Annotated in this window: 50 protein-coding genes (1 of these 50 running past the window's edge); 26 read left to right on the top strand and 24 right to left on the bottom strand. The window is 74.0% G+C overall.

Translation table 11 applies throughout. The annotated features are described in order from the left end of the window. Together ACFQ8C_RS10715 and ACFQ8C_RS10710 are read left to right on the top strand one after the other, a co-directional pair. Positions 1–294, top strand: the end of a protein-coding gene (locus ACFQ8C_RS10715; protein WP_383454579.1) for a TetR/AcrR family transcriptional regulator. The gene continues 330 nt to the left of window position 1, outside the view; the window shows 294 of its 624 coding nt (coding positions 331–624); its start codon lies beyond the left edge, outside the window; the stop codon is at positions 292–294. A 112-nt stretch (positions 295–406) separates the two neighbouring features. Beyond that, positions 407–1,183, top strand: a complete 777-nt coding sequence (locus ACFQ8C_RS10710; protein ID WP_383454577.1) for a bifunctional DNA primase/polymerase — start codon at positions 407–409, stop codon at positions 1,181–1,183. Between the two features lie 34 nt (positions 1,184–1,217). Here ACFQ8C_RS10710 and ACFQ8C_RS10705 read toward each other — a convergent pair whose 3' ends face one another. From ACFQ8C_RS10705 to ACFQ8C_RS10675, 7 genes are all read right to left on the bottom strand, one after another. Then, positions 1,218–2,240 (bottom strand): hypothetical protein, encoded by a 1,023-nt coding sequence (locus ACFQ8C_RS10705; RefSeq protein ID WP_383454574.1) that lies wholly within the window; start codon positions 2,238–2,240, stop codon positions 1,218–1,220. Continuing rightward, complete coding sequence (gene efeU, locus ACFQ8C_RS10700; RefSeq protein WP_383454572.1) at positions 2,206–3,078, bottom strand: iron uptake transporter permease EfeU; 873 nt, start codon at positions 3,076–3,078, stop codon at positions 2,206–2,208. The genes ACFQ8C_RS10705 and efeU overlap by 35 nt, the downstream gene beginning before the upstream one ends. Positions 3,079–3,103: 25 nt before the next feature. Then, positions 3,104–4,339: an iron uptake transporter deferrochelatase/peroxidase subunit gene (gene efeB / locus ACFQ8C_RS10695; RefSeq protein WP_383454571.1), complete on the bottom strand. Its 1,236-nt coding sequence runs from the start codon at positions 4,337–4,339 to the stop codon at positions 3,104–3,106. After that, positions 4,336–5,496, bottom strand: coding sequence for an iron uptake system protein EfeO (gene efeO, locus ACFQ8C_RS10690; RefSeq protein ID WP_383454569.1), 1,161 nt, complete (start codon positions 5,494–5,496; stop codon positions 4,336–4,338). Before efeO ends, efeB begins: the two co-directional genes overlap by 4 nt. 200 nt (positions 5,497–5,696) lie before the next feature. After that, positions 5,697–6,536, bottom strand: a complete 840-nt coding sequence (locus tag ACFQ8C_RS10685) for a heme ABC transporter ATP-binding protein (RefSeq protein ID WP_383454631.1) — start codon at positions 6,534–6,536, stop codon at positions 5,697–5,699. A 5-nt stretch (positions 6,537–6,541) separates the two neighbouring features. Further along, complete coding sequence (locus ACFQ8C_RS10680; RefSeq protein WP_383454567.1) at positions 6,542–7,636, bottom strand: FecCD family ABC transporter permease; 1,095 nt, start codon at positions 7,634–7,636, stop codon at positions 6,542–6,544. Next, positions 7,633–8,634, bottom strand: a complete 1,002-nt coding sequence (locus ACFQ8C_RS10675) for a hemin ABC transporter substrate-binding protein (RefSeq protein ID WP_383454564.1) — start codon at positions 8,632–8,634, stop codon at positions 7,633–7,635. Before ACFQ8C_RS10675 ends, ACFQ8C_RS10680 begins: the two co-directional genes overlap by 4 nt. Before the next feature lie 128 nt (positions 8,635–8,762). Here ACFQ8C_RS10675 and ACFQ8C_RS10670 point away from each other — a divergent pair, with 128 nt between their 5' ends. The 3 genes from ACFQ8C_RS10670 (at position 8,763) to ACFQ8C_RS10660 (ending at position 12,804) form a co-directional block, all read left to right on the top strand. Then, positions 8,763–10,262: an HtaA domain-containing protein gene (locus tag ACFQ8C_RS10670; RefSeq protein ID WP_383454561.1), complete on the top strand. Its 1,500-nt coding sequence runs from the start codon at positions 8,763–8,765 to the stop codon at positions 10,260–10,262. A 121-nt stretch (positions 10,263–10,383) separates the two neighbouring features. Further along, the gene (locus tag ACFQ8C_RS10665; RefSeq protein WP_383454558.1) at positions 10,384–12,033 is read left to right on the top strand and encodes an HtaA domain-containing protein; all 1,650 of its coding nucleotides are present in this window, start codon (positions 10,384–10,386) and stop codon (positions 12,031–12,033) included. Positions 12,034–12,126: 93 nt separating this feature from the next. After that, on the top strand, positions 12,127–12,804 hold the full coding sequence (locus tag ACFQ8C_RS10660; protein WP_383454557.1) for a PhzF family phenazine biosynthesis protein: 678 nt from the start codon (positions 12,127–12,129) through the stop codon (positions 12,802–12,804). A gap of 9 nt (positions 12,805–12,813) precedes the next feature. On the opposite strand, the gene ACFQ8C_RS10655 is transcribed toward ACFQ8C_RS10660, so the two are convergent. Both ACFQ8C_RS10655 and map read right to left on the bottom strand, forming a co-directional pair. Further along, positions 12,814–13,464 (bottom strand): heme oxygenase (biliverdin-producing), encoded by a 651-nt coding sequence (locus ACFQ8C_RS10655; protein ID WP_383454555.1) that lies wholly within the window; start codon positions 13,462–13,464, stop codon positions 12,814–12,816. A gap of 119 nt (positions 13,465–13,583) precedes the next feature. Beyond that, positions 13,584–14,441 carry a type I methionyl aminopeptidase gene (gene map, locus ACFQ8C_RS10650; RefSeq protein ID WP_383454553.1) on the bottom strand — a complete coding sequence of 286 codons (858 nt, stop codon included), beginning with the start codon at positions 14,439–14,441 and terminating at the stop codon, positions 13,584–13,586. 61 nt (positions 14,442–14,502) lie between these two features. On the opposite strand from map, the gene ACFQ8C_RS10645 reads away from it, so the two are divergent. After that, complete coding sequence (locus ACFQ8C_RS10645; protein ID WP_383454550.1) at positions 14,503–14,733, top strand: hypothetical protein; 231 nt, start codon at positions 14,503–14,505, stop codon at positions 14,731–14,733. Between the two features lie 25 nt (positions 14,734–14,758). On the opposite strand, the gene ACFQ8C_RS10640 is transcribed toward ACFQ8C_RS10645, so the two are convergent. After that, positions 14,759–16,072: an MFS transporter gene (locus ACFQ8C_RS10640; protein WP_383454547.1), complete on the bottom strand. Its 1,314-nt coding sequence runs from the start codon at positions 16,070–16,072 to the stop codon at positions 14,759–14,761. A gap of 48 nt (positions 16,073–16,120) precedes the next feature. Then, the gene (locus ACFQ8C_RS10635; protein ID WP_383454544.1) at positions 16,121–16,720 is read right to left on the bottom strand and encodes a hypothetical protein; all 600 of its coding nucleotides are present in this window, start codon (positions 16,718–16,720) and stop codon (positions 16,121–16,123) included. Positions 16,721–16,813: 93 nt separating this feature from the next. On the opposite strand from ACFQ8C_RS10635, the gene npdG reads away from it, so the two are divergent. Then, positions 16,814–17,512, top strand: a complete 699-nt coding sequence (gene npdG / locus ACFQ8C_RS10630) for an NADPH-dependent F420 reductase (RefSeq protein ID WP_383454541.1) — start codon at positions 16,814–16,816, stop codon at positions 17,510–17,512. 116 nt (positions 17,513–17,628) lie between these two features. Further along, the gene (locus ACFQ8C_RS10625) at positions 17,629–17,823 is read left to right on the top strand and encodes a hypothetical protein (protein WP_383454540.1); all 195 of its coding nucleotides are present in this window, start codon (positions 17,629–17,631) and stop codon (positions 17,821–17,823) included. A 15-nt stretch (positions 17,824–17,838) separates the two neighbouring features. On the opposite strand, the gene ACFQ8C_RS10620 is transcribed toward ACFQ8C_RS10625, so the two are convergent. Then, positions 17,839–18,633 (bottom strand): site-2 protease family protein, encoded by a 795-nt coding sequence (locus ACFQ8C_RS10620; RefSeq protein ID WP_383454538.1) that lies wholly within the window; start codon positions 18,631–18,633, stop codon positions 17,839–17,841. A gap of 137 nt (positions 18,634–18,770) precedes the next feature. On the opposite strand from ACFQ8C_RS10620, the gene ACFQ8C_RS10615 reads away from it, so the two are divergent. Beyond that, positions 18,771–22,124, top strand: coding sequence for a BTAD domain-containing putative transcriptional regulator (locus ACFQ8C_RS10615; protein ID WP_383454536.1), 3,354 nt, complete (start codon positions 18,771–18,773; stop codon positions 22,122–22,124). A gap of 23 nt (positions 22,125–22,147) precedes the next feature. On the opposite strand, the gene ACFQ8C_RS10610 is transcribed toward ACFQ8C_RS10615, so the two are convergent. From ACFQ8C_RS10610 to panB, 3 genes are all read right to left on the bottom strand, one after another. After that, entirely contained in the window at positions 22,148–23,008 is an 861-nt protein-coding gene (locus tag ACFQ8C_RS10610) for an ABC transporter permease (protein WP_383454534.1), read from the bottom strand. After that, a complete protein-coding gene (locus ACFQ8C_RS10605) occupies positions 23,005–24,015 on the bottom strand; it encodes an ATP-binding cassette domain-containing protein (RefSeq protein WP_383454532.1) in 1,011 nt (336 codons plus the stop codon). The genes ACFQ8C_RS10610 and ACFQ8C_RS10605 overlap by 4 nt, the downstream gene beginning before the upstream one ends. Positions 24,016–24,116: 101 nt before the next feature. Next, on the bottom strand, positions 24,117–24,980 hold the full coding sequence (gene panB / locus ACFQ8C_RS10600; protein WP_383454531.1) for a 3-methyl-2-oxobutanoate hydroxymethyltransferase: 864 nt from the start codon (positions 24,978–24,980) through the stop codon (positions 24,117–24,119). 171 nt (positions 24,981–25,151) lie between these two features. Here panB and ACFQ8C_RS10595 point away from each other — a divergent pair, with 171 nt between their 5' ends. From ACFQ8C_RS10595 to ACFQ8C_RS10580, 4 genes are all read left to right on the top strand, one after another. After that, the gene (locus ACFQ8C_RS10595; protein WP_383454529.1) at positions 25,152–26,753 is read left to right on the top strand and encodes an MFS transporter; all 1,602 of its coding nucleotides are present in this window, start codon (positions 25,152–25,154) and stop codon (positions 26,751–26,753) included. 254 nt (positions 26,754–27,007) lie between these two features. Then, the gene (locus ACFQ8C_RS10590) at positions 27,008–27,820 is read left to right on the top strand and encodes a TetR/AcrR family transcriptional regulator C-terminal ligand-binding domain-containing protein (RefSeq protein WP_383454526.1); all 813 of its coding nucleotides are present in this window, start codon (positions 27,008–27,010) and stop codon (positions 27,818–27,820) included. 195 nt (positions 27,821–28,015) lie between these two features. After that, entirely contained in the window at positions 28,016–29,044 is a 1,029-nt protein-coding gene (locus tag ACFQ8C_RS10585) for an endonuclease/exonuclease/phosphatase family protein (protein ID WP_383454523.1), read from the top strand. 168 nt (positions 29,045–29,212) lie between these two features. Continuing rightward, the gene (locus ACFQ8C_RS10580; protein WP_383454520.1) at positions 29,213–30,457 is read left to right on the top strand and encodes an MFS transporter; all 1,245 of its coding nucleotides are present in this window, start codon (positions 29,213–29,215) and stop codon (positions 30,455–30,457) included. Here ACFQ8C_RS10580 and ACFQ8C_RS10575 read toward each other — a convergent pair. Then, positions 30,423–32,207 (bottom strand): NAD+ synthase, encoded by a 1,785-nt coding sequence (locus tag ACFQ8C_RS10575; protein WP_383454628.1) that lies wholly within the window; start codon positions 32,205–32,207, stop codon positions 30,423–30,425. The genes ACFQ8C_RS10580 and ACFQ8C_RS10575 overlap by 35 nt on opposite strands. 109 nt (positions 32,208–32,316) lie before the next feature. On the opposite strand from ACFQ8C_RS10575, the gene ACFQ8C_RS10570 reads away from it, so the two are divergent. Genes ACFQ8C_RS10570 through ACFQ8C_RS10560 form a run of 3 tightly spaced genes read left to right on the top strand, consistent with a single transcriptional unit; the run spans position 32,317 to position 35,373 of the window. Next, positions 32,317–33,798, top strand: coding sequence for an APC family permease (locus tag ACFQ8C_RS10570; protein ID WP_383454517.1), 1,482 nt, complete (start codon positions 32,317–32,319; stop codon positions 33,796–33,798). Between the two features lie 13 nt (positions 33,799–33,811). Next, the gene (locus ACFQ8C_RS10565) at positions 33,812–34,549 is read left to right on the top strand and encodes a DUF998 domain-containing protein (protein ID WP_383454514.1); all 738 of its coding nucleotides are present in this window, start codon (positions 33,812–33,814) and stop codon (positions 34,547–34,549) included. Continuing rightward, positions 34,546–35,373, top strand: coding sequence for an alpha/beta fold hydrolase (locus tag ACFQ8C_RS10560; RefSeq protein WP_383454511.1), 828 nt, complete (start codon positions 34,546–34,548; stop codon positions 35,371–35,373). The genes ACFQ8C_RS10565 and ACFQ8C_RS10560 overlap by 4 nt, the downstream gene beginning before the upstream one ends. Here ACFQ8C_RS10560 and ACFQ8C_RS10555 read toward each other — a convergent pair. The 4 genes from ACFQ8C_RS10555 to ACFQ8C_RS10540 all read right to left on the bottom strand — a co-directional run bounded on the left by ACFQ8C_RS10555 (position 35,358) and on the right by ACFQ8C_RS10540 (position 37,709). After that, complete coding sequence (locus tag ACFQ8C_RS10555; RefSeq protein ID WP_383454509.1) at positions 35,358–35,777, bottom strand: CBS domain-containing protein; 420 nt, start codon at positions 35,775–35,777, stop codon at positions 35,358–35,360. The genes ACFQ8C_RS10560 and ACFQ8C_RS10555 overlap by 16 nt on opposite strands. 129 nt (positions 35,778–35,906) lie before the next feature. After that, a complete protein-coding gene (locus tag ACFQ8C_RS10550; protein WP_383454507.1) occupies positions 35,907–36,542 on the bottom strand; it encodes a DUF305 domain-containing protein in 636 nt (211 codons plus the stop codon). Then, a complete protein-coding gene (locus ACFQ8C_RS10545) occupies positions 36,539–37,216 on the bottom strand; it encodes a DUF3105 domain-containing protein (protein ID WP_383454505.1) in 678 nt (225 codons plus the stop codon). The genes ACFQ8C_RS10550 and ACFQ8C_RS10545 overlap by 4 nt, the downstream gene beginning before the upstream one ends. 70 nt (positions 37,217–37,286) lie before the next feature. Next, positions 37,287–37,709: a hypothetical protein gene (locus ACFQ8C_RS10540; RefSeq protein ID WP_383454504.1), complete on the bottom strand. Its 423-nt coding sequence runs from the start codon at positions 37,707–37,709 to the stop codon at positions 37,287–37,289. 203 nt (positions 37,710–37,912) lie between these two features. Between ACFQ8C_RS10540 and ACFQ8C_RS10535 the strand changes: the two genes are divergently transcribed. From ACFQ8C_RS10535 to ACFQ8C_RS10525, 3 genes are read left to right on the top strand one after another with little or no spacing between them, the layout of a single operon-like run. Further along, complete coding sequence (locus ACFQ8C_RS10535; RefSeq protein ID WP_030755173.1) at positions 37,913–39,274, top strand: glutamine synthetase family protein; 1,362 nt, start codon at positions 37,913–37,915, stop codon at positions 39,272–39,274. Positions 39,275–39,277: 3 nt separating this feature from the next. Next, a complete protein-coding gene (locus ACFQ8C_RS10530) occupies positions 39,278–39,589 on the top strand; it encodes a hypothetical protein (RefSeq protein ID WP_383454501.1) in 312 nt (103 codons plus the stop codon). Next, on the top strand, positions 39,586–40,095 hold the full coding sequence (locus ACFQ8C_RS10525) for a GNAT family N-acetyltransferase (protein WP_383454499.1): 510 nt from the start codon (positions 39,586–39,588) through the stop codon (positions 40,093–40,095). The genes ACFQ8C_RS10530 and ACFQ8C_RS10525 overlap by 4 nt, the downstream gene beginning before the upstream one ends. A 154-nt stretch (positions 40,096–40,249) precedes the next feature. Here ACFQ8C_RS10525 and ACFQ8C_RS10520 read toward each other — a convergent pair whose 3' ends face one another. Next, on the bottom strand, positions 40,250–40,681 hold the full coding sequence (locus ACFQ8C_RS10520; RefSeq protein WP_383454496.1) for a VOC family protein: 432 nt from the start codon (positions 40,679–40,681) through the stop codon (positions 40,250–40,252). A 196-nt stretch (positions 40,682–40,877) separates the two neighbouring features. Between ACFQ8C_RS10520 and ACFQ8C_RS10515 the strand changes: the two genes are divergently transcribed. Both ACFQ8C_RS10515 and ACFQ8C_RS10510 read left to right on the top strand, forming a co-directional pair. Continuing rightward, positions 40,878–42,164, top strand: coding sequence for a cytochrome P450 (locus ACFQ8C_RS10515; protein ID WP_383454494.1), 1,287 nt, complete (start codon positions 40,878–40,880; stop codon positions 42,162–42,164). Further along, complete coding sequence (locus ACFQ8C_RS10510) at positions 42,161–43,408, top strand: cytochrome P450 (protein ID WP_383454491.1); 1,248 nt, start codon at positions 42,161–42,163, stop codon at positions 43,406–43,408. The genes ACFQ8C_RS10515 and ACFQ8C_RS10510 overlap by 4 nt, the downstream gene beginning before the upstream one ends. A gap of 197 nt (positions 43,409–43,605) precedes the next feature. Here ACFQ8C_RS10510 and ACFQ8C_RS10505 read toward each other — a convergent pair whose 3' ends face one another. Next, complete coding sequence (locus ACFQ8C_RS10505; RefSeq protein WP_383454489.1) at positions 43,606–45,597, bottom strand: PIG-L family deacetylase; 1,992 nt, start codon at positions 45,595–45,597, stop codon at positions 43,606–43,608. A gap of 409 nt (positions 45,598–46,006) precedes the next feature. Between ACFQ8C_RS10505 and ACFQ8C_RS10500 the strand changes: the two genes are divergently transcribed. The 4 genes from ACFQ8C_RS10500 (at position 46,007) to ACFQ8C_RS10485 (ending at position 52,054) form a co-directional block, all read left to right on the top strand. Then, positions 46,007–48,994 (top strand): bifunctional [glutamine synthetase] adenylyltransferase/[glutamine synthetase]-adenylyl-L-tyrosine phosphorylase, encoded by a 2,988-nt coding sequence (locus ACFQ8C_RS10500; protein ID WP_383454487.1) that lies wholly within the window; start codon positions 46,007–46,009, stop codon positions 48,992–48,994. A 49-nt stretch (positions 48,995–49,043) separates the two neighbouring features. Then, positions 49,044–49,985, top strand: coding sequence for an RNA polymerase sigma factor SigJ (gene sigJ, locus ACFQ8C_RS10495; protein ID WP_383454484.1), 942 nt, complete (start codon positions 49,044–49,046; stop codon positions 49,983–49,985). A gap of 126 nt (positions 49,986–50,111) precedes the next feature. Further along, complete coding sequence (locus ACFQ8C_RS10490) at positions 50,112–51,308, top strand: NAD(P)/FAD-dependent oxidoreductase (RefSeq protein WP_383454483.1); 1,197 nt, start codon at positions 50,112–50,114, stop codon at positions 51,306–51,308. A 92-nt stretch (positions 51,309–51,400) separates the two neighbouring features. Further along, positions 51,401–52,054 (top strand): NADPH-dependent F420 reductase, encoded by a 654-nt coding sequence (locus tag ACFQ8C_RS10485; RefSeq protein ID WP_383454480.1) that lies wholly within the window; start codon positions 51,401–51,403, stop codon positions 52,052–52,054. An 82-nt stretch (positions 52,055–52,136) separates the two neighbouring features. Here the strand turns inward: ACFQ8C_RS10485 and ACFQ8C_RS10480 are convergent, their stop codons facing one another. Then, on the bottom strand, positions 52,137–53,057 hold the full coding sequence (locus ACFQ8C_RS10480) for a phosphatase PAP2 family protein (RefSeq protein ID WP_383454477.1): 921 nt from the start codon (positions 53,055–53,057) through the stop codon (positions 52,137–52,139). A 103-nt stretch (positions 53,058–53,160) separates the two neighbouring features. After that, positions 53,161–54,186 carry a LacI family DNA-binding transcriptional regulator gene (locus tag ACFQ8C_RS10475; RefSeq protein ID WP_383454474.1) on the bottom strand — a complete coding sequence of 342 codons (1,026 nt, stop codon included), beginning with the start codon at positions 54,184–54,186 and terminating at the stop codon, positions 53,161–53,163. Positions 54,187–54,600: 414 nt separating this feature from the next. Here ACFQ8C_RS10475 and ACFQ8C_RS10470 point away from each other — a divergent pair, with 414 nt between their 5' ends. Further along, a complete protein-coding gene (locus ACFQ8C_RS10470) occupies positions 54,601–55,878 on the top strand; it encodes an extracellular solute-binding protein (RefSeq protein WP_383454471.1) in 1,278 nt (425 codons plus the stop codon). Positions 55,879–55,955: the final 77 nt, after the last annotated feature.

Below are 55,955 nucleotides of genomic sequence, written 5' to 3'. Positions count from 1 at the left end.
CCCCGCTACGACGCCCCCACCCGGGCCCTCGCCGCCGAGGGCTCCACCGACCCCGAGCTCGGGGCCCGCCTCACCGCCGCCCTCCTCGAACCCCAGCTCCTGGTCTTCGCCCGGCGCATCGAGGCCGCCCAGGCCGCCGGCCAGGCCGACCCGGCCGTCGACCCCCGGCTCGCCACCGAACTCCTCGTCGGCCCGCTCCACCACCGCTGGCTGCACCGCACCGGGCCCCTCACCCACGCCTACGCCGACGCCCTCGTCGACCACGCCCTGCGCGGCCTCACGCCCCGGCCGTGACGAGCGTGAGCGTCGTCACCGGCCCCGGGTTCCCCACTCCGGTCACCCGGGGAGCAGGATGGTGGGACCATGGGCAGAGCCGAACGGGCGAGCATGAGGTGTGAGGGGATAGATGGGCGACGGCATCGGCCGCTACCGCGGCACGGAGAGCAGACTCGCACAGTGGCTGCGCAGGCGCCCGAAACGCACCGCGGCCGACGACGCGGACGACCGCGAGACGCTGCTCCTGGCCATCGCCGCCGCAGGCCTGCCCCTGGCCCCCGCCGCGTACCCCGTCGGCTACAGCTGTTCCTGTGAGCGGATCGGCTGTCCGACCCCCGCCCGCCACCCGGTCTCCTTCGCCTGGCAGACCCAGTCGACCACCGACCGCGCGCAGATCGAGCGCTGGGTACGGAACGAGCCCGCGGCGAACTTCGTCACCGCCACCGGCATGGTCCACGACGTCCTCGACGTGCCGCTGTCCGCGGGCCGAGCCGCCCTCGACCGGCTCCTCGCCCAGGGCGTCGAGGTCGGACCGGTCGCCGAGTCCCCCGACAGCACCGGCGACGGCGGCCGGATGCTCTTCTTCACCGCCACCCGGGGCACCCCCGAGGACGAGGACGAGTGGTGGCCCTGTGAGCTCGACTGCCACCCCGAGACCATGGACGAGCACCCGGGCCTGCGCTGGCACTGCCGCGGCAGCTACGTCCTCGTCCCGCCCGCCCGGCTCCCCGGCGACGAGAGCGACCACCCGGTCGTCGGCTGGGTCCGCGGCCCCGAGCACGCGCTGCCCGACCCGCTGAACCTCCTGGAGACCCTCACCGACGCCTGCGCCCGGCACGCCGCCGAGCGCGCGGCCGACGGCGAGGAGCCCCACGCCCACGGCGTCGCCTGGCCCCTCACCCGCTGACCTCCGGCGGACCCCGCGCCCGCGGGGCGCGGGGTCACGAGCCCTCGACCGAGACCACGCCCTGGAGGCGGCCCGCGAAGGTCACCGCGTCCTTCTCCGCGCCCGCGGGCTTCACCAGGACGACCTGGCTCGACACCCACTCCTTGGTCACCGTGTTCACGACCTCGCCCTTCATCAGGGCCTTCAGCTCCGGACCCACCTTCGGGCGGTAGCCCTTCGCGGTGGTCTGCCGCTCGAAGTGGCGGCTGGCGAAGAAGACCAGCGCCCCGCCGTCCTTCGTCGCCAGCGCCAGCGGGGCGAAGTCGCCCGAGTCGGCGGCGTGGTCGATCCACTGGGTCGCCAGGCCCGGCCGCCGGGCCGTGCGGGCCCGCCGCTCACGCCACTCGCTGGTGTGGGTGCCGGCCGCGAAGGGACTCGTACCGCCGTCCTTGAGGTAGGCGGCGTACCGCTCGCTCAGCACGCCGGGGGCGACCGCCGGGGCGTCCGAGGTGGCGGCGACCGCCACCTCGTCGCCCTGCTCCTCGGCGAACGCGGGCACCTCGTCCCGGCCCAGGATCACCAGATGGGCGGCCTTCCACGACTGCTCGGGGCCGTTCTTGACGAAGGCCACCAGCCAGCGGTTGTCCGCCTGCGCCGTGCCGTCGTCGCGGTTGGCGTCGGTGTCCGCGACGAACCAGCGCGGCCAGCCCGCCTTCCTGGGGACCAGGAAGCGGGCGTCGCGCAGCTCCAGCGGCTTGTGTCCCGGATTGCCCCCCGGGTGGGTCACCGACTTCGACTTCAGGCCGGCCTGGTTGATCGCGCCCAGCGGGCCGGTCACCCGGCCCGCGTCGAGCGCCGGGTCGTTGGCCTTGTCGGCCCGGTTGAACGCCGTGACGAAACCGGCCAGCGCCGCCGAGGTCTCCTCGGGCGTCGCCCCCGGCACGACCGCGGTCTCGCCGTGGACGGTCACACAGCCGCTCGCCGTCAGCGCCACGACGGTCGCCGAGGCGACGGCCGCCAGGGTCCCGCCGTACCGCCGTCCCTCAGACCGCCGGGTCTGCCGCTCCAGCCTTCTCATCGGTCGCCTTCTGCTTCTCCACGCGCACGGACGGACCCGACCCTATCGGGGCGAGGAAGAGCGCGAGCGTCGGGATCAGATACAGCGCCCACACCGTGACCTGAAGGACCGTCGGGTCGGGCTGGAAGTTGAGGACGCCCTTGAGGAGCGTGCCGTACCAGCTGTCCGGCGGGATCGTCGCCGAGATGTCGAAGGCCTTGTCGGCGAGGCCGCCGAGGAAGCGGGCCTCCTGGAGGTCGTGGACCCCGTACGCGAGGACGCCCGCCGCCACCACGACCAGCATGCCGCCGGTCCAGGTGAAGAACTTCGCCAGATCGATCCGGATCGCGCCCCGGTAGAAGAGCCAGCCGAGCAGCACCGCCGTCAGCAGTCCCAGCACCACGCCCGCCAGCGGCGCGTGGCTGCCGTCGGAGGAGGCGCGGACCGACGCCCACACGAACAGCGCCGTCTCCAGGCCCTCCCGGCCCACGGCCAGGAAGGCGGTGGCGACGAGTGCCCCGGTGCCCATCGCCAGGGCCGCGTCCAGCTTGCCGTGCAGCTCCGCCCTGAGGTGCCGGGCGGTCTTCTTCATCCAGAAGACCATCCACGTCACCAGGACCACGGCGAGGATCGACAGCGAGCCGCCGAGCAGCTCCTGCGCCTCGAAGGTCAGCTCCTGGGAGCCGAACTCCAGGCCGGCGCCGAAGGCGAGCGCGATGGCCACCGCCACGCCGATGCCGGTCCAGATCGGCTTCAGGGCGTCCCTGCGGCCGGTCTTGACCAGGTAGGCGATGAGGATGCAGACGACGAGGCTGGCCTCCAGGCCCTCGCGGAGGCCGATCAGGTAGTTGCCGAACACGGCGGACTCCTTCGAAGAATGACGGCTAGGAGAAGAGGCCGCGGCCCCACCAGTCGTCCGCGTCGCGGACGCCCGGCGGGACGGCGAAGACCGCCGAACCGACGTGCTGGATGTACTCGTTGAGGGCGTCCGCCTTGGCGAGCGCGGTCTGCACCGGGACGAAGCCGGACCGCACGTCCCGCTGGTACGCGAGGAAGAACAGGCCCGCGTCCAGCCGGCCGAGGCCGTCCGTGCCGTCGGTGAAGGAGTAGCCGCGGCGCAGCAGCATCGCCCCGCCGTTGGCGTCCGGGTGGGCGAGCCGGACGTGGGAGTCCGGCTTCATCGCCTTCAGGAAGGGCGCGTCGTGCTCCTTCGTCCTGCCGACCGGAGCGCCCTCCTTCTTGTCGCGGCCGAAGATGTCCTCCTGCTCGGCGAGCGGGGTGCGGTCCCAGGTCTCGACGTTCATCCGGATCCGGCGCGCGACCAGGTAGGAGCCGCCGGCCATCCAGGCGCCGCCGCCGGTGGCGTCCTTCGGCCCGACCCACACGTGCCGGTCGAGGGCGGCGGTGTCGGTGCCGGCGACGTTGCGGGTGCCGTCCTTGAAGCCGAAGAGGTTCCGCGGGGTCTGCGCGTCCGGGGTGGTCGAGGAGGTCTTGCCGAAGCCCAGCTGGGACCAGCGGACCGCGACCGTGCCGAAGCCGATCCGGGCGAGGTCGCGGATGGCGTGCACCGCGACCTGCGGGTCGTCGGCGCAGGCCTGCACGCACAGGTCGCCGCCGCTGCGCGCCGGATCGAGGTTGTCGCCCGGGAACCTGGGCAGCTCCACCAGGGCCCCGGGCCGTCTGTCCTTCAGCCCGAACCGCCCGTCGAAGAGCGAGGGGCCGAAGCCGATGGTGAGGGTGAGGCGGGACGGCTTGAGCCCGAGCGCCTCACCGGTGTCGTCCGGCGGCGCCTCCGGGAGCCCGCCGTAGGCGCCCTCGCCGACCTCGCGGCCGGCGGTCATCCGCTCGGCGGCCCGGGTCCACTCCTTCAGGAGCTTCACCAGCTTCTCGCGGTCGTCGGTGGTGACGTCGAAGGCGGCGAAGTGCAGCCGGTCCTGGACGGCGGTCGCGATGCCGGCCTGGTGCGTGCCGTGGAAGGGGACGGCGGCACCGCTGTCGGCTACGGGCGTGGTGGCGTCCCCGTCGCGGGTGATCGCGACGGCGCCGCCGGCCACGGCGGCGCCGAGGGCGAGGCCCCCGCCGGCGGCGAGGACGGTGCGGCGGGCCGGGGCGGGAGTCACTTGACGACCGCCGCGGCGAGCTTGGAGAGCGGCTCGGCCAGCGCGTTGACGCCGTCCGACAGCTCCTTGCGCTCGGCCTTGCCGACCTTGTCGTAGGAGGTGAAGTCGTACGAGGTCGTGTCGGCGCGGTACTTGTCGAGCAGCGTGTCCAGCGCGCCGAACTGCTGGTCGAGTTCGGCGACGAGCGCGGCGTCGTTCTTGGCGGCGACCGGCTTCAGCAGGTCGAAGGACTTCCGCGCGCCCTCGACGTTGGCCTTGAAGTCGACCAGGTCGGTGTGGGAGTAGCGCTCCTCCTCGCCGGTGACCTTGCCGGTCGCGACCTCGTCGAGGAGCTCCTTGGCGCCGTTGGCCATGGAGGTGGGGGTGATCTCGGCGGTGCCGACCCGCTTCACCCAGTCCGCGAGGTCCTTGTCGAGCTGGTCGGCGAGCTGCTTCTCGCGGGCGGTGATCTTCTTGTCCTGCCAGAGCGCCTTCTCCAGGCGGTGCCAGCCGGTCCAGTCCTTCGCCGGGTCCTGGCCCTCCTCCAGGCCGTCCTCGCGGACGTCGACCTTCGGGTCGATGTCGCCGAAGGACTCGGCGACCGGCTCGGTGCGCTCCCAGCCGATGCGGGAGGGGGCATACGCCTTCTTCGCGGCCTCCAGGTCGCCGGCGCGGACGGCGTCGGTGAAGACCTTCACCCTGGGCAGCGTCTCCTCGGCCTGGGCCTGGACGTACTGGCGGTACGCGGCGACGGCGGCGTCCATCTCGGGCGAGCGCTTCGGGGCGGTCGCGTCGCCGCCGCCGGTGAGGGTGACGGCCTGGCGGATGCCGGCGCCGGTCATGCCGGGCTTGCAGACGATGGCGTACGAGCCGGCCTTGATCTCGGCGGTGAGCGTCGCCTTGGTGCCGGGGCCGATGTTCTCGCGCTCGGTGACGATCCGGTCGTCCGGGTAGAGGACGTAGACCTCGGTGACCTTGGAGCCGCGGTTCTCCACGTTCAGGGTGACGTGGCCGGCCGGGAGCTCCTTCTTCGACACCTCGCAGGAGTCGTCCTTGGCGGTGACGGTGATCCCGTCGCCGTCGGTCTTGGCGTCGCTCTTCGCGGTGCATCCGGTGACGGCGGCCAGGACGGCGGCGCCCGCCAGGGCGGTGACGGCGGTGGTGCGGACGGCTCGCATGACGGCTCCAGGACGGGGCGACGGGACGGGAATTGCCACTGAGGCGGACCTAACTTAACCGAGGCTTACCTCAGTCAAACCCGCCCGTCCAGTGATGTGACTCTCACGTCCGGCGCATCGGACACAGCGCGGTCACAGGTGCGCCACGGCCGCCCCATCCCGGGGTCAAGTGCCGGTCAAGCAGGGCGTTTCGCCCCGATTTAGCCGCTCGCCGCGTCCCGGCGGGGGACGACCTGCGGGACGCCCGTCCGCGGATGCGGGAAGACCTCCACCGGCTGCCGGTAGACCCGGCTCAGCAGCTCCTCGCCGAACACCTCGGCGGGCGGCCCGTCGGCGGCCACCCCGCCCCCGTGCACGACCCCCACCCGGTCCGCGTGGGCCGCCGCCAGCCCCAGGTCGTGCAGGACGACCACCACCGCGTCCCCGGCCGCCGCCCGCTCCCGGCAGACCCGCAGCACCAGTTCCTGGTGGCGCAGGTCGAGCGCGGCCGTCGGCTCGTCGAGCAGCAGCAGTCCGGCCCGCTGGGCCAGCACCCGGGCCAGCGCCACCCGGGCCCGCTCCCCGCCGGACAGCGCGGAGAAGGGACGCGCGGCGAACTCCGTCACCTCGGTCGCGGCCATCGCCTCCGCCACCGCCGCCTCGTCGTCCGCCTCCCGCTCCGTGCCCGCCCACGGGGCCCGGCCCATCCGGACCACCTCCGCGACCGGGAAGGGGAAGGACAGCTCGGCGGTCTGCGGCAGCACCGCCCGCCGCAGCGCCAGTTCGGGCGCGCTCCAGTCACCGGCGGCCCGGCCCCCGATCCGTACCGCCCCCGCCTCGGGCGCGAGGTCCCCGGCGAGCACGGACAGCAGCGTCGACTTCCCGGCGCCGTTCGGCCCCACCAGGGCCAGCACCTCCCCGGCGCGCACCCCGATCCCGGCCCCGTCGAGGACGGCCCGCCGCCCCCGCACCACCCGCACCCCGACCGCCTCGGCGGCGAGGCCGCCCGGCTCCACGGGGGCCGGCAGCTCCCTCGTACGCCTCCGGAACACGCTCTTCACGCCGCTCACGCCCAACCACCCTGCTTCCGACGGGTCCTGCGGAGCAGCCAGAAGAAGAACGGGCTGCCGATGAGGGCGGTGAGGACGCCCAGGGGGAGTTCGGCGGGGGCCGCGAGGGTGCGGGCCGCCAGGTCGCCGGCGGTGAGCGCGACCGCCCCGCCGAGCGCGCTGCCGGGGACCAGGAAGCGGTGCCCGGGGCCGTTCGCCATCCGCAGCACGTGCGGGACGACCAGGCCGACGAAGGTGACGATGCCGGAGACCGCGACCGCCGCCGCGGTGAGCAGCGCCACCACCAGGATCAGCGCGATCCGCAGCCGTTCCACCTCCACGCCCAGGTGCCGGGCGGGCCGCTCGCCGAGCGCCAGCAGGTCGAGCCGGCGGGCGTACAGCGGGGCGACGGCCAGACCCAGCAGCGCGCACGGCAGCACCGCGAGCACCTTCGGCCAGGTGGCCTGCGCCAGCGAACCCAGCTGCCAGAAGGTGATCTGGCTGATCTGCGCGTTGTCCGCGAAGAAGATGAAGAGCCCGATGAGCGCGCCCGCGAAGGCGGTCACGGCGATGCCGGTGAGGATCAGCGTGACGACCTCCGTCCGGCCGCCCGAGCGGGACATCGCGTACACCGCCACCACCGTGACCAGCCCGCCCGCGAAGGCGAAGACGGTCACCGTCCAGGTGCCGAGGAAGCCCGCGCCGAGCACGATCGCGCCGACCGCGCCGACGGCGGCGCCGGAGGAGACGCCGATGACGCCGGGCTCGGCGAGCGGGTTGCCGAAGACGCCCTGCATCAGCGCGCCGGCGCAGCCGAGGGAGGCGCCGACGAGGAGGGCGAGGACCACCCGAGGCAGCCGGATGTTCCACAGCACGCTCTCGGCGGTCCGGTCGAGCGCGTGCCCGCCGAGCCCGGTCCGGTGCAGGACCGAGGCGAGCACGTCGCCGAGCGGGATGTCGTACGCGCCGATGCCCGCGGACGCCAGGGCGAGCAGCAGCAGTGCGGCGAGCAGCCCACTGGTGAGCAGCGCGGTCCTGCCCCGCCGCCGGGGCGGCGCGGGCGCGGACTCCCCCGTCGCCGGGAGGGCGGCCCTCTCCTGGAGCGCGGTCACCGGGTCCCCCCGTACAGCTGGTCCACGAGGGAGGCGAGCACGCGGTCGGTGCGCGGCCCGTAGTTGAGGAGCACGCCGTCGTCGACGGAGACGACCCGGCGGTCGGCGCCGGCCGGGGTCTCGGCGACGCCGGGGATCCGCACCAGTCCGTCGACCCCGCCGACGGACTGGAGCCCCTTGGTCATGACGAGGATGGCGTCCGGCGCGGCCTTGGCGAGGGCCTCGCTGGTGAGGGGGGTGAAGTCCTTCGTCAGTCCGGACTCCTTGCCCGCGTCGACCGCGCCGGCCGCCTCCAGGAGGGAGCTCGCGCCGGATCCTGCGCCGCCGAGGAGGTAGACGGCGGCCGAGCCGCGCACGTAGAGGAAGGCCACGCGGGGCTTCTCGGCGTGGGCGGGGATCTTCTCCCGTACGGCGGCGAGCCGTTCGGCGGTCCGCTCGCGCAGCTCCTCGCCGGAGGCGGGGACGCCGAGCGCGGCGGCCACGTCGTCGATGCGGCTGCCGACGTCGTCGAGCTCCTTGGCGGCGGGGACGACGACGAGCGGGACGCCCGCGTCGCGGATCTGGGCGATCGCCTCGGCCGGCCCGGTGGTGGACTCGGCGAGGACGAGGGTCGGCCGCAGGGAGAGGACGCTCTCGGCGGAGACGTCGTGGGCCCGGGTCACCACCGGGAGTTCCGCGGCCTGTTCGAAGGTGGCGGTGACGTCCCGGGCCACGACCCGGTCGCCGAGGCCGAGGGTGAAGACGATCTCGCTGAGCGAGCCGCTGAGCGGCACGATCCGCTCGGCGGAGCCGACGGTCACCCGCCGGCCGTCGGCGGAGCCGACGGTGACGGGGAGTCGGGGGGAGGCGGGGGAGGCGAGCGGTTCGACCCGGTCCGCGGCGGCCGCCGCCTCGGCCGGGGAGGGGGCGGCCGGGGTGTTCCCGCCGCCGCATCCGGTCGCCGTGAGGGCGAGGGCGATTACTGCTGTCAGCGCTCCCGCGAGGCGAGTTCTGCGCACCGGACACCGTCCTGTCGTTCCGCTGGGGGAGGTTCGTCGCCCGGCTCTCGGGGGGAAGGGTTCCGGCCGGGACGGGATGTAGCTTAGGTTAGCCTTACCTCACCTGCTAGCCCCCGGAGGGGTGCTCCATGCTGCTGTCCAGACCCTGCCGCGCACTCGCCGTGACCCTGTTCGCGGCCCTGCTCGCCGCCCTCGTCCCGGCCGCCGGCGCCCACGCGGAGAGCCGGCCGGTGCAGGGCGGCCGACTGGACTGGGGCATCAAGTCCTCCTTCCAGAGCTACGTCACCGGGCCCATCGCGCAAGGGAACTGGAGCCTCACCGGCGGCGTCGCCACGGTCGGCACGCAGTACCGCTTCCACTCCGCGCGGGGCTCGTACGACCCCGCCACCGGCGTCTTCGAGGCCGCCTTCTCCGGCGGCGTCCACTTCACCGGACACCGCAAGGCCGACGGCACGAACGAACTCGACCTCACCCTCGGCAGGCCCCGGATCCGGATCCAGGGGGGCACCGGTACCCTCTACGCCGACATGGCGAGCAAGGCCAAGGGCAGCGGCCGGCAGACCGTCGCCTCGCAGATCCCGCTGGCCACCCTGGACCTCGGCGGCGTCGACATGCGCGGCGCCACCGGCCCCGTCTCCCTCGCGAACGTCCCCGCCACCCTCACCGCCCAGGGCGCCACGGCCTTCGCCGGCTACTACCCGGCGGGCACGGCCCTCGACCCGGTGAGCCTCACGGTCGACGTGCGGACGGCGACGCCTTCCGCCCCCGCCGAGTCGCCCGCGAAGTCGCCCTCCACGACGCCCTCGGCCGCCCCGGACCCGAAGACGACGGCCGGCGCCCCGCTCCGCGCCGCCGCCGTCGACTGGGGCGTCCGCCGCACCTTCCGCGAGTACGTCACCGGCGCCATCGCGCAGGGCCGGTGGACGCTCGCCGGCGGGGCCCAGGACGGCGGAGCCCTCTTCCGCTTCCCCTCCGGCACCGGCGCCTACGACCCCGCCGCCGGCACCCTCGACGCCGCCTTCGCCGGCAGCGTCCGCTTCACCGGCTCCCACCTCGACCTCACCCTCGGCGAGGTCACGGTCGAGGTGGCCGGCGGCAAGGGCACCCTCGCCGCCGACGTCACCCGGGACGGGAGGACGGAGAAGGCCGTCCCCCTCGTCACCTTCGCCGCCGGCGGACTCGCCCCGGAGAACGGCCTCGCCGTCGTCACCGAGGCGCCCGCCACCCTCACCGAGGGCGGCGCCCGGGCCTTCGGCGGGATGTACAAGGCGGGCACCGCGATGGACCCGGTCTCCCTCGCCGTCTCCGTCGACCCGGCCGCCGAGCTCCCGCCCCTGCCCGACCTCGGCAGCGAGCCCACGTCCTCGCCCTCCGCCGCGCCCGCGGCCCCGGCCACCGCGAGCCCCCCGGCCCCCGCCGCGCCCGCGAACGCCGCCGCCTCCGCGGACTCCGGCACCCCGGCCGGCGTCCTGGCCGGGATCGGCGCGGGCGTCCTGGCCGTCGCCGTCGCCGCGTACGCCCTCCTCCGCCGGCGCCGCGCCGGGGCACCGGAGGCGGCCGACGCGGCGCGGACGGCGGGTCCCGGCGCTCCCGCCGATCCGACCGGGGCCGCCGGGCCCACCGACTGACCCTCCCGCTCCGACACCCCGCACGGGCCGACGCGTCACGCCCGTGCGGCGGCACCCCACACCCTCGTACGCCCCCACCCCCCCCGCCCCACCCCCCGTTCCCGCCTAGGAGACCCCCGACATGGCCACCCGTATGCGCCGCCCCGTCACCCTCGCCGCCGCCGTCGCCACGGCCGCCGCCCTGGGCGCCGGCGCCCTGACCCTCGCGCTCCCCGCGTCCGCCGCGGACGGCGCCGCCCCGCCGATGTCCCTCGTGGACGGCACCCTGGACTGGGGCATCAAGCAGTCCTTCCGCAGCTACCTCGCCCAGCCCTTCGCCAAGGGGAGGACGACGGTGGAGGGCGGCGCGACCCAGGCCGCCGGAAACGGCGTCTTCACCTTCGTCGACGGCGCCGGCACCTACGACACGACCGGCCACGCCACCGCCACCGCCTTCAAGGGCGGTGTCCACTTCGAGGCCCACGAGGGCGTCCTCGACATCCGGGTCTCGGACGTCAGGCTCAGGACCGCGGGCTCGGCCGCGCCCACCGGCGAGATCACCGCGGACGTCGTCACCAAGGAGAAGGACGGCTCCTTCACCACCCGCGACGACGTCTCCTTCGCCGCTCTCGACATGAGCGGCGTCCGGCCCGGTCAGGGCGCCGGCGGCGCGATGGTCTTCAAGGACATCCCCGCCACGCTCACCAAGGACGGCGCCGCCGCCTTCGCCGGCTTCTACAAGGAGGGCGATCCCCTCGACGCCGCCACCCTCACCGTGAAGGCCGGCGCCCGTCCGACCACTCCTCCCACCACCCCGCCGCCCACCCCCACGCCCTCGACGACCCCGCCGACCACGCCCCCGACGACGCCCCCGACCACCCCGCCGACGACCGCCCCGACCACCCCGGTCCCGACCACCTCGGCCCCCACTCCCACCACCACGGCCCCGTCCCCGACCGGGACCGCGAGCCCGACCGCGACCACCCCCGCCAAGGACCCGGCCGCGGTCGTCGCCGGGCGGCTGACCTGGGGCGTCCTGGAGCGCTGGCGGGTGTACGTCGACGAGCGCTGCGGCGGCACCGTCACACCGGCCGCCGGTGCGACCGGGTCCGGCTCCGCGTACGCCTTCCGGGTCGACGAGGCCGAGCTCGACGCGGCCGCCCGCACCCTCACCGCCTCCTTCACCGGCCGCCTCGACTTCGTCTGCGCCGCGCACGGCATCGACTGGCGGATCGGCGGCCTGAAGCTCACCGCGAGCGGCACCACGGGCACCCTCACCGCCGACGTCACCACGGCCTCCGGCACCAGGAAGGGCGTGCGCTTCGCCGACCTCGACCTGACGAAGGCCGACTGGACGCCGAAGGACGAGGTCGTCACCCTCGCCGCCCTGCCCGCGAAGCTGACCGCCGACGGCGCCGCCCTGTTCGCCGCCCCCGGCGGCGCGTCCTTCTACGACGCGGGCCTCGCCCTCGACCCGGTGACCGTCTCCCTCGCCCTCGACGAGGACGCCACCCTCCCGTCCGCCACCACCGGTCCGACCGGCTCCACCGCCACCACCGGTACGGGGACGACCGGTTCGGGCACCACCGGCGCGGGCACCGCCGGTGGCGCGGGCACGGTCGGCGGTGCCGGGACGGTCGGCGGCGCGGGCACGGCCGGCGGCTCCGGGGCCCTCGCCGCCACCGGCTCCTCCGTCCCCACCGGCTTCCTGGCCGGCGCCGCCGCGCTGGTCGTCGCCGCGGGCGGCGCCGTCGTCGTCGCGGCCCGCCGCCGCACCGGCGCCGAGGGCTGACCGGACCGCCACCCCCCACCGGACAGGGCCGCGCCCCGGGGACGAACCCGAGTCGCGGCCCTGTCGCCTGCCCCTGGATGGTTCAATTCCGCCATGAACACGACTGGCGAGACCGGCACCGAGATCGACGTCCTGCGGGTCTTCTGCGCGGGCGACGGCCGCCACGGCAACGCCCTCGGAGTCGTACGCGACGGGCGCACCCACCCCGACGAGGCGTCCCGGCAGGCGCTCGCCAAGGAGCTCGGCTTCAGCGAGACCGTGTTCGTCGACGACCCCGAGCGCGGTGTCGTCGACATCTACACCCCCGGCCTGCGGCTCCCCTTCGCCGGGCACCCCCTCGTCGGCGCCGCCTGGCTGCTCGACCTGGAGGTGATCTGCCCGCCCGCCGGAGAGGTGTGGGTGCGCGGCGACGGCGAGTTCACCTGGATCGAGGCACGCGCCGCATGGGCGCCGCCGCGCACGCTGCGGCAGTACGCCTCCGCCGCCGAGGTGGACGCCCTCGACGTGCCGCCGCCGGGCGAGTGGATCTACGCCTGGGCGTGGGAGGAGGAGGCCGCCGGGCGGATCCGGGCCCGGGCCTTCCCCGGCCGCGGCGACGGCATCGACGAGGACGAGGCGACCGGCGCGGCGGCCCTGCTGCTCACCGAACGGCTCGGCCGGGCCCTGAACATCACGCAGGGCCGGGGGTCGCAGCTGCTGACCGCCCCCGGCCCTGACGGCATCGTGGAGTTGGGCGGACGGGTCCGCCTGGAGGGCACCCTCACCCGGTGAGGGCCCCCGTCACGCGCTGAGCGGGAACTCGCCGCCCAGCTCGCGGAAGACCGCGGTGTTGAAGGCGAAGGCCCGCCTGCACTCGTCGACGATCCGCTGCCTCTCCAGGTCGTCCGCGTTCACCCCGTCGAGGAGTTCGCGGTAGGACCGCTTGAACGCGGCCGGGTTGTCGATCGTGTCGAAGACGTAGAACCGCACGCCGTCGCCCTTGCGGGCGAAGCCCCAGGTCCGCTCGGCCTTGTCGCGGATGATCTGACCGCCCGACAGGTCGCCCAGGTAGCGGGTGTAGTGGTGGGCGACGTAGCCGGCGGGCCACGCCCGGGCGCACTCGGCGACCCGCGCCGCGTACGCCTCGGTGGCCGGCAGCGCGGAGAGCCCGGCGCGCCACTCCGGGCCGCGCAGATGGGCGAGGTCCGCCTCCAGGGCGGCCGTGCGGAAGAGCTCGGGCTGTATGAACGGCCCGGCGACCGGGTCCTCGCGCAGCGCCTCCGCGCCGTCCTCCAGGGCCCGGTACACGAACCAGAGCTGCTCCGTGTAGCGGGCGTAGGCGTCCACGCCCAGCCGTCCGCCCAGGAGGTCGCCCATGAAGGACGAGGTCTCCGCCTCCGTGTGCTGCTCGTGCGAGGCCGTGCGGATGAGGGTGGAGAAGGGCGTGTCCAAGGCGTGCCTCCGGGACCGATGGGGCGGGAACCAGTCGACTCGATTTTGCAAGGTTAGGCTTACCTAAGTCAACTGGTTTCCCGACGACCTGTCGGTAAAGGGTGTACCCCCGGGGGCGGTCAGGGCAACGTCAGGATGTCCGTCCCCGTCTCGGTCACCACGAGGGTGTGCTCGAACTGCGCGGTCCGCTTGCGGTCCTTCGTCACCACGGTCCAGCCGTCGTCCCACAGGTCGTACTCGTGGGTGCCGAGGGTCAGCATCGGCTCGATCGTGAAGGTCATGCCGGGCTGGATGACGGTGGTGTGGTGGGGCGAGTCGTAGTGCGGCACGATCAGGCCGGAGTGGAACGACGTGTTGATGCCGTGCCCGGTGAAGTCCCGGACCACGCCGTAGCCGAAGCGCTTGGCGTACGACTCGATGACCCGGCCGATGATGTTGATCTGCCGGCCCGGCTTCACCGCCTTGATCGCGCGGTTCAGCGCCTCCCGGGTGCGCTCGACGAGCAGCCGCGACTCCTCGTCGACGTCACCGCACAGGTAGGTGGCGTTGTTGTCGCCGTGGACGCCGCCGATGTACGCCGTCACGTCCAGGTTCACGATGTCTCCGTCGCGCAGCACCGTGGAGTCCGGGATGCCGTGGCAGATGACCTCGTTGACCGAGGAGCAGAGCGACTTGGGGAAGCCCCGGTAGCCGAGGGTCGACGGATAGGCGCCGTGGTCGCACATGTACTCGTGCGCGACCCGGTCGAGTTCGTCCGTGGTCACGCCCGGGGCGATGTGCTTGGCGGCCTCCTCCATCGCCCGCGCGGCGATGCGGCCGGCGATCCGCATCCGTTCGACGGTGTCGGGATCCTGCACCTCGGGCCCCGTGTACGGGGTGGGTGCGGACTTCCCGACGTACTCGGGGCGGCGGATCGAGCCGGGGACGGAGCGGGCGGGGGAGAGCTCCCCCGGTACGAGAAGCGACTGGCCAGACATGCCAGCGAGTCTAACGACCGCGTCTGGGGCAGCATGGTCCCGAAGGAAGGAGCCGACGACCATGGCCCTGTTCAAGAAGCGCACGGCCGGAAAGCCGGGCGAGTGGTACTACTGCCTGGAGCACAAGAAGGTCGAGGAAGGGCCCGAATGCCCGGCGAAGAACCGGTTCGGCCCCTACGCCACCCGTGAGGAGGCCTCCCACGCCCTGGAGACCGCCCGCGAGCGGAACCTGGAGTGGGAGACCGACCCGCGCTGGCACGACGCGCCCGGCCCGGAAGAGAGCCGGGACTGACGGCGGCGGGCGGCCGGGGCCCGGGTCACGCGGTCCCGGCCGGCGCCGTCGCCTCCTGCCGGGCCTTGCGGAGCAGCGCGTCCTCGTCCGTCGCGGAGTCGTAGCGGAGCAGCTTCGGCAGCGCCAGGCAGAGCAGGCCCACGGAGGCCACGCAGGCGACGCCGCCCGCCCACACGGCGGTACGGGTGCCGGTCCAGCCCGCCATCACGCCCGCCCGCACCTGGCCGAGCTGCGGGCCCACGCTGTACGAGAGCACCTCGATGCCCGCGAGCCGGCCGCGCAGCTCCTCCGGGATCGTCTGGTTCCAGATCGTCGACCGCCCGAGCCCGCTCAGCATGTCGCCGGCGCCCGCGAACGCCAGACAGAGCAGCACCGCCCACACGTTCCCGAACCACCCCGCGCCCGCGATCGCGAGGCCCCAGCCGGCGGCGCCGCCGGCCACGAGCAGCCCGTGCCGCCGCACCCGGGAGGTCCAGCCGCTGGTCAGCCCCAGCACCAGGGAGCCGACGGAACCGGCCGCGTACATGAGCCCCAGCGACCAGGGGGCGTCCAGCTCGTCCGCGAGGAACGGGAAGACGGCGTTCGGGAAGGCGAAGACCATGGCGGCCAGGTCGATCGCGTACGTCCCCAGCAGCACCGGCCGCGACCAGGCGTACCGGGCGCCCTGCGCGATCGACCGCAGCGACGGCTTCTCCGCGTCGTGCGCGGGCGGCGCGGGCGAGAGCCGGCGGCACATCAGCACCGACGCGGCGAACCCGGCCAGCGTCACCGCGTACGCCGGCGCGTGCCCCGCGTAGGCCACCACCACGCCCGCGACGGACGGCCCGGCGATCGCCCCCAGCTGCCACCGCAGCGAGTTCAGCGCGGCCGCCGCGGTCTGCTGCTCGTGCGGCACGATCCGCGCGAGCAGCGAGTCCAGCGCGGGCCGCTGGAGCCCCGCCAGCGCGGACACCCCCGCCGCGACCACGTACAGCGGCCACAGCAGCGGCTCGCCGAGCAGCGAGTTCAGCAGCAACAGCAGCGCGAGCAGTCCGAGCCCCGCCTCCGTCGCGACGATCACCCGCCGCCGGTCCACCGCGTCCGCCAGCGCCCCGCCGTACAGCCCGAACACCACCAGCGGGACCAGCTCCACGGCCCCCATCGCCCCCACGGCGAGCGGCGAGTCCGTCAGCTCCTTGATCTGCAGCGGCAGCGCCACCATCGCCATGGCGGAGGCGAAGTACGTGACGAGCCCCTGCCCCCACAGCAACCGGAAGTCACGGGAGGACCGCCAGGGCGAGGTGTCGGGAAGCACGGCGGCGAGCCGGGCGCGGAGCGTGGAGGGAGCGGGGGAGGACACGAAGAGCCATGCTGCGGCCGACGATCGCCCCGGGCAACCGAATTCCGCTCACCAGCGGGCGGGGGGCGGGGAGGTCAGGTGGTCGGCGAGGAGGGAGAGACGGGCGCGGAGACCGCGCGGCCGGGGGGCCGGGAGGCTGTTCTCGCCGGCCGCCGCGCCCACCAGGTGCTGGACCGTGTCCAGGTCCACCTCCGCCCCCTCCGCGACCGACAGCGCCTCGTGCGCGAGGCCCCGCACCTCCGCGTCCCCGCCGTCCAGGGACAGGACCGTCGCCCCGGCCCGCCGCGCGTCGTGCACCCGCTGCAGCAGGCCCTCCCCGGGACGCGACGGCGCCACGACGAGGAGGGTCGCGCCCCGGCCCGCCGCTTCGAGACGCCCCAGGCCGACCGCCAGGTGCGGAGGGTCGCCGGGCCGCGCCCGGTGGCGCACCAGGGTCGGGGCCAGCTCCGGGAGGCCCGACCAGGCCGCCTCGTCCACCAGGTGCGCCGCCAGGTGCCACGGCTCGTACGCCTCCGTGCCCACCAGCAGCAGCCCGCCCCGCTGCGGCACCACCGACGCCCGCAGCGTCCCGGCGAAGCGGCGGGCCGCCGCCGGCCACTCCGTCCCGGCGAGCACTTCCCGCAGCAACGCGACCCGTACGGCATCCATGGCGCCGCATCCTGCCCCAGCGGACCCGCCGCCCGCCCCCCGTATCCGCCGATCCACCCGAACGGGTCCCGAACCGGTCGGTAGGGTCGGCCCATGACTTCCTCGACTACTCCCCGCCCCGCGAAGGACCCCTGGGACCTGCCCGACGTCTCCGGACTCGTCGTCGGCGTCCTCGGCGGCACCGGCGACCAGGGCCGCGGCCTTGCCTACCGCCTCGCCGCCGCCGGCCAGCAGGTGATCATCGGTTCCCGCGCCGCCGACCGCGCCGAGGCCGTCGCCGCGGAGATCGGCCACGGCGTCGAGGGCGCCGACAACGCCGAGTGCGCCCGCCGCAGCGACATCGTCATCGTCGCCGTGCCCTGGGACGGCCACGCCAAGACCCTGGAGTCGCTGCGCGGGGAACTCGCCGGCAAGCTCGTCGTGGACTGCGTCAACCCGCTCGGCTTCGACAAGAAGGGCGCCTACGCCCTCAAGCCCGAGGAGGGCTCCGCCGCCGAGCAGGCCGCCGCGCTGCTCCCGGACTCCCGGGTCGCCGCCGCCTTCCACCACCTCTCCGCCGTCCTCCTCAAGGACACCTCGATCGCCGAGATCGACACCGACGTGATGGTCCTCGGCGAGGAGCGCGCCGACGTGGAGATCGTCCAGGCGCTGGCCGGCCGCATCCCCGGCATGCGCGGCGTCTTCGCCGGCCGGCTGCGCAACGCCCACCAGGTCGAGTCGCTGGTCGCCAACCTGATCTCGGTGAACCGCCGCTACAAGGCCCACGCGGGCCTGCGCGTCACCGACGTCTGAGCCGCCCCCTCCAGGGCACCCGCCGGGCCGGAGGGCGGAGCCGGAGAACGGACGCTTCGGGGCATGGGGGACACTGGTCGGGCACCGTCAGCCGTACCCGACAGGAGCCGACCCCCATGCCCCGTCTCGCCCTCTACGCCCTCGTGGTCTGCGCCCTGGCCGTCGCCGCGGCCGTGATCTCCTTCGTCAACGGCAGCTTCGTCGGCGTCGTCTGGGTCCTCCTCGCCGGCCTCTCCTCCAACATGGCCTGGTACTACGTCCGCCGCGCGAAGGCGGAGAAGGCCGCGGAGGCCGAGGCCGCGCTCGGCTAGGCCCTTCCCACCGGATCAGGCCGGGCAGTACTCCGGGGCGGTCTCCCAGAAGCGGAACAGCTCCGAGCCGCAGGAGCGGTCCACGTCGCCGACGCCCAGGGACCGCATCAGGGCGTCGACCGCGTCGAAGAAGGCGCCGTTGACGGCCGGCACGAAGAGCAGCGCGATCACGACGAAGAAGCCGTACGGCGCGTACGGCTCGATCTGCCGCTTCACCCGGTACGAGAGCCACGGCTCCAGGATCCCGTAGCCGTCGAGCCCCGGCACCGGCAGCAGGTTCAGGAGCGCGGCCGTCACCTGGAGGAACGCCAGGAACGCCAGCGCGTACCGGAAGGCCGCGGGCACCCCGTCGAGCGCGCCCAGCCAGAACGGCGCGGTGCACACCACCGCGAACAGCACGTTCGCCAGCGGGCCCGCCGCCGAGACCAGGCTGTGCTTCCAGCGGCCCTTGATCCGGCCCTGCTCGATGAAGACGGCGCCGCCCGGCAGACCGATCCCGCCCATGATCACGAAGAGCACCGGCAGCACCACGCTGAGGACGGCGTGGGTGTACGCGAACGGGTTCAGGGTCAGATAGCCCTTGGCGCCCACCGTGATGTCCCCGCCGTGCAGGGCCGTGCGGGCGTGCGCGTACTCGTGCAGACAGAGCGAGACGATCCACGCCGAGGTCACGAAGAGGAAGATCGCCACCCCGGGCAGGGCGGCGAAGTCCGTCCACACCGCCCATCCGGTGACCGCCATGACGGCGAGCACCGCCAGGAAGACGGGACTGATCCGGCGCTCCTGGCGGCGGACGGCGGCCGAACTCATCACGGACTCCCCGGAGACGGAACTGGACGCGGTGCGGGCTGGACGCGGCGCGGGCTGTCTGCGGGAGAACGTACCGCCCGGGCGGCCGGTTCCCCCCGCCGCCCGGCCCACCGGGGGCGCTCACGGAGAATGGGGGAGTGCGTTACTGCCTCCTGGGACCGACCCGTGTGCTGAGCGCCGACGGCAGCGAGCTGCCCGTCGGCGGTCCCCGCGTCCGCGCCCTGCTCACCGCCCTCGCCCTCCGGCCCGGCCGCGCGCTGCCGGTGGCCGCGCTCGTCGACGAGGTCTGGCACGGCGACGAGCCGCCGGCCGACGCCGTCGCCGCGCTCCAGGCGCTGGTCGGGCGGCTCAGGAAGGCGCTCGGGAAGGACCGGGTGCACTCCGCGGAGGGCGGCGGCTACCGCCTCGGCGCGGCCCGCGAGGACGTCGACCTCTACCGCTTCGAACGGCTCACCGCCGACGGCTCCGCGGCCCTCGCCGCCGGGGACCCCGGTCGGGCCGCCGCCCTCCTCGACGAGGCCCTGGGCCTCTGGGCCGGGCCCGCCCTCGCCGACCTGCCCGACCGGCACGCCGAGGCCGCCCGCTGGGAGGCCCGCCGCCTGGACGCCCGCCGCGGCCGGCTCGACGCCGCGCTCGCCCTCGGCCGGGCCGCCGACGTCCTGCCCGAGCTCACCGCCCTCTGCGCCGACCGGCCGCTCGACGAGCCCCTCCAGGCCCTGCGGATCCGCGCCCTGCGCGACACGGGCCGCGCCGCCGAGGCCCTCGCCGCGTACGAGGAGGTCCGCCGGACGCTCGCCGACCGGCTCGGCGCCGACCCGGGCCCCGGGCTGCGCGCCCTCCACGAACGGCTGCTCACGGCCGACGCCCCCGCGCCCGGCCCCGTTTCCGCCCCCGCCCCCGTGCCCACGTCCGCGTCCGCGTCCGCTCCCGCGCCGGTCCGTGCGGCGCCCGCGCCCGCCCCCGGGAACCTGCGGGCCCGGCTCACCTCCTTCGTCGGGCGCGACGACGAGATCGCCGCCCTCCGCCAGGACCTGGGCGCGGCCCGGCTGGTGACCCTGCTCGGGCCCGGCGGCGCCGGCAAGACCCGGCTCTCCCAGGAGGCGGCCGAACGGGCCGCCGACGCCTGGCCCGACGGCGTCTGGGTCGCCGAACTCGCCCCGGTCCGCGACCCGGAGGCCGTGCCCGAGGCCGTCCTCGCCGCCCTCGGCGGCCGCGAGACCGTGCTGCGTGGCGCCGGCGCCGAGGAACTCCGCGGCGGCGGCGACCCCGTGCACCGCCTGGTGGAGCACTGCGCGGGGCGGCGGATGCTGCTGCTCCTGGACAACTGCGAGCACCTGGTGGACGCGGCGGCGCGGCTCGCGGAGACGGTCCTCGCCCGCTGTCCCGGCGTACGGGTGCTGGCGACGAGCCGGGAGCCGCTGGGCGTGCCGGGGGAGCGGCTGCGGCCGCTGGGTCCGCTGCCGGAGGCGACGGCGCTGCGCCTGCTGGGGGAGCGGGGCGCGGCGGCGCGGCCGGGTTTCGACGTGTCCGCGGACCCGGAGGCTGCCGGGGAGATCGTGCGGCGTCTCGACGGGCTGCCGCTGGCGATCGAGCTGGCGGCGGCGCGGCTGCGGATGCTGTCCCCGCGGCAGATCGCGGACCGGCTCGACGACCGGTTCCGGCTGCTGACCTCGGGCTCGCGGACGGTGCTGCCGCGCCAGCAGACCCTGCGGGCGGTGGTGGACTGGTCGTGGGAGCTCCTGGAGGAGCCGGAGCGGGCGGTGCTGCGGCGGCTCGCCGTCTTCACCGGCGGCTGCGACCTGGAGGCGGCGGAGGCGGTCTGCGCCGGACCGGAGGGCGCGGACGTGCTGACCGTGCTGGGCGCCCTGGTCGACAAGTCGCTCGTGGTGTCGGCGCCGGGGGAACGGGGGATGCGGTTCCGGCTCCTGGAGACGGTCGCCGAGTACGCCGGCGAGCGGCTCGACGAGGCCGGGGAGCGCGCCGGGGCGGAGCGGGACCACCTCACGTACTACCGCGAGCTGGCCCGCACCCGGGACCCGGCGCTGCGCGGCGCCGGGCAGCTCGCCGCCATGGCCTGCTTCGACGCCGAGTACGGAAACCTCCGCACCGCGCTCGCCCGGGCCGTCGCCGCCCGCGACGAGGACGAGGCGCTCGTCCTCGTCCACTGCCTGCTCTGGTACTGGCAGCTGCGGGACCTGCGCGCCGACGCCCTCCAGGGCGCCCGGGCCGCCGCGGGGCTCGGCCCCGACCCGTTCGCCTCGGCCGCGCCGCCCGTCGTCCCGCTCCACGAGCCGTGCACGGCCGTGCCGCCGCCGCTCTCCGAGGAGCAGCGCTGGGAGGCCCGGCGGGGCGTCCGGCTCGTCGAACTCCTCAACATGGACCACGAGACGGCCCGCTGGACCACCCCCGAGGGCGCCGCCAGGCTCCGCGAGATCACCGCCGTCTACCGGCCCGGACTCCCGCAGACCTGTCGGCTGCCCGGCTCCTTCGCCGTCTTCGCGGTCGTCATCCTCGGCGAGCCCGGCAAGCTCCACGAGCTCCTCGACACCACCGTCGAGACGTGCCGCCGGCACGGCTACGACTGGGAGCTCGCCAGCGTCCTGCACCTGCGCGCCAACATGCTGGCCAACCGGGGCGACTGGGCCGACCAGGCCATCGCGGACGCCGACGAGAGCCTGGCGATCTTCGAGCGGTTCGGGGACGCCTGGGGCATGGCGGAGGCGCTGTCCTCCCGCGCCGAGGCCCATGAGCGGAAGCTCGAATTCGACGAGGCCGCCGCCGACTTCGCGGCCGCCATCGGCTACGCGGAGAAGATCGACGCCCCGTCGCAGCAGGCCCTGCTCCGCGCCCGCTACGCCGACATCCTCGTCGAGACCGGCCGGTTCGAGGAGGGCGAGGCGATCCTCCGGGAGATCCTGGACGGCCGCCACGGCACGGGCCACGAATCGCAGCTCGGCGCCCGGCTCTTCCTCGCCCACGCCCTCGGCCGCACCGGCCGCACCGTGGAGGCGCGGCAGCACCTCACCGTCCTCCTCAAGGAGTTCGGCAGCGAGACCCTCTCCCTCTTCGAGGGCTTCACCCTGGCCGGTCTGGCCTGGATCGACGTCCTGGAGGGGGACTACGCCTCGGGGCTGCGGAACGCGGTCGAGGGGTACGCGCGCTCCCTGAGCCCGCTGTCGATGATGGTCGCCCCGCAGATGCCGGCCGGTCACCTCGCCGTCGCGGCCTGGGCGCTCGCCGGGCTCGGCGGGTCCGGGGCGCGGACGGCGGCCGTGCTCCTGGGCGCGCGGGAGGGCCTGGTGCCGTCGGGGCACCGGCGGCCGGCGCTGGAGCGGGAGAACCAGGAGCGGGCGGCGGAGCTGGCCCGGTCGGTCCTGGGGGAGGCGGAGTACGCCGCCGCGTACGCCGAGGGCGACGGCCTCTCCCTGGAAGAGGCCGCCGCCCTGCTCGGCAGCGCCGCCGACGCGATCAGTGAGCGCGCCGAGTCCTGAGCCCCCGTCACGGGGGCGCCGTCTCAGGTCTTCTTGCGGAACTTGGAGACCGCGAGCGGCGCCGTGACGACGGTGATGGCCAGCGCCCAGCCCAGCGTCATCCACACGGAGTGGGCGACCGGGCCGCCGTTGATCAGGTTCCGGGCGGCGTCCGCGAGGTTGGACAGCGGGTTGTAGTCCGTGAAGGTCTCCAGCCAGCCGGGCATCGTCGTCGTCGGGGCGAAGATCGAGGAGCCGAACTGGAGGGGCATCAGGACCAGCATCGCCATGCCCTGGACCGCCTGCGCGGACTTCAGGCTCAGGCCGAGCAGGATGAAGATCCACATCAGGGAGGCGCCGAAGACCGCCGACAGGCCGATGGCGGCGAGCAGGTGGAGCACCGAGGTGTGGATGCTCAGACCGAGCAGGAAGCCCATGCCGAGGAGGATCGCGGTGGCGATCATCATCCGGCCGAGCTCGACGACGATCTTGGCGATGAGGACCGAGGAGCGGGCGATCGGCATCGTCCGGAACCGGTCCATCACCCCCTTCTTGAAGTCGTCGTTGATGCCCACGCCGACGCCCATGGCGATGTTCATGCCCATCATGGCCATCAGGCCCGGGGTCACGTAGTTCACGTAGACGTCGTTGTTGCCCTTGCCGGAGATCGCGCCGCCGAAGACGTACACGAAGAGCAGGATGAAGATGATCGGCATGAACACGGCGTCGAACATCGACTCCGGGTCCTGCTTGATCTGGAGGGCGTTGCGCCGGGCGAGCGCGCCGATGTGGCGGAGGTTGGCCCGCAGGCCGATGCGGGTGTCGGCGTCGGAGCGGACCGGCCGGGCCGGGCCGGGGACGCCGGAGGTGCCGGCGGACGCCTTGGTGACCGTGGTCGTGCTCACGCGGCGACCTCCTCGCTGATGGTGTCGGACAGGTCGGACCCGGTGGACTTCTGGCCGGTGATGGCCAGGAACACCTCGTCCAGGCTGGGCAGGTGGGTGCCGATGTGGGCGACGCCGAAGCCGCGCGCGCCGAGCAGCGCGACCACGGCCGTCAGCTGCTGGTCGGTGAGGATCGGCACGTAGAGCGCGGCCTCGTCGGGCACCACGGTCGCGCCGGCGACGCCGTCGAGACCGGTCTCGCGCAGCGCGGCCGCCATCGCGGGCAGCTGCTCCGGGTCGATCGGGCGGACCTTCAGGGTCCGGCCGCCCACCCTGGCCTTGAGCTCGTCGACCTCGCCCTGGGCGATGACCTTGCCCCGGTCGATGACGGTCAGCTCGCTCGCGAGCTGCTCGGCCTCCTCCATGTACTGGGTGGTGAGGAGGACGGTGACGCCCTCGGAGACCATCCGCTTCACCTCGTCCCACACCTCGTTGCGGGTGCGGGGGTCGAGGCCGGTGGTCGGCTCGTCCAGGTAGAGCACGGCCGGCTGCCCGATCATCGAGGCGGCGAGGTCGAGGCGGCGGCGCATGCCGCCGGAGTAGTTCATCGCCGGGCGCTTGGCGGCCTCGGTGAGGGAGAAGCGCTCCAGCATCTCGTCGGCGCGGCGGCGGGCGTCCGCGCGGGACAGGTCGAGCAGCCGCCCGATCATGTAGAGGTTCTCGAAGCCGGAGAGCTTCTCGTCGACGGAGGCGTACTGGCCGGTGAGGCCGATGGTGCGGCGCAGCTGGCGGGGCTGTCGCACCACGTCGTAGCCGGCGACGGTGGCGGTCCCGGAGTCCGGGACGAGGAGGGTGGAGAGGCAGCGGACGAGGGTGGTCTTCCCGGCGCCGTTGGGCCCGAGGACCCCGAGGACGGTGCCCTCGCGGACGTCCAGGTCGACCCCGTCCAGGGCCTTGGTCTCGCCGAAGTGCTTCACGAGGCCCCGGACCTCGACGGCGTTGGTCTGTGATCGCGTCATGTCCACCATGGAACAGGGCGCCACTGACAGTCGTCCGACATTTTTCCGACAGACGGCCGACAGCCCGCCGATGGGGGTGTCGGCGGGCTGTCGGTGGTGCCGGGAGCGGACTAGTGGAAGGTGTGCTCCTCGGCGGGGAAGGCCCCGCCGGCCACGTCCTCGGCGAAGGCGCGGGCGGCGTCGCCGAGCGTCTCGCGGAGGTTGGCGTACTGCTTGCTGAAGCGCGGCACCCTGCCGTCGGTGAGTCCGGCCATGTCGGTCCAGACGAGGACCTGGGCGTCGGTGTCGGGGCCGGCGCCGATGCCGATGACCGGGATGTGCAGCGAGCGGGTGACCTCGGCGGCCAGCTCGGCCGGGACCAGCTCCAGGACGAGCGAGAAGGCGCCCGCGTCCTGGGCGGCCTTGGCGTCGCGCAGCAGCTTGTGCGCGGCCTCGTCGGAGCGGCCCTGGACCCGGTAGCCCATGGTGTTCACGGACTGCGGGGTGAGGCCCAGGTGGGACATGACGGGGATGCCGGCCTGGACCAGCATCTCGGTCTGCGGCAGCGAGCGCTCGCCGCCCTCCAGCTTGACCGCCTGGACACCCGCGTCCTTGACCAGCCGGGTCGCGCTGCGCAGGGCCTGGACGGGCCCTTCCTGGTACGAGCCGAAGGGGAGGTCGCCGACGACGAGGGCGCGCCGGGTGCCCCGGACGACGGCGGCGGAGAGGAGGGCCATCTCGTCCATCGTGACGGGCACGGTGGTGTCGTAGCCGAGGTGGCAGTTGCCCATGGAGTCGCCGACGAGGATCACCGGGATCCCGGCCTCGTCGAAGACGGAGGCGGTCATGGCGTCGTAGGCGGTGAGCATGGGCCACTTCTCGCCGCGCGTCTTGGCGGCGGCGATGTCGTGGACGGTGAGACGGCGCGAGCCCTTGCCTCCGTACAGCGTCTTCGTGCTGTCGGCGGGCGGTTTCTGGGCAGCCTGAAGCGTCATGGTGAACGGCTCCTTGTGTCATCTCGAGGCGCCCTGACGGCGTCCCCGGACCACATCCATGGTGGCACTTCGCCGGGTGGGCGGGGAAGTGGGCCGGAGTGGCGCTGTTCACACGACGGGCATTTCAGATACGAGACGGACCCGTATCGAAATGGGTCTACAGTGGTGTTCATGCCAGAGCCGTCCCCGTCCTCGCCCGTTCTTCCCGCGTCCGTGCCCGAGGCCGTCCACCGCCGCCGCTGGGCCGTCCTCGGCGTGCTGATGCTCAGCCTGCTGATCGTCGTCCTCGACAACTCGATCCTGAACGTGGCGGTCAAGACGATCGCCTCCCCGGCCCCCACCGGCCTCGGCGCCACCCAGAGCGAGCTGGAGTGGGCGATCAACTCCTACACGCTCGTCTTCGCCGGCCTCCTCTTCGCCTCCGGCCTGCTCGGCGACCGGCTCGGCCGCAAGAAGTCCCTCCTCTTCGGCCTCGCCGTCTTCGGCGCCGGCTCCGCCCTCGCCGCCTTCTCCGGCTCGCCGGGCGAGCTGATCGCCTTCCGGGCCGTGATGGGCCTCGGCGCGGCCTTCGTCATGCCGGCCACCCTCGCCGTCCTCATGAACGTCTTCGAGCGCGACGAGCAGCCCAAGGCGATCGGCATCTGGGCCGGCGGCGTCGGCCTCGCCATCGCGATCGGCCCGATCACCGGCGGCGTCCTCCTGGAGCACTTCTGGTGGGGCTCGATCTTCCTGGTCAACGTGCCGGTCGTGCTCGTGGCCCTGGCCCTCATGACCTGGCTCGTCCCCGAGTCCAGGGACCCCGCCCCCGGCCGGATCGACCTGGTCGGCGTGGGCCTCTCCGTCCTCGGACTCGTCCTCCTCGTGTACGGGATCATCCGCGGCGGCGAGCGGGCGTCGTTCACCGAGGCGGGGGTCCTCGTCCCGGTCCTCGCCGGTCTCGCGGTCCTCACCGCGTTCGTCCTGTACGAGAAGCGCAGCGACCATCCGGCCCTGGACGTCTCGTACTTCCGCAAGCCGGTCTTCTCGGCCGCCGTCGCCGCCATCGCCCTGGTCTTCTTCGCCCTCATGGGCGTGACCTTCTTCTCCGCCTTCTACCTCCAGAGCGTCCGCGGCTACAGCGCGCTCGACTCCGGCCTGCTCCTGCTGCCGCTCGCCCTCGCCCAGATGGTCTTCGCGCCCCGCGCCCGGCTCGCCGTCGAACGCTTCGGCGCGCGGGCGGTCTGCGCCACCGGCATGGCCGCCGTCGCCCTCGGGCTCGGCGCCTTCGCCTTCTTCGACGCGGACACCCCGGTGTGGGTGATGGCCCTGGTCTTCCTGGTGCAGGGCGCGGGCATGGCGCACATCATGCCGCCGGTCACCGTGGCGATCATGCAGACGCTGCCCCGCGAGAAGGCGGGCTCCGGCTCCGCCGTCAACAACACCTTCCGCCAGGTCGGCGGCGCGCTCGGCGTGGCCGTCCTCGGCTCGGTCCTCTCCTCGGTCTACCGGGGCGAGATCGAACCCCACCTCACGGCCCTGCCGCCGGCGGCGCGCGCCGCGGCCGGCGAGTCCCTGGAGGCGACCCTCGCGGTCGCCGACAAGCTGGGCGCCGGAAGCCTCGTGGCCCCCGCCCACCAGGCCTTCCTCGACGCCATGCACGTCACGGCCTACGCCTCGGCGGCGGTCGCGGTGGTCGGCACGGTGGTGGTGGCCGTCTTCCTCCCGGGCCGCACCCCCTCCCCGGCCCACCCGGCCCCCGCCCCCGCGGAACCCGCGGACCGGGTCCGCCGCTGACACCGCACCCCGGAGCCGGTCCGCCGCTGACACCGGACCCCTTAGCCGGTCCGCCGCCCCCGGACCCCGGACCCGGTCCGCCGCTCACCCCGCCCCCCGGAGCCGCCCGCCGCTGCCCCCGGCCCCTCCTCGGGAGCCTCCGCCCCGCCCCTGGCGCGCGGGGCCGGACCCGCCCCTCCGGGCGCGGCCCCCGGCGGCGCGGGGGGCGAGAATGAGGGGTGGCGGGTTTCCCATGACGACGAAAGGCGGCGCGCGTGTCCCTGGCGGACGGCGAGAACCCCGGAGCCCCGGGCGAGCCCGGCCCGGCCCCCGGGCGGCGGCGCCCGGCGGCGGACGGGACCGGAGCCCCCGGGCCGCGGCGGGCCGGGACGGGCGACGCGGTCGCGGCGGGTCCCCAGGAGCGCGAGCCCGGCCCGGACGGGTCTCCGGGGCGCGAGCCCGCCCCGGACGGGACTGCGGGACGGGAGCCCTGCGCCGAGGGCGGGCCGCGGCGGGGCCGTCCCCGGAGCGAGGCGGCGGAGCAGGCGATCTTCGACGCCGTCATCGGGCTCCTGGAGGGCGGGGTGCCGCTCGGTGACATCTCCATCGAGCGGATCGCCCGGACCGCCGGGGTCGGCAAGGCGACGATCTACCGCCGCTGGTCCGGCAAGGAGGACCTCCTCGTCGAGCTGATCCGGTCCGTCGAACCCCCCGACCCGGAGCTGCCGGGTCTCTCCGTCCGCGACGACCTCGTCATGCTGCTGGAGTTCATGCGCAGGCGCGGCCTCGCCAAGCGGACGTCCGCGTTGCTGCGGAACATGTTCGCGCAGATGCAGACGCACCCCCGGCTCTGGGACCAGTACCACCGCACCGCGATCGAGCCCCGCCGCAGGCGCGGCATCGAGGTCCTGGAGCGCGGCGTCGCCACCGGCGAGGTGCGGGCCGATCTCGATCTGGACCTGGTCAACGACCTGTTCGTCGGACCGCTGCTGCTCCGTACCGTCCTCCAGCCGGACGCCGACCTGTCGCCGGACTTCCCGGCGCGCGTCGCGGACGCCATTCTCGACGGGGTCCGGCCGAGGGACTGACCGCGGCCCGACCCGTACGAATGTGCGCGTTCTGTCACAGCCCGCCCGAACCGGCGTCCCGCCGGAACCCCGTCACGCGCCACGGCCGTCCTTGGGGGAGTGCGCGGGGCCCCGCATCGCCTAGGGTCGAGGCCGGGTCCCGGAGCACGGACGGTACGACGGCACGACGGCACGGCAAGGCGAGCGAGGGCAGCGATGACGCGGGTGGACATGACGGGGACGGAGCACGACGGAACGGGAGGTGCCCGTTCCGGGGCTCGCGACCGGTTCCGCTCCGCTCTCGGCCGCCTCCGCCGCGACCCCGGCATCTGGCGCCGCGGCATCGTGCTGGCGCTCTGCGCCGTCGTCCTCACGCTCCTGATGGTCTTCCACGCGGAGATCCCCAACCGCGTCGGCAACCTCGGCAGCCTCACCGAGACCTTCCTGCCCTGGCTCGGCCTCTTCGTGCCGGTCCTGCTCCTCCTCGCCCTGCTCCGCCGCTCCGCCACCGCGCTGATCGCGCTGCTGCTCCCGGCGGTCGTCTGGCTCAACCTCTTCGGCGGTCTCGTCGCCGACAAGTCGGCGTCCGGCGGCGACCTCACCGTCGCCACCCACAACGTCAACGCCGACAACCCCGACCCCGAGGGCACGGCCCGTCAGCTGGCCGGCTCCGAGGCCGACGTGCTGGCCCTGGAGGAGCTGAAGGCCGACATGGTGCCGGTCTACGAGCGGGAGTTGGCGGAGAAGTACCCGTACCACTCCGTCCAGGGCACCGTCGGCCTGTGGAGCCGGCTGCCGCTGCGCGACTCCCGCCCGGTCGACATCCACATGGGCTGGACCCGCGCCATGCGGGCCACCGTCGTCGCCCCCCAGGGCGAGTTGCGGGTGTACGTCGCCCACCTGCCCTCCGTGCGGGTCAAGCTGAACGCCGGCTTCACCGCGAACCAGCGCGACACCAGCGCCGACGCCCTCGGCGAGGCCATCGCGAACGACCGGGCCCAGCGGATCGTCCTCCTCGGCGACCTCAACGGCACCATGAACGACCGCGCCCTCAACGCCGTCACCTCCCAGCTGCGCTCCACCCAGGGCGCGGCGGGGGACGGCTTCGGCTTCTCCTGGCCCGCCTCCTTCCCGATGGCCCGCATCGACCAGATCCTGGTCCGGGGCGTCGAGCCGGTCTCCTCCTGGGCGCTGCCGCAGACGAAGAGCGACCACCTCCCCCTGGCGGCCCGCGTCACCCTGTGACCCCGCGCGCGAGCGGGTGCGCGACGTGACCCCGCGCGCGCCGGCGTACGGGTGTGCGGCAGCCGAAACCCACTCTTCATCCCCCGGTGGCCGGGGGACCCTCCGGGATCTGCCACAATTTGTTTCGTAAGAAAACAAACCCCTGGATCCGGAAAGGGTCTCCCACCCATGCCCGTGGCCCTGATAGCCCTGGCCATCTCCGCTTTCGGCATCGGCACCACCGAGTTCGTGATGATGGGCCTGCTGCCCAACGTCGCCGGCGACCTCGGCACCACCGTCCCCACCGCGGGCCACCTCGTCTCCGCCTACGCCCTCGGCGTCGTCGTCGGCGCCCCGCTCCTCACCGCCCTCGGCTCCCGCCTCCCGCGCAAGCGGATGCTGCTCCTGCTGATGGCCCTCTTCACCGTCGGCAACCTCGCCTCCGCCCTGGCCCCCGGCTACGGCTGGCTGCTCGCCGGCCGGGTCCTCGCCGGCCTCCCGCACGGTGCCTTCTTCGGCGTCGGCGCCGTCGTCGCCGCCCGCCTCGTCCGCCCCGACCGGCAGGCCCGCGCGGTCGCCACCATGTTCCTGGGCCTCACCGTCGCCAACATCCTCGGCGTCCCCGCCGCCACCCTGCTCGGCCAGCACCTCGGCTGGCGCGCCACCTTCGTCGTCGTCGGCGTCATCGGCCTGGTCGCGCTCGCCGCCCTCGCCCGGCTGGTCCCCGAGCTCCCCGTCGACGAGCGCCAGGGCCTCGGCCGCGAGCTGCGCGCCCTCGGCCGCACGCAGGTCCTGCTCGGGCTGCTCACCGCCGTCCTCGGCTTCGCCGGCGTCTTCGCCGTCTACTCCTACCTGGCCTCCATGACCACCGAGGTGATGGGCTTCGGCGAGTCCACCGTCACGATCGTGCTCGCCCTCTTCGGGATCGGCATGACGGGCGGCGCGCTCGCCGCGGGACCGCTCACCGACCGCGCCCCGCGCCCGACCCTCTACGGTTCGCTCGCCGCCCTCGCGGTGACCCTGGTGGCCTTCCGCTTCACCGTCCACGTGCCCTGGCTGGCCCTGGTCACCGTGGTGGTGCTCGGCGCCGTCGGCTTCATGACGACCACCCCGCTCCAGATGCTCGTCATGGAGAAGGCGAAGGACGCCCCGACGCTCGCCTCCGCCTCCAACCACTCCGCCTTCAACCTCGCCAACGCCGGCGGAGCCTGGGCCGGCGGCGCCGCCGTCGCGGCCGGCTGGGGCTGGACCTCCCCGGCCCTGGTCGGCGCGGGCCTCGCCGCCGCGGGCCTCGCCGTCGCCGTCGTCGCCGGTCTCCTCGACCGCCGGGAGGGCGGTACGGGCGAGGGGGCCTCGCACGTCGTCGCGCGAAGCCCCCTCGCCGGCCGGGAGGCCGGGGTCAGGACGCCGGTGTCTCCCGCCAGCGGTTCGTGATCGGCAGCCGCCGGTCCTTGCCGAAGCCCTTCGCCGAGATCTTGGTGCCCGGCGGGTACTGGCGCCGCTTGTACTCCGCCGCGTCGACCATCCTCAGCGTCCGCGCCACCAGCTCCGCGTCGAAGCCGGCCGCCACGATCGCCTCCGTGCCCTGGTCCCCGTCCACGTACAGGGCGAGGATCCGGTCGAGCACCTCGTAGTCCGGCAGCGAGTCGGTGTCGACCTGGCCCGGGCGCAGCTCGGCGCTGGGCGGCTTGACGATCGAGTTCTCCGGGATCGGCGGGGTCTGGCCGCGCTCCTCGGCCGCCCGGTTGCGCCAGCGGGCCAGCCGGAAGACGTCCGACTTGTAGACGTCCTTGATGGGGCCGTAGGCGCCGACGGAGTCGCCGTAGAGGGTCGAGTAGCCCACCGCCAGCTCGGACTTGTTGCCGGGGGCGAGGACGAGGTGGCCCTCCTGGTTGGAGATCGCCATCAGGGTGGTGCCGCGCAGCCGGGACTGGAGGTTCTCCTCCGCGAGCCCGCTGAGCTCCAGCGAGGCCATGTACGCGTCGAACATCGGCCCGATCGGGACCGTGCGGAGGTGCAGCCCGGTCCTGCGGGCCAGTTCGGCCGCGTCGCCCCGGGAATGGTCGGAGGAGTACTTAGACGGCATCGACACCCCGTGCACCCGGTCCGCGCCGAGCGCGTCGCAGGCGATCGCGGCGACCAGGGCCGAGTCGATCCCGCCGGAGAGGCCGATCACCACCGAGCCGAAACCGTTCTTCGCGACGTACGCGCGCAACCCGATGACCAGCGCCGAGTAGACCTCCTCGTCGTCGTCGAGCCGCTGCGCGTAACCGCCGGTCAGCTCCGCCTCGTACGCCGGTACCGCCTCCGCGGCCTCCCCGGCGAGCACCGCGCGGTCGATCCGGAGCCCGTCGTCCACCACGGTCCCCGGCACCGGGGCGTCCGGGTCGGCGGCCGGCAGGTCCAGGTCGAGGATCACGCTGCCCTCGGTGAACTGCGGGGCCCGCGCGATCACCTCGCCCGCCGCGTCCACCACGATCGAGTCCCCGTCGAAGACCAGCTCGTCCTGCCCGCCGGTCGAGGCGAGGTACGCGGTCGTGCAGCCGGCCTCCTGGGCCCGCTTGCGGACCAGTTCGAGCCGGGTGTCGTCCTTGTCCCGCTCGTACGGCGAGGCGTTCACCGAGAGCAGCAGCCCGGCCCCGGCGCTGCGCGCCGCCGGCACCCGGCCGCCCTCCTGCCACAGGTCCTCGCAGATCGCGAGCGCCACGTCGACCCCGCGGACCCGCAGCACCGGCAGGGTGTCGCCCTGCACGAAGTAGCGGAACTCGTCGAAGACGCCGTAGTTCGGCAGATGGTGCTTGGCGAAGCGGAGCACGGCACGGCCGCGGTGCAGCACCGCCGCCGCGTTCTCCGGGGAGCCGGCCGGGCGCCCGAGCCGGGGCACCGCCCGCTCGGTGCGGTCCAGGTAGCCGACGACCACCGGCACCTCGCCGAAGCCCTCGTCGGCGAGCCGCTCCGCGAGCGCGAGCAGCGCCGCGCGGGAGGCCTCGACGAAGGACGGCCGCAGGGCCAGGTCCTCGACGGGATAGCCGGTCAGCGCCATCTCGGGGAACGCGACGAGGTGCGCGCCCTGTCCGACGGCGTGCCGGGTCCAGTGGACGATCGCCTCGGAGTTCCCGGCGATGTCCCCGACGGTCGAGTCGATCTGATTCAGCGCGAGGCGTAGTCGATGCACGCCCCCCAGTCTAATCGTCAAATCGACGCTATGTCCCGGGAACCGCGACCGGTCCCCGGCCGGCCCACCCGCTCCGTCCCGACATGCGAAGTACGTCCACCCCCGTGATCATGGGCCCATGACGACCACTGACGATCCGGCGGAGTCGGCCCGGCCCGCCACCGGCGAGGACGCGGCGGTCCTCCAGGACGACGGCACCAAGCGGCAGTTCATCTCCTGGCTCACGCTCGCCTTCATGACGACGGCGTCCGTCGCCTCCCTGCGGCCCGCGCCGACCATGGCCATCTACGGCCTGGCCGCGGTCTTCCTCTACCTCCTCCCCGCCGTCGTCTTCCTGCTCCCCACCGCCCTCGTCGGTGCCGAACTCGCCTCCGGCTGGTCCGGCGGCATCTACCGCTGGGTCAGCGAGGCCCTCGGCAAACCCCTCGGCTTCCTCGCCGTCTGGTGCCAGTTCGCCATGACGATCGCCTACTACCCCAGCCTGCTCGCCTACGTCGCCTCGACCTTCGCGTACGTCATCGACCCCTCGCTCGCCGAGAACGGCCTCTACGTCGCGATCGTCATCGTCACCGTCTACTGGGCCGGCGTCTGGATCTCCTCGCGCGGCACCAAGGCCATCGCCGGACTCTCCTCCTTCGGCCTGATCGTCGGCACCCTCGTCCCCGGCGTGCTCCTCGTCCTCCTCGGCATGGTCTTCCTCGGCCAGGGCAACCCCTCCGCCCAGCCGATGACCGCCGACCACTGGCTCCCGCCGTGGACCGGCCTCGCCAGCCTCGTCCTCATCGTCAACAACTTCCTGTCCTACGCGGGCATGGAGATGAACGGCGTCCACGTCTCCTCGCTGCGCGAACCCAAGCGCGAGTACCCCAGGGCGATGTTCCTGGCCACCGGGCTCGTCCTGCTGATCTTCATCCTCCCGGCCCTCGCCATCGCCTGGGTCATGCCGTCCGAACAGCTCAGCCTCACCGCCGGCCTCATGCAGGCCTTCGAGGCCTTCTTCGACCACTTCTCCATCGGCTGGATGACCAGGGTCGTCGGCGTCATGCTGGTCTGCGCCGCCCTCGGCGGCATGCTCACCTGGCTCTCCGGACCCGCCAAGGGCCTCGTGCTGCTCTCCCGCCAGGAGGGCTACCTCCCGCCCGCCTTCCAGAAGTTCAACAAGGCCGGCTCCCCGACCGCCATCATGGTCGCCCAGGGCGTCGTCACCACCCTGATCGGCATCCTGTACGCCTTCAGCGACAGCGTCTCCAGCTCCTACTGGATGTTCTCCGTCATCACCGTGCAGATCTACCTGATCGCCTACCTGCTGATGTTCGTCGCGGTCGTCCGACTCCGCCGCACCCAGCCCGGCGTCGAGCGCGGCTTCCGCGTCCCCGCCGTCACCTGGGTCGCCACCATCGGCTTCGTCGCCTCCGTCCTCGCCCTCGTCATCGGCTTCGTCCCGCCCGACCAGTTCGACGGCGAACCGCTCTGGCGCTACCTGCTGGTCGTCGGCGGCGGCCTGCTCGTCCTCGGCATCCTCATCCCCGCGGCCCTGCTCAGGTTCCGCAAGCCCGAATGGGTCCACCCGGACCACCGGGAACCTTCCGGCACTCCCTGACGTCTGACCCCGTATGCCCGGAAAGGTCACGCGCGCCCCCGCCGCCCTGCTGTTCCTGGGGGCGCTCGCGTACACCGCCTGGGTCCTCGAAGCCGTCGTACGGACCGGTCTCGACCCGGTCCGTACGTACGTCTCCGAGCTCGCCGCCGCCGACCAGCCCCTCGGCGGCCTCTTCCGCGCCACCGACCTCGCCGCCGGCCTCCTCGTCCTCGCCGGCGCCGTCCCCGGCCTCCTCGCCGCCCGCGCCCCCGCCAGGCCCCCGGCCGGCGTCCCCGGCTGGGCCCGCCCCGCCCCCGGGGCCACCGCCCGCCGCCCCTGGCTCCTCGCCGGCTGGGCCGCCCTCGCCCTCTTCGGCGCCGCCACCGCCGTCGACTCCCGCCTCCCGCTGAGCTGCGCCGCCACCGCCGACCCCGACTGCGCCGCCCGCGAGTCCGCCGGCCTCCTCCCCGCCACCCACACGGCCCACGCCGTCAGCTCCGGACTCGCCATGACGGGTGCGCTCCTCGCCATGCTCACCCTCACCCTCGCCGCCCGCCGGTACGGCCTCTGGCCGCCCCTGGCCCGCACCGGACCGGTCCTCGTCGGTCTCGCACTCGCCGCCACCGCCTGGACCCTCGCCGCCGTCGCCGCCTTCGAGGCCGGCCGGGGCCACTGGGCCCTCGGCGCGGGCCAGCGCCTCCAGGTGCTGCTCGTCGCGGTGTGGCTCGTGGTCCTCGCCGCGTCCCTGGCGAGAGAGGACGCCCGGAAGTGACCGCCGCGGGACGCCCGGACACGGCCTTCGTACGGATCGGGGGCCTCGCCCACCACGTCGCCGTCGACGGCGAGGGCCCGGTCTGCGTGCTCTCCGCCGGGCTCGGCCTCTGCTGGTTCGACTGGGACCCGGTCGTCCCGCTGCTCGCCCCGCACCGCACCGTCGTCCGCTTCGACCGCCCCGGCCACGGCCTGACCCAGGAGAGCACCGCGCCCCCGACCCTCGCCGGGGAGGCCGGGCGGATCGCCGCCCTCCTGGACGCCCTCGGCCTGCCCGGGCCCGTCACCGTCGTCGGCCACTCGATCGCCGGCCTGCACGCCGAGGGCTTCGCCCGCCTCCACCCGGAGCGCACGGCCGCCCTCGTCCTCGTCGACTCCTCCGTGGAGGACCACCCCCGCCCCGGTCGTCCGGCCCTCGCCGCCGCGGCGGGAGCCGCGCTCACCGCCCTCGGCCTGCCCGCCGCCCTCGGCCCCGCGCTGCGCCGGCTCGCCCTCCGCCCCGACACCGCCCCGCCGGCCGAGGTCCGCCGCGTCTACCGCTCCTCACGCGTCTGGCGCGGCACCCTGCGCGAGAACGCCGCCTACGGCCCGGTCGCCGCCGAGCTGCTCGCCCTCCGCCGCGACCACCCCCTCCCGCCCGCCGCCCCCGTCACCGTCCTCGCCGCCCCCGACGGATCCGCCCGCTGGGAGCGCCGCCAGCGCACCCTGGCCCGACGGCTCGGCGCCCGCTACGAGGCGGCCGTGCCCTCGGGCCATCTGGTCATGCGGGACGACCCGGGCACGGTCGCCCGGGTCGTCCTCGGAACCTCTCAGGAGGTGGCGTAGACGCTCGCGCAGAACGCCTTCAGCTGCTCGTCCGACAGCTGCTGCGCCAGGTCGGCCTCGCTGATCATCCCGACGAGCCGCTTGTTCTCGATCACCGGGAGCCGCCGGATCTGGTGGCTCTGCATCTCCTCCAGGACCGCGCCCACGTCGGCGCCGGCGTCGATCCAGCGCGGAGTGCCCTGCGCCATCTCGCCGCAGGTCACCTTCGCCGGGTCGTGGCCCATCGCCACACAGCGGATCACGATGTCGCGGTCGGTGACGATGCCGCACAGCCGCTCGTTCTCGTCGGCGACGGGGAGCGCCCCCACGTTGAGGTTGCGCATCATCTGCGCCGCGCGGTCGAGCGTCTCGTGGGCCGGGATCCACTGGGCTCCCGGGTGCATGATGTCCTTCGCCGTGGTCATGGGGTGCGAACCTTTCGTCGAGCGTCGTTGCACGCACGTGGTTCCCCGAGCGCCTTTCATTCTGCGGGCACGCGTCGGCCCCCGCGACCGCAGCGGGTCACGGGGGCCGGGAGCGCCTCGGCGAGGTCCTCAGGCGGTGGCGCCGCGCTTGCGCAGCATGTCCGCCATCAGCGCGATCTCCGACTCCTGGGCGTCGACCATGCCCTGGGAGAGGTCCCGCTCGATGTCCACCGAGCACTTCTGCACACAGCCCTGGGCCATGTGCACGCCGCCCTTGTGGTGGGCGGTCATCAGCCGCAGGTAGAGGATCTCGGCCTCCTTGCCGGAGGCCTTCCGCAGGGCGTCCAGCTGCGTGTCCGTCGCCATGCCGGGCATCAGCGCGCCGTCCTTGGCGGCGGCGTCGCCGGTGACGGGCATGCCCATCCAGCTCATCGGCGCGGTGCCCGACTCGACCTTCGGCAGGCCCCACAGGTCGAGCCAGCCGAGCATCATGCCGCGCTGGTTGGCCTGGGTGTTGGCGATGTCGTACGCGAGCCGGCGGACCGACTCGTCGGTCGTCCGGTCCCGGACGATGAAGGACATCTCGACGGCCTGCTGGTGATGGACCGACATGTCCCGGGCGAAGCCGGCGTCGGCGGAGGCGCTCACCGGAGTGCGCGGCGCCTCCTCGCGCTCGGCCGAGGCGACCGTGACGGCGCCGGCGGCGAAGAGCACCGAGAGGGCGACCGCGGTGATGGCCGCGTAACGGGTGCGGCGGGGGCTCACTGGCCCATCCCCGCGCCGCCCGCGCCGTCGGCGCCGACGCCGCCGGTGCAGGCGGCACCCGGCTCGGGCGTCTGCTTGCCCTGCACGTACTTGGTGAAGAAGGCGTCGACGCGGGGGTCGGTCGCGCTGTCCACGGTGACCTGCTTGCCCCAGGCGGAGAGCATGATCGCGCCGGTCTGGTCGTCGACCGGGCTCATCAGCGTGTAGGGGGTGTCGGAGACCTTGTCCTTCAGCTTCTTCACGTCGGCCTCGGCGGCCTTCTTGTTGTAGGTCACCCACACGGCGCCGTGCTCCAGGGAGTGCACGGCGTTCACCTCGGGGACGGCCTTGTCGTAGACGTCGCCGTTGCAGTTCAGCCACACCGGGTGGTGGTCGCCGCCGACCGGGGGCTTCACGTCGTACTTCACGGCGGTCTCGACGTGGTTGCGGCCCAGCTTCGCCGCGTCCCAGGACTTCTCGCCGGCGATGGGGGCCTTGGCGGCGGCCTCCTTGGCGTCCTCCTCGTCGGCCTTCTTCATCAGCACGAAGGTGCCGAAGCCGACGAGGCTCAGCACGACGACGGCGGAGACGCCGATGGTGACGAAGCGGTTGCGGCGCTCGCGGGCCTGCTCGGCGCGGCGCATCTCCTCTATTCGGGCGCGGCGGTCGGCGGTGGTGGAGCGGTTGGCGGCCATGGTGGTGTCGTCCTTCTGGGAAAGATAAAAAGGGGGGGAAGTCGTCGTTCGGAGGAGGGCGGAGACCGCCCTAGGTCCGGAGAACCTGAAGGACGTGCAGGTCCGGGGCGCGCGGCCGGGTCCCCGGATCCCGCCCCGCACCGTCACCGGCGAGCGCGTCGACGCGCGGCAGCCGGTCCTCCGTGTGCAGCGGCGGATCGAGGGGCGGGGCGCTGAGCACCGCGGGGGAGAGCGACGGGAAGAGGGAGCAGTCGCCCCGGTCGTACGGGCAGACGTACGCGGCCCGCCCGATTCCGGGGACGGGGGTGGCGGTGGGGCCCGGGGACGCCACGGGGGCGGTGGCGGCGGCCCGCTCGTGCCCCGGATGGCCGCCCGGCCCGCCGGGACCGCTCCCCAGACAGACGAAGAGCGCGGCGAGGAGCGTCGCCACGGCACTCACCAGTGCCATGGGACGCGCGTGCCGGTACGGGCGTTCGAGCCGCATGGCTCCCATGGGCGCAGATGGTAGTGGGCGAGAGGGCTCCGTGGGCCGAACGGGGTAGGACTTCCGGAGGTCCTCGGTTACCTGTGTCACACCCGAACAGGCAGTATGGGTGTGCAACGTGCGCGAAACCATGTGGTGGGATGCTCAGGTGCCCCCCGATGTACCCGAGGCGGTGGGATCAGGCGGCCTGACCAGCGAGGATGGGTGTGGAAATGGACAAGCAGCAGGAATTTGTGCTCCGTACGCTCGAAGAGCGCGACATCCGCTTCGTGCGTCTCTGGTTCACCGACGTGCTCGGATTCCTGAAGTCGGTCGCCGTCGCGCCCGCCGAGCTGGAGCAGGCCTTCGACGAGGGCATCGGCTTCGACGGCTCCGCGATCGAGGGCTTCGCCCGCGTCTACGAGTCGGACATGATCGCCAAGCCGGACCCGGGCACCTTCCAGATCCTGCCCTGGCGGGCCGAGGCGCCCGGCACGGCCCGGATGTTCTGCGACATCCTCATGCCGGACGGCTCGCCGTCCTTCGCCGACCCGCGCTTCGTGCTCAAGCGGGCCCTCGCCAAGGCGTCCGACCTCGGCTTCACCTTCTACACCCACCCCGAGATCGAGTTCTTCCTGCTGAAGGACAAGCCGCTCGACGGCTCGCGCCCCACCCCCGCCGACAACTCCGGCTACTTCGACCACACCCCGCAGAACGTCGGCATGGACTTCCGCCGCCAGGCCATCACCATGCTCGAATCGATGGGCATCTCGGTCGAGTTCAGCCACCACGAGGGCGCCCCGGGCCAGCAGGAGATCGACCTCCGCTACGCCGACGCGCTCTCCACCGCCGACAACATCATGACGTTCCGCCTGGTCATGAAGCAGGTGGCGCTGGAGCAGGGCGTCCAGGCCACCTTCATGCCCAAGCCGTTCTCGGACTACCCGGGCTCGGGCATGCACACCCACCTCTCCCTCTTCGAGGGCGACCGCAACGCCTTCTACGAGTCGGGTGCCGAGTACCAGCTGTCGAAGGTGGGCCGCTCCTTCATCGCGGGCCTGCTGAAGCACGCGGGCGAGATCTCCGCCGTGACCAACCAGTGGGTCAACTCGTACAAGCGGATCTGGGGCGGCTCCTCCCGCACGGCCGGCTCGGGCGGCGAGGCCCCCTCGTACATCTGCTGGGGCCACAACAACCGCTCCGCCCTCATCCGCGTCCCCATGTACAAGCCCGGCAAGACCGGCTCCTCCCGCGTCGAGGTCCGCTCCATCGACTCGGGCGCCAACCCCTACCTGACGTACGCGGTCCTCCTCGCCGCCGGCCTCAAGGGCATCGAGGAGGGGTACGAACTCCCCGCCGGCGCCGACGACGACGTCTGGGCCCTCTCCGACTCCGAGCGCCGCGCGATGGGCATCGAGCCCCTCCCGCAGAACCTCGGCGAGGCCATCGCCCTCATGGAGAAGAGCGAACTGGTCGCCGAGACCCTCGGCGAGCACGTCTTCGACTTCTTCCTGCGCAACAAGAAGCAGGAGTGGGAGGAGTACCGCTCCGAGGTCACCGCCTTCGAGCTGCGGAAGAACCTGCCGGTGCTCTGACCGATGGGGTACGACCTCCACGTCACCCGGCGCGACCCGTGGTGGGCGGAGGAGGGCCCGGAGATCGCGGCGCGGGAGTGGGACGCCCTGGTGGCGGCCGACCCCGCGCTCGGGGCCTCCGCCCTGTGGTGGCACGACGGGCGGGTGGTCGCCAAGGACCCCGCCCCCGAGGACCTCGCCGCCCTGCGGCGGGTGGCGGTGCTCCTGGGCGCCCGGGTCCAGGGCGACGACGGCGAGTTCCACGACGGTCCGGCCCCCGGACCGGCGGGAATCCCCTTGCCGCCGCCGGGCGGGGTGTCCAGACTTCCCTCGTGAAGATCGAATCCGTCGCCACCGAGCGGCTGCTCCTGCACCCCCTTTCCGTCCCCGAGGGCGAGCGGATCGCCGCCCGCGAGCCCCTGCCGGAGGACCGGTGGGGGGAGGGGTACCCGGGGGTGGGCGACCTCGCCTCGGTCGGCGCCTTCCTGCGGCGGTGCGCCGAGGACGGGGATCCGGGGGCCTTCCGCACGTACCAGATACGCCTGGCGGAGGGCGGGCTCGTCGTCGGGGGGATCGGGTTCCACGGGCCGCCCGGGCCGGACGGGTCCGTGACCGTGGGGTACGGGATCGTGCCGGGGGAGCGGGGGAAGGGGTACGCCTCCGAGGCGCTCGCGGCGGTGATCGGCATCGCCCGGTCGGCCGGGGCCACCGTCCTGCGGGGCGACGCCGACCCCGCCAACGCCGCCTCCCACCGGGTGATGGAACGGGCCGGCATGCGGCGCGCGGCGGTGGAGGGGGAGGACGGCGGGCTGGTGCGCTTCCTCGTGCGGCTGGAGCCGTAACCCGAGTCCGGGGTCGAGTCGGTGCCGTAACCCGAGTCCGAGCCCGAGCCGGTGCCAGTGCCAGTGCCGGTGCCGGTGCCCGAGTCCGAGTCCGAGTCCGAGCCCGAGCCGCAACCCGAGCCCGAGTCGGTGTCGTACCCGGGCCCGGGGTCCCTCAGCGTTCCGAGAGCTCCGACGGGGCCTCCTGGACCACCCAGCCGTTGCCGTCGGGGTCCTCGAAGGTGAGGAAGGAGTTCCAGGTCCCGCCCTTGCCCTCCTCCCAGCCGGCCGCCCCGACGTGCATCACGGGGGAGACGTCCACGCCGGTCTCGACGAGCGCGGTGCGGGCCGCCTCGATGTCGGTGACGCACAGCTGGAGACCGTGCAGGCCGCCCGGGGCCGTCGTCCGGGTGCCGGGCATCGGCGGCATGCCGGAGAGCAGGGCGATGGAGCAGCGCGAGCCCGGCGGGGTCGCCTGGATGATCCGCGTCCCGGGGGCGACCTCGTCGTCCAGGTCGATGACGAAGCCGCACTTGTCGGCGTAGAACTCCTTCGCCCGGTCCATGTCGGTGACGGGGACCGGGACGACTTCCAGTGTCCAGTTCATGGGACCACCGTCCCGCACCCGACCGCGCACCGCACCCCGTCCACGCGGGGGACCTGACGGAAATCCACCTGCTCCCGGCCGGGTGACCTGATCCTTTCGTTCGAGGAGCAGGACGGATCGGGAACGACCGCTCCGGCGTCATACAACGTCCCTATAGTGACCACGCGTTGGCCGCACACCGCAGGAGACAGGACTCATGACGCCTTCCCCGCCCGCAGGGCCGCCCGCTCCCGACGCGGCACCCCCGTCCGGGTGCCCCGCGGCCGTCCCGCTCTCCGGACCCGGCTTCCACACCGACCCGCAGTCCCTCTACCGGTCCATGCGCGGCGAGCACGGCCCGGTCGTCCCGGTGGAACTCCCCGGCGGCTTCCCCGCCTGGCTGGTCATCGGCTACCGCGAGGTCCACCAGGTCACCAGCGACCCCGAACTCTTCCCCCGGGACGTCGGCCTGTGGAACCAGTGGCCGCACATCCCCGCCGACTGGCCGCTGCTCCCGATGGTCGGACAGCCCCTGCCCTCCATCTACTTCAGCGCGGGCGAGGAGCACCGGCGGCACGTCCGGATGGTCGTCCCCGCCCTGGAGGCCGTCGACCCCTTCGAGATCCGCGGCCACTGCGAGCAGCTGGCCGACCGGCTCGTCGACGACTTCTGCGCCCGCGGCACCGCCGACCTCGTCGCGGCCTTCTGCGAGCCCCTCCCCGTCCTCGTCCTCGCCCGGCTCGTCGGCTTCCCCGACGACGAAGGCGCCGACATCGCCCGGGTGTTGAAGGACCTCGCCGACGGCGGCGCGGAGGCCCAGAGCGCCCACCAGCGGTTCGCCGGCCACATGGCCCGGCTGGTCGCCACCAGGCGGGCCGAGCCCGGCGACGACGTGACCTCCCGGATGCTCGCCTGTCCCGAGGAGTTCACGGACGAGGAGTACATGCTCGACCTGATGGCGATCACGGCCGCGGGCCACCTCACCACCGCCGACTGGATCGGCAACTCCGTCCGGCTGATGCTCACCGAGGACGACTTCGCCGACTCCATGGCCCGCGGCCGTCGCAGCGTCGCCGACGCCATGACCGAGGTGCTGTGGGAGGACGGGCCCACCCAGATCCTGGCCGGCCGCTGGCCGGTCCGCGACACCCGGCTCGGCGAGCGGCGGATCAAGGCCGGCGACCTGCTGCTGCTCGGCCTCGGTGCCGCCAACACCGACCCGGTGATCCGGCAGGGCGCCCCCGGCGGCGCCCCCTCCGAGCGCGGCGGCAGCGGTGCCCACCTCGCCTTCAGCCACGGCGAGTACCGCTGCCCGTTCCCCGCCCAGGAGATCGCCGAGATCATCGCCAGGACCGGCATCGAGGTCCTGCTCGACCGGCTGCCCGACCTCGAACTCGCCGTCCCCGTGGGGGAACTGGTCCGCCGCCCCTCCGCCTTCCTGCGCGGCACCACCGCCCTGCCCGTCCGGTTCACCCCCGTACCCACCACTGGAGCCCCCTCGTGACCTGCCCGCACGCAGCCGCCCGGGACGCCGCGTCCGTCGTCGTCGTCGATCCGATGGTCCAGGACCTCGACGGCGAGACCGACCGGATCCGCGCCGCCGGCCCGCTGGCCCGCATCGACCTGCTGGGCGTGCCCGCCTGGGCCGTCACCCGCCACGCCGACGCCCGGCGCCTGCTCGTCGACCCCCGGCTCGTGAAGGACATGGCCGCCTGGGACCTGTGGACCAGCGGCGTGGTCACCCACGCCTGGCCGCTCATCGGGATGATCGACGCCGGCCGCTCCATGTTCACCGTCGACGGCGAGGAGCACCGCCGGCTGCGCGCCAAGACCTCCCAGGCGCTGACCCCGCGCCGCCTGGAGGCGATCCGCCCCGACATAGAGAAGTTCACGGCGGAGCTCCTCGACGCCCTGGAGGAGGGCGGCCGGGACGGCGCCGTCGTCGACCTCAAGTCGGTCTTCGCGCAGCCGCTGCCCATGCGGGTCGTCGGCATGCTGATGGGCGTCGACCCCCAGGCGAACACGATGCTCACCCGGCAGTACAAGAAGTTCTTCTCGATGCTCACCCCGCAGGAGGAGCGGCTCGCGCTCCTCGCCGAGCTCGACGTCTTCTACACGGACCTCGTCCGCGCCAAGACCGCCCTGCCCACCGACGACCTGACCTCGGCGCTCATCCTCGCCGAGGACGGCGGCGAGCCGCTGACCGAGGAGGAGGTCGTCGGCAACCTCAAGGCGATGGTCGCCGCCGGCCACGAGACCACCATCGGCCTCGTCCTCAACGCCGTCCGCGCCCTGCTCTCCCACCCCGAGCAGCTGCGGATGGTGCTGGCCGGCGAGGTCTCCTGGGAAGCGGTGATCGAGGAGACCCTGCGCTGGGACACCCCCACCACCCATCTGCTGATGCGGTTCGCGACCGAGGACGTCGAGGTCGGCGACGCCGTGATCCCGAAGGGCGAGGGCGTGGTCGTCTCCTACCGGGTGATCGGCCGCGACCCCGAGCAGCACGGCCCGGACGCCGACGCCTTCGACGCCACCCGGCCGGCGCCCAACCGCCACATGACCTTCGGCCACGGCCCGCACATCTGCCCCGGCGCGGCGCTCTCCCGCGTCGAGGCGGGCATCGCCCTCCCGGCGCTCTTCGCCCGCTTCCCGCGGCTGCGCCTGGCCGTCCCGGACGAGGAGCTCCGCAACCTCCCGGTGATGACCCAGAACGACCTGGAGTCCTTCCCGGTCCTGCTCGACGCCTGACCCGCCCGACGCCTGCCCCGTCCTGCCCGACGCCTGCCCCGTCCGGCACCCGACCCGTCCGCGGTCTGACCCGTCCGACACTCGACCCGTCCGCCGCCTGTCCCGTCCGACACTCGACCCGTCCGCCGCCTGTCCCGTCCGGCACTCGACCCGTCCGCCGCCCGACCGGCTCACGGCGTGCGCCGGGCGCGCCCGGATCAGCGGGGGGCGGGGACCCAGTGCAGCCGGCCGTCCTGCCCCAGGGCGGCCACCCCGCCGGGGCCGGCCGCCGGAGCGCCCGCGAGCGGGAAGCCGGAGAGCTGCCAGGAGCCGCCGTCCGCGAGCGGGGCGACGGCGAGGCGGCCGGTCCTGGACCGGACCGCGACCAGGCCGTCCGCCGCGCTGACCGGGCCGAAGCCGGCGACGCCGCCGGGCGGCGGGGCGACCGGGGCGAGCCGGGCGGGGCCCGCGAAGTCCGCGGCCCGAGGCTCGCCGGTGCCGGGCTCGCGGTACCAGAGCCGGATGCCGCCGCCGGCCGGCGAGGGGCCCGCGCTCAGCGCGAGCGTGGTCGCCGGCAGACCGGTCGGCCGGGGTCCGGCGACCGGGGCGCCGTCCGGGCCGCCCGTCCACATCAGGACCGAGCGCCGGGTGCCCGCGAAGAGGTACGTCCGGCCGCGGGCGTCCGTCGCCGCCACCGGGTCGCCGTGCAGCCCGGCCCCGCCCAGGGCGCGCCACGGACCCCAGCCGCCGCCGGGCTTCCGCTCCCGCCCGGCGAGCCGGTGGTCGCCGTCGCGCAGGAAGAGCGAGACCCGCCCCGTGCCGTCCACGGTGACCGCGGGCGCGCCGATGTCCGGCGTCCGGTCGGCCTCGTCCCGCTTCCCGGGGGTGCCGAGGGAGCGCCAGTCCCCGAACCGCCCGCCCGGCGCGGTCTGTTCGACAGTGACGACCTCGCGCCGGTAGCCGGCCGGGCCCGCGAAGGAGGTCCGGGTGCCGAAGACCGCGATCCGCCCGTCCGGCAGCCGTACGGAGGCGACACCGCCGTCCAGGCCGCCGCCGGGCAGCGACTCCGGTCCCTTCCAGGCGCCGCCGGGCGCCCGGTGCCAGGTCGCGAGCCGCCCGTCCTGGACGCCGAAGGCCAGCAGCCCGCCGTCCGCGGCCCGCTGGAGCCACCCGGTCGAGGCGCCCCGCGCGTACCGCACGGTGGTCGTCCAGCCGCGGCCCTGCGGCCGGTCCGCCATCTTCAGGTCGCCGCAGCCCGCCGGGCTGCCGCAGTGGTCGGTCCCGTCGAGCCAGGCGTACGTCCGCAGGCTGCGCAGCTTCTCCCCGGCGGTGCGGCCGTCCAGGGCGGGCGGCAGCTCGGTGTTCGGGTAGCCCATGTAGCTCTGCGTCCCGACCGGCGGGTGTCCGGGCCGCTCCGCGTACCGCGCGAGCGCCGCCTGCGCGAACCGCGCCCCGTACGCGTGGTCCTGGTGGTCCCGCAGCCGCCCGGTCGCCGCGTCCGTGCCGGGCGTCGGGTCCAGGGTGCGGACGAAGGTCGGCCGGAAGCGGTCGAGCAGCCCCGTCAGGGTGGCCACGACCTGCTCCTTCGAGTACGCGAAGTCGGCGGCGACCGGCGTCCCCGAGGAGCGCAGCGAGCCGAGCGCGGGGATCCGGCCGTGCCACAGGCCCCGCAGGCTGTGCGGGCGGTCGCCGGAGGGGGAGCCGGCCTCGCGCAGCTGGAGCCAGACCAGCCGCACCCCGGGCCGGGCCCGCAGGGTGTCCAGTTCGGCCGCGCCGCCGCCGGCCGTGGGGATCACCGTCCGGTCCCAGGGGCTGGTGCGGTCGCCGGTGACCAGTTCGGCGTACGCGGCGCGGATGCCGTTCTGCCGGGCCTCGGCGTACGCGGGCTTGTCCGGCGCGGTCACGGCGGTCCGCGCGGAGCGGGCGTTGACGCCGTTCGCCTCGCCGGCCGTCAGGTACACGGTGGTCAGCGGGGTCCGGTCGGCCAGCGACTGCGCGGTGTCCGGGTTCATGAAGTAGAGGTCGTCGTCGGGGTGGGAGACGAACTGGACCACGGAGAGCGGGGCGGGGGACTGCGCCCGGGCGGCGGCCTCGGCGGAGGTCCCGGCGGAGGCCCGTATGCCGCCGGGCGGCGCCGGCTCCTCCTGGGCGGCCGTCGCCGTCAGCACGCCCGCGAGGGTGCCGCCGGTCAGCACGGCGGCCGTCGCCACGGCCACGGCGGACCGGCGGTGACGGAAGGGACGTATGAGGCGGGTGGGACGGCGAACGGGCATGGGCGCGGCAGGGCTCTCTACCTCGGGGACGGGTGCGCGTCGGCGGTGACGGCGGATACGCGAGCCCACGGCGGCGACGGCTGCGGAGACGGCTGCGCGACGGGACGGGCGACTCACATGGCTACAGGGCCGGAGCCGCCGCCGGGTTCCGAAAACGGCCTGATGTGCCCGACGTCACGTGTGATCCCTGCCGGATCAGGGCAGGCGGGACCGGTCGCGGACCGTCGTGCGGACGCCCGCGGGAGGCGTCCCCGGGAAGGCTCGCCGACCCCGCCCCGCACGCCCCCGTCGGCCGCTGCGGATAGGCTCGATCCGTCGGGCGTACGGGCTGGAGGGAGCGGCGGAGATGACGGTGCCGGGGCGCAGGAGCAGTACGTTCTCACGGCTGCTGCGGCACGGGTTCACCGATCCGTCCGGGGCCGAGCGGCTCCTCGGCCTGCCCGAGCTCGCCGCGCTCCGCGGGGACTCCGTCCTGCTCGACGCGCTGGGCGCCACCGCCGATCCCGACCTCGCCCTGCGCGGCCTGGTCCGGCTGGTGGAGGCGCAGCCCGAGACCGAGCGCCAGACCTTCACCACCACCCTGCTCTCCGCCAAGCCCTTCCGGGACCGGCTGCTCGGGGTGCTCGGCGCCTCCGAGGCGCTCGGCGACCACCTCGCCCGGCACCCGAGGGACTGGGAGACCCTGGTCACCTACGAGGCGGTCGACCTGCACCCGGGGGTCACCGAGTTCGAGCGGGGGCTCGCCGAGGCGACCGACGCGGTGGCCCTGCGGGTCGCCTACCGCCGCTGCCTCCTGGGGATAGCGGCACGGGACGTCTGCGGCACCACCGACGTCGCCCAGACCGCCGCCGAGCTGGCCGACCTGGCCACCGCCACCCTGCGGGCCGCGCTGGCCATCGCCCGGGCGGCCGAACCCGACGACGCGGCCCGGTGCCGGCTCGCCGTGATCGCCATGGGCAAGTGCGGCGGCCACGAGCTGAACTACGTCTCCGACGTCGACGTGATCTTCGTCGGCGAGCCGGTGGAGGGAGCCGACGAGGCGAAGGCGCTCCAGGCCGCCACCCGGCTCGCCTCCCACCTCATGCGGATCTGCTCCGAGACCACCGTCGAGGGCACCATCTGGCCGGTCGACGCCAACCTCCGCCCCGAGGGCCGCAACGGCCCGCTCGTCCGCACCCTCTCCTCCCACCTCGCCTACTACCAGCGCTGGGCGAAGACCTGGGAGTTCCAGGCGCTCCTCAAGGCGCGCCCGGTGGCCGGCGACGCGGAGCTCGGCGGCGCGTACGTCGACGCCGTCTCCCCGATGGTCTGGCAGGCCGCCGAGCGCGAGAACTTCGTCACCGACGTGCAGGCCATGCGCCGCCGGGTCGTCGACAACATCCCGGCCGCCCAGGTCGACCGCGAGCTGAAGCTCGGCCCCGGCGGCCTGAGGGACGTCGAGTTCGCCGTCCAGCTCCTCCAGCTGGTGCACGGCCGCAGCGACGCCACCCTGCACAGCGGCTCCACCCTGGGCGCGCTCGCCGCCCTCGCCGCCGGCGGATACGTGGGCCGCGCCGACGCGGCCCAGCTGGACGAGGCGTACCGCTTCCTGCGCGCCATGGAGCACCGCATCCAGCTCTACCGGCTGCGCCGCACCCACCTCGTCCCCGAGGGCGAGGAGGACCTCCGCCGCCTCGGCCGCTCCCTCGGCCTGCGCACCGACCCGGTCGCCGCGCTGAACAAGGAGTGGAAGCGGCACGCCTCCGTCGTCCGCCGCCTCCACGAGAAGCTCTTCTACCGGCCGCTGCTCGACGCCGTCGCCCAGCTCGCCCCCGGTGAGATCCGGCTCAGCCCCAAGGCGGCCGGCCAGCGCCTCGAAGCCCTCGGGTACGCCGACCCCGCCGCCGCCCTGCGCCACCTGGAGGCACTGGCCTCCGGCGTCAGCCGCAAGGCGGCGATCCAGCGCCATCTGCTGCCGGTGCTGCTCGGCTGGTTCGCCGACTCCGCCGACCCGGACGCGGGCCTCCTCGGCTTCCGCCGGGTCTCCGACGCGCTGGGCAAGACCCCCTGGTACCTGCGGCTGCTGCGCGACGAGGGCGCCGCCGCCGAGAACCTCGCCCGGGTCCTCTCGGCCGGCCGCCTCGCCCCCGACCTGCTGCTGCGCGCCCCCGAGGCGGTCGCCATACTCGGTGATCCCGAGGGGCTGAAGCCGCGCGGCCGGGACCACCTGGAGCAGGAGGTGCTCGCCGCCGTGAACCGCGCGGACGACGCCGAGCAGGCCGTCGCCGCCGCCCGCGGGGTGCGCCGCCGCGAGCTGTTCCGTACCGCCGCCGCCGACCTCATCGACTCCTACGGCACCGAGGACAGCCCCCGCACCTCCGACCCGGGGGCCCTGGTCGACCGGGTCGGCGAGGCCGTCACCGACCTCAACGCCGCCACCCTCGCCGGCGCCCTGCGCGCCGCCGTCCGCGCCGAGTGGGGCGACGAACTCCCCACCCGCTTCGCGGTCATCGGCATGGGCCGCTTCGGCGGTCACGAGCTGGGCTACGGCTCCGACGCCGACGTCCTCTTCGTCCACGAGCCGCGCGAGGGCGTGGACGAGCAGGAGGCCGCCAAGGCCGCCAACCGGGTCGTCACCGAGATGCGCAGGCTCCTCCAACTGCCCACCACCGACCCGCCGTTGCTGATCGACGCCGATCTGCGCCCGGAGGGCAGGAGCGGCCCCATGGTCCGCACCCTCGCCTCCTACGAGGCCTACTACCGCCGCTGGTCGCTCGTCTGGGAGTCCCAGGCGCTCCTCCGCGCCGCCCCCATGGCCGGCGACGACGATCTCGGCCGGCGGTTCATCGAGCTGATCGACCCGCTCCGCTACCCCGCCGAGGGCCTCGGCGAGGAGGCGGTCCGCGAGATCCGCCGGCTCAAGGCCCGCATGGAGTCCGAGCGGTTGCCGCGCGGCGCCGACCCCACCCTCCACGCCAAGCTCGGCCGCGGCGGCCTCAGCGACGTCGAGTGGACCGTCCAGCTGCTCCAGATGCGGCACGGCTGGGCCGAGCCCGGGCTGCGCACCACCCGCACCCGGGCCGCGCTCTTCGCCGCCCACGCCGCCGGGCTGATCCCCACCGAGGAGGCCCAGACCCTCGACGAGGCGTGGGTGCTCGCCACCCGGGTGCGCAACGCGGTCATGCTGGTCCGCGGCCGCCCCGGCGACACCTTCCCCTCCGAGCCGCGCGAACTGGCCGCCGTGGGGCGCTACCTGGGGTACGCCCCCGGTCATGTCGGGGAGCTGGTCGACGACTACCGCCGGATCACCCGGCGCGCCCGCGCGGTCGTCGACGAACTCTTCTACGGGGCCTGAGGATCGGGCCGGGGCCGCCGGGCCCCGGCCCTGCCGATACGATCGGGGCATGGCCCTGCTGACGAGTGACGTGGACCGGTTCGAGAAGGCGCGGCCCCGGCTGGAGGCCATCGCCTACCGGATGCTCGGCTCGTCGAGCGAGGCCGAGGACGCCGTGCAGGAGACCTACCTGCGCTGGCAGGCCGCCGACACCGGCCGCGTCGAGGTGCCCGAGGCCTGGCTCACCAAGGTCCTCACCAACTACTGCCTCAACCAGCTCACCTCGGCCCGCGCCCGCCGCGAGACCTACGTGGGCCAGTGGCTTCCCGAGCCGCTGCTCGCCGGCGACCCCATGCTCGGTCCCGCCGACACCGCCGAGCAGCGGGAGTCCGTCTCGTACGCCGTCCTCGTCCTCCTGGAGCGGCTGACCCCCAACGAGCGGGCGGTGTACGTGCTGCGCGAGGCCTTCGGGTACGCGCACCGCGAGATCGCGGAGATCCTCGACATCGGCGAGGCCGCCGCCCAGCAGCTCTTCCACCGCGCCAAGAAGCACATCGCGGACGGCAGGGCACGTACCGAGATCGACGAGGCCTCCGCCCGCAGGATCGTCGAGGAGTTCCTGGCCGCCGCCACCAGCGGCCGGACCGAGCCCCTCGTCCGGCTGCTCACCCAGGACGCCTCCGCCCTCGGTGACGGCGGCGGCAAGGTGCCCGCCCGTGCCAGCGCCTTCGAGGGCGCGCGTGCCGTCGCCACCTTCCTCCGCGGCCTGTTCAAGCCCGCCCCCGCCAAGCGGGCCCTGGTCGGCGGCATCCCCGACATCTACGCCGGCATCGCCGGCGGCGAGCCCGCGATCATCGCCGTCGTGGACGGCCGGGTCGTCGGGATCAGCTGCCTGGAGGTCACCCCCGACGGCATCGTCGCCGTCCGCAGCCAGGTCAACCCGGACAAGCTGCACCGCGCCACCGAGCGGTGGGCCGCCGGGGAGCACGGGGCCCCGCTGTACACCCTCTGACACCCCCGCGAGGGGTGTGACGCGGGTCACATTCGAATCCTGTCAGGAAACGCGGGGCCGCCCGGTTCAAGGTGCGAGACCACGCCGGAGAAACGGCGCGGACCCCGCGCAGACAGGAGCTCGGTCATGCAGCACCGCATCGTCGTCCTCGGAGCCGGCTACACCGGAGCCGTCGCCGCCGGCCGCCTCGCCCGCCGGCTGCGCCGCGAGGACGTCACCATCACCCTCGTCAACGCCGAGCCCGACTTCGTCGAGCGCGTCCGCCTGCACCAGCTCGCGGCCGGCCAGGAGCTCACCCCCCGCCCCTTCGCCGAGATGTTCGCCGGCAGCGGCGTCGAGCTGAAGCTCGGCGAGGTCGCCGCCGTCGACGCCGACCGCAAGACGGTCTCCGTGGACGGCGCCGCCGGACGCGAGGAGCTCGGGTACGACAGCCTCGTCTACGCCCTGGGCAGCGGCTGGAACCACGGCGGGGTCCCCGGCGTCGCCGACCACGCCCACGAGCTCTCCTCCCGCCCCGGCGCCCTCCGGCTCCGCGACCGGCTGGCCGCCCTGGAGGCCGGACGGCCCGTGGTGGTGGTCGGCGCCGGTCTGACCGGGCTGGAGGCCGCGACCGAGATCGCCGAGGCCCGCCCCGACCTCGACGTGGCCCTGGTCGCCCGCGGCGCCCTGGGCGACTGGCTCTCGGAGAAGGGCCGCGGCCACCTGCGGAAGGTCGTCGAGCGGCTCGGCGTCACCGTCCACGAGCACCAGGCGGTCGCCGCCGTGGCCGCGGACCGGGTGACCACCGCCGACGGCGCCGTCGTCCCGGCCGACGTCACCGTCTGGACCACCGGCTTCGCCGTCCACCCGATCGCCGGGGCCAGCGGCCTCGCGCTCGCCGGCGACGGCCGGATCGTGGTCGACGAGACCATGCGCTCGGTCTCCCACCCCGACGTCTACGCGGTCGGCGACGCGGCGCTGGCCGCCGGCCCGAACGACAAGCCGCTGCGGATGTCCTGCGCCTCGGGCGTCCCGATGGCCTGGCAGGCCGCCGACGCCCTCGCCGCCCGGCTCGCCGGCGTCGAGGTGCCCCGCATCGCCATCCGCTACGCCCAGCAGTGCGTCTCGCTGGGCCGCGGGGAGGCCCTGATCCAGTTCGTCACCGCCGACGACCAGGCCAAGGAGAAGGCCCTCACCGGCCGCTTCGCCGCCCGCTACAAGGAGCTCATCTGCAAGGGCGCCGCCTGGGGCGTCGCCCACCCGACCCTGGGCCTGCCCGCCCGCCGCCGGCCCGTGGTCCGGCAGGAGGCCCGGGACGCCGTCCGCGCGGAGGCCGTCGCCTGAACGGATCGCTGGAAGCCGTCCCTCCATGATCACGGAACCGTAGGGTCGGATCCGGACGACGAATTTCGGACGGACGGACGGAGCGCACGAGGATGAGGATCGCAGTACTGGGCACGGGCGAGGTCGGCCGGAGACTCGCCACCGCCCTCGCCGGGCTCGGCCACGAGGTCGGGCTCGGCTCCCGCACGGCGGACAACGCCGAGGCCGTGAAGTGGGCCGAGAGGCACCCGGGCGCGACCCACGGCACCTTCGCCGACGTCGCCGCCACCGCCGAACTGGTCGTCAACGCCACCGGCGGACTCGTCTCCCTCGCGGCCCTGGAGGCGGCCGGCGCCGAGAACCTGCACGGCAAGGTGCTCGTCGACGTCTCCAACCCGCTCGACTTCTCCGAGGGCTTCCCGCCGAAGGTGGTCACCTTCGACGGCCTCAGCCTCGCCGAGCGGATCCAGGCGGAGTTCCCCGGGGCCCGGGTCGTGAAGACGCTCAACACCATGACCAACACGGTGATGGTCGAACCCGGCCGGGTCCCCGGCGACCACGTCGTCTTCGTCGGCGGCGACGACGAGGACGCCAAGGCCGTCGTCACCGGACTGCTCGGCTCCCTCGGCTGGCCCGCCGCCCGGATCACCGACCTCGGCGACCTGACCAGCGCCCGGGCCACCGAACAGCTCATGCCGATCTGGCTGCGCCTCTACGGCCTCCTCGGCACCGGCGACTTCAACTTCGCCGTCTGCCGGGCCGTCTGACCGCCCCGGCCTCGGAGACACGGGAGGCCCCCGCCGGCGAAACGGCGGGGGCCTCCGGTGCTCACGGTCAGCGGCGGCCGGATCACCTTCCGGAGCCGACGCGCTCCTCGCGGTCCGCGTCCCGCTCGGTGTCCGTCCCCCGCGTCGCGGGGGCGGGCGCCTCCACCTCCGCCTCGACGACGACCAGCGGCTCCACCTGCTTCGAGAGGCGGTGGGGCCAGGTGCCGTACCAGAAGTACGCGACGAGGAAGCCGAAGGCGAGGCAGAGCATGCCGCCGACGGCGTCCAGCCAGAAGTGGTTGGCGGTCGCGACGATCACGACCAGCGTCGCCGCCGGGTAGAGCAGGCCCAGGATCCGGGCCCACGGCGCCTTCGCCAGGAAGAAGAGGGTCAGCCCGCACCACAGCGACCAGCCGATGTGCATCGACGGCATCGCCGCGTACTGGTTCGACATGTGCTTGAGGTCGCCCGAGGCCATCGAGCCCCAGGTGTGGTGCACCAGCACCGTGTCGATGAAGTCCTTGCTCTCCATCAGCCGCGGCGGCGCGAGCGGATACAGGTAGTAACCGACCAGGGCCACGGCGGTGGTGGCGAAGAGGACGGTACGGAACGCGGCGTAACGGCCCGGCTGCCATCGGTACAGCCACACGAGCACACCGATGGTGACGATGAAGTGCAGCGTCGCGTAGTAGTAGTTCATCGACACGATGAGCCAGGTCACCGAGTTCACGGCGTGGTTGACGGCGTGCTCGAAGGCGAGGCCGAGGGACTCCTCGGTCCTCCAGATCCAGTCCGCGTTCTTCAGCGCCTCGGTCTTCTGCTCCGGCACCGCGTTGCGGATCAGCGAGTACACCCAGTAGCTGACGCCGATCAGCAGCAGCTCGAACCAGATGCGGGGACGCCGTGGAGTGCGCGCACGCAGCCACGCCCACCGGCCGTCGGCCACGATGGGTGACGACGGGGTCGTCCGGTCGTCCAAACTCTTCACGGTCGTTTCACCCATAGGCAGAGAGTTTGCCAGATCCACGCCCCCCGACCGATCATCCCTCGGTCGGGTGTACGGCGCACCCTCTCCCCCTCAGGTACTAGGCGCCGGGAGGTGCCGACTACGGGGTGTGGGGAGGGGCCGACGCCGTGGAGCCGCGGACGACCAGCTCCGGCATGAAGACGAACTCCGAGTGGGGTGCCGGGGTGCCGCCGACCTCCTCCAGGAGGGCCCGGACCGCCGCCTGTCCCATCGCCTGCACGGGCTGCCGGATGGTGGTGAGCGGCGGATCGGTGAAGGCTATGAGCGGGGAGTCGTCGAAGCCGACGACGGAGACGTCCCTCGGCACGTTCAGCCCCTGCTGGCGGGCCGCGCGGATGGCGCCGAGCGCCATCATGTCCGAGGCGCAGACCACCGCCGTGCACCCCTTGGCGATCAGGGCGGCGGTCGCCGCCTGGCCGCCCTCCAGGGTGTACAGGGAGTGCTGGATCAGTTCCTCGGACTGCTCGGAGGTGAGGCCGAGACGGTCCTGCATCCCCTTCTGGAAGCCCTCTATCTTGCGGAGCACCGGCACGAAGCGCTTCGGTCCGACGGCCAGCCCGATCCGGGTGTGGCCGAGGGCGGCGAGGTGGGTGACCGCCAGCTGCATCGCGGCCCGGTCGTCGGGGGAGACGAAGGGCGCCTGCACCTTGGGGGAGAAGCCGTTGATGAGGACGTACGGCACGCCCTTGCCGCGCAGCTGGTCGTAGCGGGAGGTGTCCGCGGTGGTGTCCGCGTGCAGGCCGGAGACGAAGATGATGCCTGCCACCCCGCGCTCCACCAGCATGTCGGTGAGCTCGTCCTCGGTGGACCCGCCGGGGGTCTGGGTGGCGAGCACCGGGGTGTAGCCCTGGCGGGTCAGGGCCTGCCCGATGACCTGGGCGAGGGCCGGGAAGATGGGGTTGTCCAGTTCGGGGGTGATCAGCCCGACGAGGCCGGCGCTGCGCTGGCGCAGCCGGACCGGACGCTCGTAGCCGAGCACGTCGAGCGCGGCAAGGACGGATTCACGGGTGGCGGTGGCCACACCGGGCTTGCCGTTGAGCACGCGGCTGACTGTGGCTTCACTGACCCCCGCCTGGGCTGCGATGTCGGCAAGCCGCGCGGTCATGAGAGTGGACTGTACCGGTCACAGCGCGTATTGCCCACCAGTGGGGTCGGTGCCGCTTCTGGCGGGACGGCTCGCAAGGCGGCTCGCAAGGTCTTGCAGGTCTTGCAGCGGGATGCGAGGGATCGTTGTTGCGGAAGGGCCGGTTCCTTGTGCGCTCCCTGGCCGGTTTCCGTCGGATATATCGGATGAATCGGCGGAAGATGAGCCTCCATGTCGCTGTCAAGCGGCGCGACGGCAACCTTCGGGACACGCGGATGTAACGATCCCCGGTTCTTGCAGAAATCCGCCGCAAGGTCTTTCGGCTCGTTTTCATCCCTGTTACGTTCCTGGCAACCCGGAGCGCCGCGAGGGAGCGGTCGCAATGAGGAAGGTTCCAGCCCCTCGTCTCCCCGGGATCATGTTGAAGGAGTTCACATGCGGCGTGGCATAGCGGCCACCGCGCTGGTCGCGGCCCTGGGCGTCACCCTGGCGGCGTGCGGCGGAAGCGACAGCGGTTCCAACGGTGCGGCGAAGGGCTCGGGCGAGCTCTCCGGCACCGTGACGTGGTGGGACACCTCCACGGTCGGTTCCGAGGACAAGGTCTTCAAGAAGGTCGCCGAGGACTTCACCAAGAAGCACCCGAAGGTCACGGTCAAGTACGTGAACGTGCCCTTCGGCGAGGCGCAGAACAAGTTCAAGAACGCCGCGCAGGCCGGCGCCGGCGCCCCCGACGTGATCCGCTCCGAGGTCGCCTGGACCCCCGACTTCGCCAACCTCGGCTACCTCGCCCCGCTGGACGGCACCGCCGCCCTGAAGGACGAGGGCGACTTCCTGGCCCAGGCCGCCGCCTCCACCAAGTACAACGGCAAGACCTACGCCGTCCCGCAGGTCATCGACTCCATGGGCGTCTTCTACAACAAGAAGATCTTCAAGGAGGCCGGCGTCGAGGTCCCGAAGAACATCGCCGAGCTGAAGACGGTCTCCGCCACGATCAAGGAGAAGACCGGCAAGACCGGCCTGTACCTCCGCGGCGACGACCCGTACTGGTTCCTCTCCTTCCTCTACGGCGAGGGCGGCGACATGGTCGACGCCGACAACAAGACGGTCACCATCGACAACGAGGCCGGCGTCAAGGCCTTCAAGACGGTGAAGGACCTCGTCGACTCCAAGACCGCGATCACCGACGCGACCAACGGCTGGGACAACATGCAGGCCGCCTTCAAGGACGGCAAGGTCGCCATGATGATCAACGGCCCGTGGGCCGTGGCCGACACCTACGCCGGCAAGGAGTTCGCCGACAAGGCGAACCTCGGCATCGCCCCGGTCCCGGCCGGCTCCGCCGGTCAGGGCGCCCCGCAGGGCGGCCACAACCTCGCCGTGTACGCGGGCTCCAAGAACCTGGAGGCCTCCTACGCCTTCGTCGAGTACATGACGTCGGTCGAGAACCAGGCCAAGGTCACCCAGGAGCTCAGCCTCCTCCCGACCCGTCAGTCCGCGTACCTCCAGAAGGACGTCGCCAAGAACGAGATGATCGGCTTCTTCAAGCCGGTCGTCGAGAAGGCCGTCGAGCGCCCCTGGATCCCCGAGGCCGGCAGCCTCTTCACGCCGCTCGGCACCGAGTACACCAAGGTCCTCACCGGCCAGACCACCCCGGAGCAGGGGGCGAAGGCGGTCGGCGACAACTACCGCAAGCTCCTGAAGGACTGGAAGTAAGAGGAAGGCTGGCCGGCTGATGGCTGTGGACACCCCCAGCCAGTCGGTGGCGAAGGCCGCGGGCGACGTCGTCGCCC

Source organism: Streptomyces sp. NPDC056503 (genome assembly GCF_042794995.1).
Classification (GTDB): domain Bacteria; phylum Actinomycetota; class Actinomycetes; order Streptomycetales; family Streptomycetaceae; genus Streptomyces.
The sequence above is the reverse complement of the archived record's forward strand: the minus strand, read 5'-3'. Positions and strand labels throughout refer to the sequence as shown.

Coding starts and splice junctions, on each gene's coding strand:
- ACFQ8C_RS10710 (WP_383454577.1), top strand. CDS start 407: ATGGGCGACGGCATCGGCCGCTACCGCGGCACGGAGAGCAGACTCGCA.
- ACFQ8C_RS10705 (WP_383454574.1), bottom strand. CDS start 2,240: ATGAGAAGGCTGGAGCGGCAGACCCGGCGGTCTGAGGGACGGCGGTAC.
- efeO (WP_383454569.1), bottom strand. CDS start 5,496: ATGCGAGCCGTCCGCACCACCGCCGTCACCGCCCTGGCGGGCGCCGCC.
- ACFQ8C_RS10670 (WP_383454561.1), top strand. CDS start 8,763: ATGCTGCTGTCCAGACCCTGCCGCGCACTCGCCGTGACCCTGTTCGCG.
- ACFQ8C_RS10665 (WP_383454558.1), top strand. CDS start 10,384: ATGGCCACCCGTATGCGCCGCCCCGTCACCCTCGCCGCCGCCGTCGCC.
- ACFQ8C_RS10660 (WP_383454557.1), top strand. CDS start 12,127: ATGAACACGACTGGCGAGACCGGCACCGAGATCGACGTCCTGCGGGTC.
- map (WP_383454553.1), bottom strand. CDS start 14,441: ATGTCTGGCCAGTCGCTTCTCGTACCGGGGGAGCTCTCCCCCGCCCGC.
- ACFQ8C_RS10645 (WP_383454550.1), top strand. CDS start 14,503: ATGGCCCTGTTCAAGAAGCGCACGGCCGGAAAGCCGGGCGAGTGGTAC.
- ACFQ8C_RS10635 (WP_383454544.1), bottom strand. CDS start 16,720: ATGGATGCCGTACGGGTCGCGTTGCTGCGGGAAGTGCTCGCCGGGACG.
- npdG (WP_383454541.1), top strand. CDS start 16,814: ATGACTTCCTCGACTACTCCCCGCCCCGCGAAGGACCCCTGGGACCTG.
- ACFQ8C_RS10625 (WP_383454540.1), top strand. CDS start 17,629: ATGCCCCGTCTCGCCCTCTACGCCCTCGTGGTCTGCGCCCTGGCCGTC.
- ACFQ8C_RS10620 (WP_383454538.1), bottom strand. CDS start 18,633: ATGAGTTCGGCCGCCGTCCGCCGCCAGGAGCGCCGGATCAGTCCCGTC.
- ACFQ8C_RS10605 (WP_383454532.1), bottom strand. CDS start 24,015: ATGGTGGACATGACGCGATCACAGACCAACGCCGTCGAGGTCCGGGGC.
- panB (WP_383454531.1), bottom strand. CDS start 24,980: ATGACGCTTCAGGCTGCCCAGAAACCGCCCGCCGACAGCACGAAGACG.
- ACFQ8C_RS10595 (WP_383454529.1), top strand. CDS start 25,152: ATGCCAGAGCCGTCCCCGTCCTCGCCCGTTCTTCCCGCGTCCGTGCCC.
- ACFQ8C_RS10585 (WP_383454523.1), top strand. CDS start 28,016: ATGACGCGGGTGGACATGACGGGGACGGAGCACGACGGAACGGGAGGT.
- ACFQ8C_RS10580 (WP_383454520.1), top strand. CDS start 29,213: ATGCCCGTGGCCCTGATAGCCCTGGCCATCTCCGCTTTCGGCATCGGC.
- ACFQ8C_RS10570 (WP_383454517.1), top strand. CDS start 32,317: ATGACGACCACTGACGATCCGGCGGAGTCGGCCCGGCCCGCCACCGGC.
- ACFQ8C_RS10565 (WP_383454514.1), top strand. CDS start 33,812: ATGCCCGGAAAGGTCACGCGCGCCCCCGCCGCCCTGCTGTTCCTGGGG.
- ACFQ8C_RS10555 (WP_383454509.1), bottom strand. CDS start 35,777: ATGACCACGGCGAAGGACATCATGCACCCGGGAGCCCAGTGGATCCCG.
- ACFQ8C_RS10545 (WP_383454505.1), bottom strand. CDS start 37,216: ATGGCCGCCAACCGCTCCACCACCGCCGACCGCCGCGCCCGAATAGAG.
- ACFQ8C_RS10540 (WP_383454504.1), bottom strand. CDS start 37,709: ATGGGAGCCATGCGGCTCGAACGCCCGTACCGGCACGCGCGTCCCATG.
- ACFQ8C_RS10535 (WP_030755173.1), top strand. CDS start 37,913: ATGGACAAGCAGCAGGAATTTGTGCTCCGTACGCTCGAAGAGCGCGAC.
- ACFQ8C_RS10530 (WP_383454501.1), top strand. CDS start 39,278: ATGGGGTACGACCTCCACGTCACCCGGCGCGACCCGTGGTGGGCGGAG.
- ACFQ8C_RS10520 (WP_383454496.1), bottom strand. CDS start 40,681: ATGAACTGGACACTGGAAGTCGTCCCGGTCCCCGTCACCGACATGGAC.
- ACFQ8C_RS10515 (WP_383454494.1), top strand. CDS start 40,878: ATGACGCCTTCCCCGCCCGCAGGGCCGCCCGCTCCCGACGCGGCACCC.
- ACFQ8C_RS10500 (WP_383454487.1), top strand. CDS start 46,007: ATGACGGTGCCGGGGCGCAGGAGCAGTACGTTCTCACGGCTGCTGCGG.
- sigJ (WP_383454484.1), top strand. CDS start 49,044: ATGGCCCTGCTGACGAGTGACGTGGACCGGTTCGAGAAGGCGCGGCCC.
- ACFQ8C_RS10490 (WP_383454483.1), top strand. CDS start 50,112: ATGCAGCACCGCATCGTCGTCCTCGGAGCCGGCTACACCGGAGCCGTC.
- ACFQ8C_RS10485 (WP_383454480.1), top strand. CDS start 51,401: ATGAGGATCGCAGTACTGGGCACGGGCGAGGTCGGCCGGAGACTCGCC.
- ACFQ8C_RS10480 (WP_383454477.1), bottom strand. CDS start 53,057: ATGGGTGAAACGACCGTGAAGAGTTTGGACGACCGGACGACCCCGTCG.
- ACFQ8C_RS10475 (WP_383454474.1), bottom strand. CDS start 54,186: ATGACCGCGCGGCTTGCCGACATCGCAGCCCAGGCGGGGGTCAGTGAA.
- ACFQ8C_RS10470 (WP_383454471.1), top strand. CDS start 54,601: ATGCGGCGTGGCATAGCGGCCACCGCGCTGGTCGCGGCCCTGGGCGTC.